This window comes from Streptomyces spongiicola, assembly GCF_003122365.1.
In the GTDB taxonomy this organism is placed as follows: Bacteria; Actinomycetota; Actinomycetes; order Streptomycetales; family Streptomycetaceae; genus Streptomyces; species Streptomyces spongiicola.
On sequence record NZ_CP029254.1, the window covers coordinates 1,309,991 to 1,367,661 of the forward strand.

Sequence of the window (57,671 nt, forward strand, 5' to 3'; positions counted from 1 at the left end):
GCCCTTGCCGGTGGCGATGCGGTGCTCGTTCTCGCGCATCTTGCGGATCAGGAGGTCGAGGCCGCGGGCGGAGAGGATGCGGTCCCGGGCGAACACGTCGAGGTCGCCGGTGCGCGGGTCCTGCGGCAGATAGCCGACCTGGCCCGATCGGGCGATCTGGCCGCCGGCGGGGATGCCCTCGCCGGCGAGGCACTTGGTGAGGGTCGTCTTGCCCGCTCCGTTTCGGCCCACCAGGCCGATGCGGTCGCCCTTGGCGATACGGAAGGTGGCGGACTCGACGAGGACGCGGGCGCCGGCACGCAGCTCGACGCCGGAAGCGGTGATCACGGAAAGACTCCAGGACGGATGGACGGCGGAAGGACGACGGGCTCGCGGAGGCTTCGACGCCGTCTAATCCATGAGGAGAATTGCCATGCGGCCAGTCTACCGGGACCGGGCAACCGGATTTCCGTGGCACTGACCGCACGGGACCGGCCCGCCCGCGGGCGGGCCGGTCCCGTGCGGTCAGGAGCCTCCGGTGTGCACCTGGAACGCCGCCCGCCTGACGGCCTTCGCCAGGGCCGGGTCGGGGTGCGCGGCCGCGAGGGCGACCAGGACCTGCACGGTGCGCGGATGGCCGACGGCCCTGACCTCGTCGAGCAGGGCGGGGACGGTGCCCTGCACCGCGGAGTCCAGATGGCGCACCAGCAGCGCGCTCTCACCGTGGTCGGCGACGGCGGCGGCGGTGTCCACCCAGAGCCAGGTCGCCTCCTCCCGGGTGAGCACCTCGGCGGCGTCGTCGGGATCGGCGCCCTCGTACTCGGCCAGCCACAGCAGGGCGTAGGGGCGCAGCGAGGGCTCCTCGGCCGCGGCGCGGACATCGGCCTCGGCGGCCGCTCCGACGACCCGGAGGGCGTCGAAGGCCAGGCCGCGCAGCAGGGCGTCCTCACCGCGGGCGGCGGCCACGAGTTCGGTGACCGCGCTGGAGACGGTACGGGCGGCGAGCCAGGCCCGGTACTCGGCGCGGGCGGGGCCGGGGCTCAGCCGGGCGCAGCCCCGCAGCATCTCCTCGGCGGACTGCTCGATGTGGCCCGCGGGGCTCTGGGCGGCGACGCAGATCTGCTCGAGCTTGACCCACACGGCCCAGTTGCCGAGCGGGGTGAGGGTGGCATGGCCCTCGCCGAGGGTCAGCGCGCCGACGGCGGCGAGGCCCTCCAGGGCCCAGTCGAGCAGGGCGGGCAGTACGGCTTCGGGCGGGTCGGCGAGGACCGCGGCCGCCGCGCCGGCATCCCCGTCGGCGTCCCGATCGGCGTCCCCGTCGGCCTTGGCAGGGGCTGCCGTGTCGGCGGGGGCACGGCGGGAGACGGGTGAGGGGGCGGGTGAGGAGGCGGGGACGGACGACGGGACGGAGACGGGTGAGGGGGCGGGGACGGACGACGGGACGGAGACGGGTGAGGGGGCGGGGACGGACGACGGGACGGAGACGGGCGAGGGGGCGGGTGAGGGGGCGGGGACGGCTTCGGTGCCGGCCACCGCGTCCGCTGCGGCGACTTCGGCGGGCACGGCGGCCTCGGCAGGTGCGGCGGCCTCGGCAGGTGCGCCAGGAGCCGCCGCGTCGGCGGAGACGTGCTCGGGCCCGTAGGGCACCTCGCAGCGTTCCTCGCGCAGTTCCGCCACCCGCTGCCGGAGCAGATCGAGCAGCGCCGGCAGGAGCACGGGCCCGGCGGACAGTTGGAGGAGCGAGAGCACCTGGGGGACGGCCTCCACCGCCTCGGCGACGGCACCGGGCGCCACGTCCGCGGGGGCCGGGCGCACGAGGGGCCAGGCGTCGAAGAGGGCGACCCAGCCGCGCAGCACGGCGGCGTCGTCCCGGTCCCAGGCGTTCAGCCGCCAGCCGGGGCGCGCCGTGCCTCCGTGCAGTTCCACGAGCCCGGCGAGCCGGGCGCGGTCCCAGCCCGCATGGACCTGTCCCGGTGTCAGGCGCAGTTCCCCGGCGGCCCGGTCCCGGTCGGCGGCACTGCCCTCGGCGTGCCGGGCGGCCGCCCAGCGGGCGACGCGCACCGCGTCGGCGAGGACCCCGCGCGCCTGGCCGGCCAGCTCCGCCATCGGCGGGGTTCCCTCGGGAGGGCGCGGAGCGGGGCGCGTGCGCCTGTTCGTCGCGGCGCGGCGGGCCGTGGCGGTGGGACGTGGGCGGACAAGACGGAGCCTGGAGTCGCGCAGGTTACGGGACGTCACGGGAAGCAGTCTCCCCGCTGTCGGCCCGAAAGCCCAATCGGGAACGGGGGAACTCCGGCCGAGGGGCCGTCAGAAGGCCTGCCTCGCGGCCGCCGAGGGCCTCGCGGTCGGCGAGGGCCTCCCGGTCGACACCGGACCGGCCGGCCGGCGCGTGCCGGTGGCGGCCCGGCTCCGGGGGCCGGCCGTGGACCGCGGCCCGCGTGGACCGCGGCCGGCCGTCACACCAGGGGGGTGAGGAAGCGCCGGAGGGCCTCCTCGTAGCGGGCCGGGTCGGCGTTCCACATGGCCGCGTGCGGGGCGTGCGCCACGGTCCGGAGGCTGACCAGGTCGGGCCGCCGGGCGGCCAGTTCCCGGGACGGGCCCCAGGGGGCGATGGTGTCGTCCGGGCCGTGGAAGACCAGGGTGGGCACCCGCAGGGCGTCCGGATCGGCGGCCGCCCTGAGCCGGTCTCCGTGGAGTCCGGTGCGCCCCTGCGCGGCGCGCACGGCGAGCGGGAGCAGGGCGGCCGGCATGCGGCGGGCGGCGGCGAGCGAGCGCAGGGTCGTGTCCCACTCCAGGATCGGGGAGTCCAGCACGAGTCCGGCGATCCGCTCGCGCAGCGCGGAGTGGGCGGCGGCGTGCAGGGCCATCGACGCGCCGGTGGACCAGCCGTGCAGGATCACGCGCTCCGCTCCGCCGCGGACCGCGAAGCGTACCGCGGCGTCGAGGTCGCGCCATTCGGAGTCGCCGAGGTGTCCGAGGCCGTCGGGGGGCGGGGGCGCGCCGGGGTCGCCCCGGTAGGCGGGCGCCAGCACGGGGAGGCGCCGCTCGGTGAGGAACGGCATCAGGTTCATCGTGTGTTCGCGCGTGGTGCCCAGGCCGTGCACCAGGATGACCCAGGTCGAGCGGGGACCGGGGACGAACCAGCCGGGCAGGGAGCCGAGTTCGCCGGGGATGTCGACGTCCTCGTGGTCGACGCCGAGTGCGCCGGACGGGTCGCCGACGTGGAGCTGCGGGGTGAACCGGACCTTGACGCCGGGGTCGAGGCTGCCGAGTTCGACCCGTTCCAGCCGGCGGACCACGGTGTCGGCGGCGTGCGGCACCTGGTCCAGCACGGGACCGGCGACCGCGTGCACCCCGTGCCCGCGGAGCCCGTATGTGCCGGGGCGCCGGGAGACCAGGCTGCGGGTGAGGGTGACCCGGCCGGGCCCGGTGGCGTGCACGGTGAGCCGCCCCTCGCCGGGCAGGGGCCGTCCGGTGGGGGCCTTCAGCGCGGCGTCGCTGGCGTACCGGCCGGCGGCGAACGCGGCCGCGCCGAGGCCGATGAGGGTGGTGACGGCCACTGCCGTCGCTGTTGCCGGGCGCACCGTTCCAGTGTGGTGAGGTCCGTGCCGGGGTGCCAGTGGGCCGGGCGGCGGGAGTGACGTCAGCGGTGCCGGCCGTAGCCGCGGAGCTTCTCGGCGGCCTCGCGGACCTGCGGTTCGGTGAGCAGGGCGGGGGTGTGCCCGGGGACGGAGCGGGCGGTGAGCCACAGACGGCACATCCACTCCAACTGGGCGGTGCGGTCGAATGCCTGGTCGAGCGAGGCTCCGTAGGTGATCGTCCCGTGGTTGCGCAGCAGGGCGCCGGTGCGGTCCTCCAGGGCGCGGAGCAGGTTGCCGGCCAGTTCGTCGGTCCCGTACAGGGCGTAGGGGGCGACGCGGACGGGGCCGCCGAGGGCCGCCGTCATGTAGTGGATCGGCGGCAGTTCGCCGACCAGGGTGGAGACGGCGGTGGCGTGCACGGCGTGGGTGTGGACGACGGCCACCGCGTCGGTGGCGCGGTGGACGGCGAGGTGCATCGGAAGTTCGCTGGTGGGCGTGAGTTCGCCGAGGACCTGCCGGCCGTCGAGCCGGACGCCGACGGCGTCCGCGGCGGTGAGCCGGTCGTAGTGCACCCCGGTGGGGGTGACCAGCACGATGTCGCCGGCGCCGGTGGGGACGCGTACGGAGACGTTGCCCGAGGTCCCGACGACGAGGCCGTCCGCGACGGTTCTGCGGGCCGTGGCCACGAGGTCCGACCAGGCCCGGGATATCGCTTCCTGCTCCGGTTCGGTCATGTGGGCGATTTTGTCAGCCGGGGCCGCCGGGAGCGGCGGCGGGGGCTGTGCCGGGGCCGCCGGGAGCGGCGGCGGGGGCTGTGCCGGGGCCGCCGCGGGAACCGCGGGCCCAGACCTCGTGCGGGCACGGCAGGCACGGCAGGCACGGCGGGAGGCGGCGGGCCCGGACCGCATCCCGGCACCGCGGGAGCCGCGGGCCCAGACCGCATGCGGGAACCGCGGGAACCGGGGGAACCGGAGGAACGGGATGCGCCGCCGTCGCGGGCACGGCGGGCACCGCCACCACGGGCGCCGCTGGCACGAGCGCCGCGGACACGGGCACCGCGGGCCATCAGCATCCCAGCGATGTCGCACGAGAACACGGGCGCCGCGGACACGGGCGCCGCTGGCACGAGCCCGCGGGCACGGGCGCCGCGGGCCGGCCGACCGGCCGGAACTCGCCGCGGGGTCCGTAGTGACCAGAATCTCTTCCGCCGTTCATCCGCGCGACGCCGCCGGATCATGTGGCGGTCACCGCAGGGCCGCCGGAGAGCGCTACAGGCCCGCAGTTCGGGGCGATCGCATGGGGCGCACACCCGCCCCGGGGGCTCCGGGGTGCCGCCGCGAACACAAGCGGAGGGACCGCAACCCACTTGGAGACACTCCGCAGCCCATCCCAGTTCACCTTCCGTTCACTCTGCGACCCTACGTTCACCCGCGCCACTACCATCCGAACGATTGCCTGGGTACCCGGTTCATGGAGCACATCACCCTGCTGCTCGCGATTGTCGTCGTGACAGCACTCGTGTTCGATTTCACGAACGGCTTCCACGACACCGCCAACGCCATGGCGACGACCATCTCGACGGGTGCGATGAGACCGAAGGCGGCAGTGGCGATGTCCGCCGTGCTGAACCTGGTCGGCGCGTTCCTCTCCGTCGAGGTCGCCAAGACGATCTCGGGCGGCATCATCAACGAGGAGGGCATCCGCCCAGAAGTGATCTTCGCCGCTCTCGTCGGCGCGATCCTCTGGAACCTGCTGACCTGGCTGCTGGGCCTCCCGTCCAGTTCCTCCCACGCCCTCTTCGGCGGTCTCATCGGCGCGGCCGTGATGTCCGCCGGGTTCTCGGCCGTCAACGGCGGCACGATCGTCACCAAGGTCCTGATCCCGGCCGTCGCGGCCCCGCTCGTCGCCGGTCTCGCGGCCCTCGTCGCCACCAGGCTGACGTACCGGATCGGCGGCACCACCGAGGACCGGTCCACCTCCAAGGGCTACCGCGCCGGGCAGATCGCCTCCGCCGGCCTGGTGTCCCTCGCCCACGGCACCAACGACGCGCAGAAGACCATGGGCGTCATCACTCTGGCCCTGGTCACCGGGGGCGTCCTCGCGCCCGGCTCGAACCCCCCGATGTGGGTCATCGTCTCCGCCGGCGTCGCGATCGCGCTCGGCACCTACCTCGGCGGCTGGCGCATCATCCGCACCATGGGCAAGGGGCTGACCGACCTCCAGCCGCAGCAGGGCTTCGCCGCGCAGACCAGCGCCGCGACGGTCATCCTGGCCTCCTCGAACCTCGGCTTCTCGCTCTCCACCACCCAGTCCTGCTCGGGTGCCGTGATGGGCGCGGGCCTCGGCCGCAAGGGCGGTGTGGTCCGCTGGTCCACCGCCACCAGGATGTTCGTCGCCTGGGGCCTCACCCTGCCCGCCGCCGGCCTGGTCGCCGCGGCCGCGGAGTTCCTGACCAAGCAGGGCGCCTGGGGCATCGCCGCCGTGGCCGTGCTGCTCGTCGCGGGCTCCGGGGCCATCTGGGTGATCTCGCGCCGCAAGCCGGTCGACCACACCAACGTCACGGACGACGAGATCGCGCCCGCGGGCGTCGTCACCACCGCCATCGCGGCCGTCTCCCCGCCCCCGGCCGGCGCCGCCGCGACCCAGGTGGCCGGGCCCGGGTCAGAGACGCCGGACGCCGCCGGAACCCCCAACACCGCCGAGACCCCGAACGCCGCCGGAACCCCGAACGCCGCCGCCGGGATCGCGGCGACCGAGCCCGGGGCGCTGAAGGCCGCCTTCCCGGCCCAGTCCTCCGAGTCCGCTCCGGCGCCCGCCGCCACGGTGTAAGGAAAGAACGACATGAAGATCGACTGGGCAGCTCTGGGCTCCGTCTTCGGCGTGAGCCTCGTCGTGACCGTCGCCCTGGTGGGCCTGTTCACCCTGGGCATCGCGGGCCTCTCCAAGCAGGAGGCCGCGGCCGCTCGGGGAGGCTCGGCCGGCCTCGCCCGCACGGGCGCGTACGCCTGCTTCGCGCTCTGCGCGGCGGCGGTGGCCTTCGGGATCTACCTGATCGTGGTCTGACGCCGCGGCACGACCTCCCACCGGGGCCGGGCACACCCACCGGGTGTACCCGGCCCCACCCGTGTGCCCGGCCCCACCCGTGTACGCGCCCCGCACCCGCGCCCCGGGGCGGTGCGCCCCGTCCCGTCGCAGGTCAAGGGCGAGTTGACGGGCGTTCGGGGCCCGTGGTGGACTTCCGGGGCCACTTACGGCGGCAGAAGAGGAAGCCGGCGCGAATCCGGCGCGGTCCCGCCACTGTCACGGGTGCGCTCCCCCTCGCGGAGCACCAGGGAGCACCCCGGAGCCAGGAACTCCTCGCCGCCGGTCACGTCGAGCCAGGGCGCGGACCCTGAGTGAGGACGAACATGCCTGCCGAAGCAGGAGGGCCGGCTCCGCCGCGCCCGGACATCACGTTCGCGTACGGCGCCGCCGCCGGACTGGCCGGCGACCTGCTCCTCGGCGATCCACGCCGCGGGCACCCGGTCGCGGTCTTCGGCCGGGCGGCCGCCGCGGTCGAACGGGGACTCTGGCACGACCACCGCGGCTGGGGCGCACTGCACACCGCGGTGTGCGCCGGCGCCGCGGTCGCCGCGGGCGCGCTGGCCGCGGCATCCGCGCGCCGGTGATCCGGCACGGCCGCCCGGGAAGTCGGCCCGTTATGGGGCACGAGGTTGGCGCGCCGGGGTTTCCGCCGATGCCGCACGGTGTTTCGCCGCGGTGACGAAGCGGGCGGGCGTGTTACACGCCCATGAAGCGAAGGGTCACGGGAAGGTCACGCGCGTATCCTCCGCGAGAAGCGGGACCGGCGCGACGGCCACCCGGTTGACCTGGCGTGGGGAGCCGAGTCGGGCGGTAGGGGCGCCGCGCTCCGGGGCCCAGGGTGTCCCGGGCCCGGGGTGACCCGGGCCCGGGGTGTCCGGGCGTCCCCGCGGCATCCCCGCGGCACTCCCGGCACCCCTCGCCGTCCTCTCGGCCTCCCCCGGCCGAGTGCCCCCCACCCGGCCGCGGGCGCCCCGCCCGGCCCAACGCCCCGCCGGAGCAGGCGATCCGGGCACGGGACCCACCGGAGCCGGTGATCCCCGCCAGGGGGCGCGCGGTCCGCCGCCGGGCCCCGTGAGCGTGCTACTCGCGGGAGTCCGACGTCGAGGACATGTCCGGGTACCTGTCTCCCACCACCCGCTCCGCGATCGGCTCCAGCAGCGCCAGCTCGTCCCGTGTGAGCGTGATCCGCGTGGCCGCGACGTTCTCCTCCAGACGCCCGCGGCTGCGGGTGCCCGGGATGGGGACGACCGGCAGACCGTGGACCTCGGCCCGCCGCTGGACCCAGGCGAGGGCTATCTGCGCGGGCGTCGCACCGTGCGCGGCGGCGATCTTGCGGACGGGCTCCAGCAGCGCCGCGTTCGCCGCGGCGGCGTCGCCGGTGAAACGCGGCTGGTAGCGCCGGAAGTCGTCCCCGGGAAGCTCTGCCGCGTCCGCGAACGAGCCGGTGAGGAAGCCGCGGCCGAGTGGCGAGTACGGCACCAGCGCCACCCCCAGCGCCGCGGCGGCGCCCACCGCGCTCCGCTCGGCGGAGCGGCTGAACAGGGACCACTCCGACTGGAGTGCGGCGATGGGGTGGACGGCGTGCGCCTCGCGCAGTTCAGCGCCGGTCACCTCGCTGAGGCCGAGGTGGCGGACCTTGCCGGCCCGCACCAACTCGGCCATCGCGCCGACGGATTCGGCCAGCGGCACCGCGGGGTCGCGACGGTGCATGTAGTAGAGGTCGATCGCGTCCACGCCGAGCCGGCGGAGGCTCGCCTCGGCCGCCTCGCGGATGTAGGCGGGGTCGTTGCTGATGCCCCGGAAGGACGCGTCGCCGGCGTCCCGGACGACGGAGAACTTCGTGGCGAGGGTGATCTCGCCCCGGTGCGCCGCCAGGAAGGGCCTGAGGAACTCCTCGTTGGCGCCGTTCCCGTACATGTCGGCCGTGTCGAGAAGGGTGACACCCGCCTCCAGCGCCGCCTCCAGGGTGTCGCGTGCCGCGGCCTCGTCGGTGTCGCCGTAGAACTCGCTCATGCCCATGCAGCCGAGCCCCTGCACTCCGACCTCGGGGCCGTCCGTACCGAGCCGTACCTTTTCGATCATGCTCTCCGTCATCGGGGCTCAGGCCCTCTCCGGCGCCCGCCGGGCGCCCGCATAGAAATCGATCTTGTAGTCCAGCACGGCGAGCGTGCCCTGGAGTTCGGCGATCCGTGCGCGGACGTCGCGCCTGGTCGACTCCAGCAGCTCCCGCCGCTGCTCCCGGGTGTGGTCCCCCTCGCGCGCCAGCTCGGCGTAGCGGACCATGTCCGCCACCGGCATACCGGTACGCCGGAGCTTGCCGACGAAGGCCAGCCAGTCCAGGTCGCGGTTGCTGAAGCGCCGCTGCCCGGTGTGCGAGCGGTCGATGTGCGGCGTCAGGCCGATCCGCTCGTACCAGCGCAGCGTGTGCGCGCTCAGGCCGGTCCAGTCGGCGACCTCGCCGATGGTGTACTGGTCCTGCCCGTCGGGCCGGGGGTGGGCGGGTGGCGCCGATACGCGTCCTTCGCCCGTCGCGGTTGGGGTCTCCAGCACCGTCATGCCTCCACGCTAGAAGGTTCGAGTGCACTCCAGGCAAGCGGGAACCCGGCGGTTACGCCCCGGGCGGCGGCTGGTTACCCTCGTGACCATGCAGAGCCTGGCGTTGATCGAGAACTGGCCCGTCCCCACCGCGGCCGCCGCCGTCGTGCGCGCGGACGGCACCGTCGCCGGTGCCCACGGCCCGACGGGGCACCGCTTCCCGCTGGCCTCGGTCACCAAGCCGCTCGCGGCCTACGCCGCGCTCGTCGCCTTCGAGGAGGGCGCGGTGGAGCTGGACGAGCCGGCCGGGCCCGACGGCTGCACCGTGCGGCACCTGCTCGCGCACACCAGCGGGCTCGCCTTCGACGAGCACCGGGTCGCCGCGCCTCCCGGGACCCGCCGGCTGTACTCCAACGCCGGTTTCGAGGTGCTCGGCGACCACATCGCGAAGGCCACCGGCATCCCGTTCGCCGAGTACCTGCGCCAGGGCGTGCTGGAGCCGCTGGGCATGGCGTCGACGTCGCTCGACGGATCGCCCGCGAAGGACGGCGTCTCCACGGTCGACGACCTCGTGCGCTTCGCGGCCGAGGTGCAGGCACCGCGGCTGCTCGACGCCGGGACCGTGCTGGAGGCGATGTCGGTCGTGCATCCCGGCCTGCCCGGCGTCCTGCCCGGGTACGGCCACCAGAAGCCGAACGACTGGGGACTCGGCTTCGAGATCCGGGACGGCAAGTCCCCGCACTGGACCGGCGCGGCGTCCTCGCCCCGCACCTTCGGCCACTTCGGCCAGTCCGGCACGTTCCTGTGGATCGACCCGGAGGCCGGCGCCGCCTGTGTGGCGCTGACCGACCGCGCCTTCGGGCCCTGGGCGGTCGGGGCATGGCCGCCGTTCACCGACGCGGTCCTCGCCGAACTGCGCCGCTGAGGCCGGTCCCGCGATCGAGGCCGCGGCGCCGCGCGGGGTCGCCTCCGGTCCTCCGGTGACCGCCGTCCGCCCGCTTCCACGCGGACGCCCGGCGGCCCACCCCGCCCGCGGCGGGCCGCGGCGCCCGCCGGCGCGGCCCCGGGCATCGGCCGCACCGGTCAGCGGGACAGCTCCCACACCAGCACCTCCGCGGGCGCGGCCGCGGCGAGTTCGAGGCCGGAGGCGTCCGTGACCCGGGCGGCGTCCCCGGGGCCCAGGGCCTCACCGCCGATCCTGACGACGCCGCGGACGACATGGACGTAGACGAAGGGGGCGTCCGGCACGGCGGTCCGCTCGCCGCCGGCGAGGCGGCGCACGTGCAGCACCGCCCCGGCCTCCGGGAGGGCGTAGGGCGCCGCGTCGGCGATACCGCGGACGATCTCGTACGAAGGCTCGCCGCCCGGGTCCTTCGGCGCGAGCCACATCTGCACGAACGTGAGCGGTGCGTCGGCGTCGTTGCGCTCGACGTGCCGCACCCCGCCCGCCGAGCTGAGCCGCTGCACGTCACCGTGCCGCACGACGGTGGCATGGCCCGCGGAGTCCCGGTGGGTCAACTCGCCGTCCACCACCCATGTCACGATCTCGGTGTGGCTGTGCGGGTGCTCGTCGAAACCGGCGCCGGGGGCGAGGCGCTCCTCGTTGCAGGCGATGACCGCGCCGAAGCGCAGGTTGTCCGGGTCGTAGAAGCGACCGAACGAGAAGGCGTGCAGGGACTCGATCCCGGCGGACGCGTCCCCTCCGCGGTAGCGCTCGCCGGCGCGCCGTATCGACATCACGCCTCCACCGTAGACGCCGGACCGGGCGGTCCGCGTCCCCGTGCCCGGCGGCGGTGCCGCCCCGACCCGTCCAGGCGCCGCCCCGACCCGCCCAGGTGCCTCCCCGAGCCACCCCAGGTCCTCCCCGAGCCACCCCAGGTCCTCCCCGACCCGTCCAGGCGCCTCCCGGCTGCGGCCCGATGCCTCCCGCTGCCTCGCGGCTGCGGCCCGATGCCTCCCGGTGCCTCCCGGCTGCGGCCCGTCCGGTCGCGCCCGCCCGGTGGAGCCGTCGGGCGGGCGGCCTCCCGCCGGATCCGCGGCCCTCCCGGACCCGCGTCTCCGCCGCGGCGCCCGGATAAGGCACTCTTGTCCCCGTGCCCCATCCCGAACCGGCTCTGCCCCCGAACGCCGCCCATCCGCACTCCGCGACCCTGAAGCGCCTGCAGCAGTCGTCCGGGCGCCTCGCCGCGAACGCCATCGCGCGCATGGACGAGACGCTGCCGTGGTACCGGGCGATGCCCCCGGAGAACCGGTCGTGGATCGGCCTGGTCGCCCAGGCCGGAATCGCCGCGTTCACCGAGTGGTTCCGGCACCCCGAGACCCCGCAGGCGATCTCCACCGACGTGTTCGGCACGGCCCCCCGCGAACTGACCCGTGCGATCACCCTGCGCCAGACCGTGGAGATGGTGCGGACGACCATCGAGGTCATGGAGTCCGCCATCGAGGAGGTCGCCGCCCCGGGCGACGAGTCCGTGCTGCGCGAGGCGCTGCTGGTGTACGCGCGGGAGATCGCCTTCGCGACCGCCCAGGTGTACGCGCAGGCCGCGGAGGCCCGGGGCGCCTGGGACGCCCGGCTGGAGTCGCTCGTGGTGAACGCCGTGCTCTCGGGCGAGGCCGACGAGGGGGCCGTCAGCCGCGCGGCGGCGCTCGGCTGGAACGCTCCGGAGCACGTGTGCGTGGTGCTCGGCACCGCGCCCGACGGCGACAGCGAGCTGACGGTGGACGCGATCCGGCGCGCCGCCCGGCACGCCAAGCTCCAGGTGCTGACCGGGGTGCTCGGCGACCGGCTGGTCGTGATCGCGGGCGGCAGCGACAACCCGCTGCAGGTGGCGAAGGCCCTGATCGGCCCGTACGCGGCCGGCCCGGTGGTCGCGGGTCCCGTCGTCGCGGACCTGCTGGCGGCGACGAGGTCGGCACAGGCCGCGGCGGCCGGGCTGAAGGCCTCCTCCGCGTGGCAGGACGCGCCCCGCCCGGTACTGGCGGATGATCTCCTTCCGGAGCGCGCGATCGCGGGTGATCCGTCCGCGCGGGACCAACTGGTGGAGGAGATCTACAGACCGCTGGAGGAGGCGGGCTCGGCCCTTCTGGAGACCCTGAGTGTGTATCTGGAGCAGGCAAGCAGTCTGGAGGGAGCGGCACGGATGCTGTTCGTGCACCCCAATACCGTCCGCTACCGGCTTCGACGTGTGACTGACGTCACCGGCTGGTCACCCTCCGATGTCCGCTCCGCGTTCACCCTGCGGATCGCGCTCATCCTCGGGCGTCTGGTAGACGGTGATCAGCAACCCTAGGATTTTGTCGGACACCAACAATTCCCCTGACGGTTCTTGGTCCCTGTCCCCACGGGCGGGCGGGACCATCGACAAGAGAGAGTGTGAGGGTGCTCGTACTCGTCGCTCCCGGCCAAGGCGCTCAGGCGCCCGGCTTCCTGACCCCCTGGCTCGAACTCCCCGGCGCCTCCGACCGCATCGCGGCCTGGTCCGACGCCATCGGCCTGGACCTCGCCCACTACGGCACCAAGGCCGACGCGGACGAGATCCGGGACACGGCCGTGGCGCAGCCGCTGCTCGTCGCGGCCGGACTGCTGTCCGCCTCCGCGCTCGGTGACGCGGTCCCGGACGCCGTAGCCGGCCACAGCGTCGGCGAGATCACGGCCGCCGTGTTCGCGGGCGTCCTCCGGCCCACCGCGGCGCTGCGTCTCGTGCGCACCCGCGGTCTGGCGATGGCCGAGGCCGCCGCCGTCACGGAGACCGGCATGTCGGCCCTGCTCGGGGGCGACCCCGAGGTGAGCGCCGCGCACCTGGAGAAGCTGGGCCTGACCGCCGCGAACGTCAACGGCGCCGGGCAGATCGTCGCCGCCGGCACCAGGGAGCAGCTCGCCGCGCTGGAGGCGGACAAGCCCGAGGGAGTGCGCAAGGTCGTCGCGCTCAAGGTCGCCGGGGCGTTCCACACGCACCACATGGCCCCCGCCGTCGCGCGCCTGGAGGAGGCCGCGGCGTCGCTCGCGCCGGCCGACCCGAAGGTGCGTTACGTCTCCAACAAGGACGGGCGCACCGTGGTCACCGGTGGCGAGGTCGTGTCCCGGCTGGTCGGACAGGTCGCCAACCCGGTCCGGTGGGACCTGTGCATGGAGACCTTCAAGAAACTCGGAGTGACCGCCCTCGTCGAGGTGTGCCCGGGCGGCACCCTCACCGGCCTCGCCAAGCGGGCGCTGCCCGGCGTCGCGACACTCGCGCTGAAGACCCCCGACGACCTCGACGCGGCCCGCAAGCTGCTCGCCGAGGCCGGTTCACCCGCCGCCGACGCGGCGGGCGCCTGACAAGGAGCCGAGACAGCATGTCGAAGATCAAGCCCAGCAAGGGTGCCCCGTACGCACGCATCATGGGTGTCGGCGGCTACCGCCCGACCCGGATCGTGCCCAACGAGGTGATCCTCGAGACGATCGACTCCTCCGACGAGTGGATCCGCTCCCGCTCGGGCATCGCCACCCGCCACTGGGCGAACGACGAGGAGACCGTCACCGCGATGTCGGTCGAGGCGGCGGGCAAGGCCATCGCCGACGCCGGACTCACCCCCGAGCAGATCGGCGGCGTGATCGTCTCGACCGTGTCGCACTTCAAGCAGACCCCGGCCGTCGCCACCGAGATCGCGGACAGGATCGGCGCGACCAGGCCCGCCGCGTTCGACATCTCCGCCGGCTGTGCGGGCTTCGGCTACGGCCTGACCCTCGCCAAGGGCATGGTCGTCGAGGGCTCGGCGGAGTACGTGCTGGTCATCGGCGTCGAGCGGCTCAGCGACCTGACCGACCTGGAGGACCGCGCCACGGCGTTCCTCTTCGGTGACGGCGCGGGGGCGGTCGTCGTCGGTCCCGCGAAGGAGCCCCGGATCGGCCCCACCGTGTGGGGTTCCGAGGGCGACAAGTCGGAGACCATCAAGCAGACCGTGCCGTGGACGGACTACCGCGACGGCGCCGTCGAGCGGTTCCCCGCCATCACCCAGGAAGGCCAGGCGGTGTTCCGCTGGGCCGTGTTCGAGATGGCGAAGGTCGCCCAGCAGGCGCTGGACGCGGCCGGGATCACCGCGGACGAACTGGACGTCTTCATCCCGCACCAGGCGAACATGCGGATCATCGACTCGATGGTGAAGACTCTGAAACTGCCGGAACACGTCACGGTCGCCCGTGACGTGGAGACCACCGGCAACACCTCGGCCGCCTCGATTCCGCTCGCCATGGAGCGGCTCCTGGCGACCGGGCAGGCGAAGAGCGGCGACACCGCGCTCGTCATCGGCTTCGGGGCGGGTCTCGTCTACGCCGCGACGGTCGTTACCCTCCCCTAGGCAAGCATCCGGATCCCCCGGACCTCCGGTCCTCCGGGCAAGCCCGTCCAACCCTCCGCTACACACCGAAGGAGCGCCACATGGCCGCCACGCAGGAAGAGATCGTCGAAGGTCTCGCCGAGATCGTCAACGAGATCGCCGGTATCCCGGCGGAGGACGTCCAGCTGGACAAGTCCTTCACCGACGACCTGGACGTCGACTCGCTGTCCATGGTCGAGGTCGTCGTCGCCGCCGAGGAGCGCTTCGACGTCAAGATCCCGGACGAGGACGTCAAGAACCTCAAGACCGTCGGCGACGCTGCCGAGTACATCCTGAAGCACCAGGCCTGATCCGGGCCGATCAGGTACGCCACCCAGCGGTGGCGCCGCTGATTCACGAACCCTCATAGACCGTGGAGAAAGAATTCCTGTGAGCCCGACCAATCGCACCGTGGTCGTCACCGGTATCGGCGCAACCACACCGCTGGGTGGCGACTCCGCTTCGACCTGGGAGGGTCTGATCGCCGGGCGTTCCGGCGTCAGACCCCTCGAGGGCGAGCGCTTCGAGGAACTGCCCGTCCGTATCGCCGCCCCGGCGGCGGTCGATCCGGGCGAGGTACTGCCCCGGCCCCAGGCGCGCAAGCTGGACCGCTCGGCCCAGTTCGCGCTGATCGCCGCCCGTGAGGCGTGGGCCGACGCCGGCTTCACCGCTCCGGCCGGCGAGGACGGGAGCATCCGGCCCGACCGCCTCGGCGCGGTCATCGCCTCCGGCATCGGCGGCGTCACCACCCTGCTCGACCAGTACGACGTACTGAAGGAGAAGGGCGTACGCCGGGTCTCCCCGCACACCGTGCCGATGCTGATGCCCAACGGCCCCTCCGCCAACGTCGGCCTGGAGGTGAACGCCCAGGCGGGCGTGCACACCCCGGTCTCCGCCTGCGCGTCGGGTGCCGAGGCGATCGGCTACGCCATCGAGATGATCCGCAACGGCCGGGCCGACGTCGTGGTCGCGGGCGGCACCGAGGCCGCGATCCACCCGCTGCCGATCGCCGCGTTCGCCAACATGATGGCCATGTCCAAGAACAACGACGACCCCGAGCGGGCGTCGCGGCCGTACGACAAGGCCCGTGACGGCTTCGTGCTGGGCGAGGGCGCGGGTGTCGTCATCCTGGAGTCGGCGGAGCACGCGGCCGCGCGCGGCGCACGCGTCTACTGCGAGGCACTGGGCCAGGGCCTGTCCGCGGACAGCCACCACATCGCGCAGCCCGAGCCGACCGGTCGCGGCGTCGCGGCGGCGGTGCAGAACCTGCTGGACAACACCGGGCTGAAGCCGTCCGAGGTGGTCCACCTCAACGCCCACGCCACCTCCACCCCGCAGGGTGACATCGCCGAGATCAAGGCGTTGCGCAAGGTACTGGGCGACGACCTCGACCATGTCGCGATCTCCGCGACCAAGTCGATGACGGGCCATCTGCTGGGCGGCGCCGGCGGCATCGAGACCGTCGCCACGGTCCTGGCACTGCACCACCGCCAGGCCCCGCCGACCGTGAACGTCGACGACATGGACGACGAGGTCGAGGCGGACGTCGTCCGCGGCGGGCCGCGTGCGCTGCCGGAGGGCACGATCGCGGCGATCAACAACTCGTTCGGTTTCGGCGGCCACAACGTGGTGCTGGCCTTCCGCAGCGTCTGACACACGGCGACGAGCAGCGAGCCCCGCCTCCCCCACCCGGGTCGGCGGGGCCCGCTGCTTGTGCCGGTCTCGTGGGAGCGGGGCCCGCTGCTTGTGCCGGTCTCGTGGGAACGGGGCCCGCTCGTCGGTGCGCGCCCCGCGGCGGACGGGGCCGGTAGCGGCAGCACGGGCCACCGGCACGGACAGGCCCGTACGTACGGACAGACAGGCACGGACAGACCGGCACGAACAGGCCGGCACGAACAGGCCTGCACGAACAGGCCTGCACGAACAGGCCGGTGTCGCCCGGCCTTGCGGCGCACCCGTATCCGGGACCTGCCGCCACACCGGGCGCAACGCGCGGCCGCCGCCCCCGAAAGCGGGCCGCGCAGAGCGGAACGAGCAGCCGCCGCCCCCCAGGGAGAGCACACCCGGCGGAGCGAGGAACGGGACGGTGCCGTTGCCGCCAGGGCGGACCGGTGGTCAGACCACCTGGTGGAGCCAGCGGACCGGGGCGCCCTCGCCCGCGTATCTGAACGGCTCGAGTTCGTCGTCCCAGGGCTTGCCGAGCAGCTTGGAGATCTCCGCCTCGAGTTCCGTCTCGCCCTGGGCCGAGCGCACCAGGGCCGCGCGAAGGCGGTCCTCAGGGATGAGGATGTCGCCGTGGATGCCGGTGACGGCGTGGAAGATGCCCAGATCGGGAGTCGCGCTGTAGCGCTCTCCCTCGGCGGAGGTGCAGGGCTCCGCGGTGACCTCGAAACGCAGCAGCTGCCAGCCGCGCAGCGCGGACGCCAGCTTGGATGCCGTGCCGCTCTCCCCCTGCCAGGAGAACTCGGCTCTCCAGGTGCCGGGGGACGCGGGCTGGCGGATCCAGTCGAGCTGGACCCGTACGCCGAGCACGCCCGCGACCGCCCATTCGACGTGCGGGCACAGCGCGCGTGGTGCGGAGTGGACGTAGAGAACGCCGCGTGTCGTCACCGGGACCTCCAGTGTGGGACGAGGACCACCCTCCCAGCGGCCTCAGTAAACAACATCAGGTACGCACTCCCCGCAAGAGGCGGGAAGCGGACGACATATGACGTGATGTGACTTACTGGAGCCGGCGAGCCGGGTGCCTCTGGTTCGACGTGGGCAAAGCTACCGTGCGACGGGGCCCCGTTGTGTCGGACCGCCCCTCCCGGGCCCCGTACGCGTCCAGCATTCACCCGCCAGGACGCCTTGGGGGAAGGCACACGCGTGAAATCCGGCGGCACGCCGTCACCGACGCCGCGGCCGGTGGCGATCACCGCGGATCGCGACACGGCCGCGGGATCGGCTCCCCGGTACCGGGGGCGCTGGGATTCGGCACGCCAGGGATACGGGGACCCAGGGATACGAAGCCCCGGGGACACGGGACGCCGGGGACACGGGACGCCAGGGATACGGGGGCGGCGTGTCGGTCGGCGGGTCCCGCCGGCCGTTGCCTCGTCCAGTGCCGCGTCAGGCAGGGTCTGCCCGTCGGCAGCGGCGCGGAGCGGGGTCCGGCGCGGTGCGGGGTCCGGTGCGGTGCGGTGCAGGGCGCCGGATCGGCCTCGTAGTCGGCCTGCTCGGCTGGTTCGGCGACGCGGCGAGTCGCCGTGCCGGGCGTCACGACGGGGCGAACGTCGCCTGACGCGGCACTAGGAGCGGGCCTGGTCCTTGCCGAGGTCGTAGGGCCCGGCGGGGCGGCCCTGGTCGCGGCTCGCGTACGGGTCCCGCGCGTCCCGCCGGTGCGCGTGGGGGGCGGGCTCCGGGTCCGTGTGCCCGGCGTCCTCGTCCTCCCCGTTCCGGTCCTCCACCAGGTCGCGCACCAGGAGCGTGGCGCCCGCGACCGCACCCGGCATCAGCAGCACGGCGAGGAACGGGACGAGGAAGGCCAGCGCCAGCGGAACGCCGAAGCCGAGAGTGAGCATGCGCCGGCCGCGCAGCAGCGCGAGACGCTCCCCGAGTTCCATCCGCCGCCGCTGGAGTGCCACGGCGGTGAGTTCCTCGGCGAGGAAGAAGCCGGTGACGCAGAAGCCGAGTACGGGGACGACGGTCTGGCCGAGGACCGGGACGAACCCGAGCGCGAAGAGCAGCACACCGCAGACCGCGACACGGACCACGATCCGCAGGCTGTCCCGCGCGGAGATCCACAGCTCGCGCCAGAGCGGCAGCCCGGAGTGCGGGACCTCACCGCCCTCGGCCCGGTCGACGGCCTCGGAGAGCGACTCGTAGAACGGCTGGCCCACCAGCAGGGTCACGGCGGTGAAGGTGATCACGGCGAGGAAGAGGCCGAACACCCAGACCAGTGCCGTCAGGAAGCCGCGGAACCCTCCCTGCCACGGCGACGACCAGCCGTCCGCGAACGGAGTGGCCCAGCCGACCAGGTCGTCGGCACCGTAGGCGAGCCCGACGAGGGCTCCGGCGTACAGCACGAGGGTGATCAGCCCGGGCAGCAGTCCGATGCCGAACCACCGGCCGTGTCGGCCGACCCACTGCTGCCCCTTCACCAAGTAGCCGAAGCCCGCACCCAGATCACGCATGCGCCACACCCTATACGGGGCCTGCACCCCGGTCGTGGGCGTGTGCGGGCGGGGCCGGGAGCGGTCGCCGGGGCCCGGCGCGCGGACCGGATCACGGCGCCGTGCATACGCCGTGCATACGCCGTGCGTGCGCGCGGACCGTGCGGGCGCGCCGTGCCTGCACGCCGTGCCTGCACGCCGTGCCTGCGCAACCGGATCGCGGCGCCGGGGCGCGTCCTCGGGATCGCCGAATGCCCTCGTCCGGCTCGGCGGGCGTCCCCGCCCGGCGTCCGCCCGGGCATGCGGGCCGGTGGCGCGACGAGGGGCGGCACCCCTGGGATGCCGCCCCTCGTACCCCTATGCGGGTCCCTTGTGTGGGTCCCTGGTATCGGTCCCTTGTGTGGGTCCCTGGTATCGGTTTCTTGTGCCGGGCACGCGCCGGGCGGACCGGCGGATGCCTCGGACCGCGGGCTCGACCGTGATGTCGCCGCGGGTGGCCTTGGAGTACGGGCACACCTGGTGGGCCCTCTCGACCAGCTCACGAGCGGTGGCGGCAGCCACGTTCGGGATGGTCGCGGAGGTCTTCACGATGATGCCGAAGCCTTCTTCGTTCTTGCCGAGGCCGAACTCGGCGGCGACCGTCGAACCGGAGGCGCCGGGCTCTCCTGGCGGGCGACGACGCGGGAGCGCGTCCTGGAAGCAGGCGCTGTAGGCGGCCGCGAGGAGCTGCTCCGGGTTGGCGCCGGCGCCGCAGCCGCCCGTCTCCCAGGGCGGATTGGCGACGGCGTCGAGCTTGCCGTCGCCGGTGGCGTCACGGCCGTCCGACCGTCACGGCCGTTCTCCGCCGTGGCGACGGCGGTGGGGAGGACGTCGGACTGCCGGATCGGCATGGTTTGCGGGTCCTTCCCGTGCGCCGGGGTTCGCGCCCGCGACCGCGACGGCGGAGGTAAGCCCCTGGGCTCGTCTAGCGGTTGAGCGAGACGACCATCTTGCCGGTGTTCTCGCCGCGCATGAGGCCCAGGAACGCCTCGGCACCGTTCTCGATGCCCTCCACGACGGTCTCCTGGTACTTCAGCTCGCCGGAGCGCAGCCAGCCGCCGACATCGCGCACGAACTCGGGCTGCATGGCCTCGTGGTCGCTGACCATCATGCCCTGCAGACGCAGCCGCTTGCCGATGACCATGGCGAGGTTGCGCGGGGCCGGGGTGGGCTCGGTCGCGTTGTACTGCGCGATCATCCCGCAGAGGGTGACGCGGCCGTGGACGTTGAGCGAGGAGATCGCGGCCTCCAGGTGCTCGCCGCCGACGTTGTCGAAGTACACGTCGATACCGTCGGGGGCGGCGGCCTCCAGTTGTTCGGCGACCGGGCCGTTCTTGTAGTTGAAGGCGGCGTCGAAGCCGTACTCCTCGACGAGGAGCCTGACCTTCTCGTCGGATCCGGCCGAGCCGATGACGCGGGAGGCGCCCTTCAGCTTCGCCATCTGGCCGACCTGGTTGCCGACGGCGCCGGCGGCGCCCGAGACGAAGACCACGTCGCCCTCCTTGAAGGAGGCGACGTCGAAGAGGCCCGCGTAGGCGGTCATTCCGGGCATGCCGAGCACGCCCAGATAGGCCGAGAGGGGTGCGACGGAGCCGTCGACCTTGGTCGCCTGGCGGGCGTCCACCTCGGCGTACTCGCGCCAGCCGAGGAAGTGCAGGACGTGGTCGCCGGGGGCGAAGCCCTCCGCGCCGGACGCGACGACCTCGCCGACCGCACCGCCCTCCATGGGCTGGTCCAGCTGGAACGGCGGCACATACGACTTCACGTCGTTCATCCGGCCGCGCATATAGGGGTCGACCGAGAAGTGCAGGTTGCGGACGAGGATCCGCCCCTCGCCCGGTTCGGTCACCGGGGCCTCACGCAGGGCGAAGTCGGTCGGCTCCGGCCAGCCGTGGGGACGGGCGACGAGGTGCCATTCGCGGCTGGTCGCGGGCAGTGCGGGCATGTGCGGGCCTCCTAGAAATGCTTCATATCCTTAAACAATCATGCGACTGAATATTTAATATTGTCAAGTAACCGGGTATGCTGACGGCATGTCCACCACGCGCACAGACCCGCTGACCCTGGAGGTCGTCGACCTCATCGGCACCGTCGTGGCGCGCTACCACGAGGAGTACGAGGAAGCCGCGGCCCGCTACCACCTCACCGGCGCGCAGGCCAGGGTGCTCGGGCTGCTGGCCATGGAACCCACCGCCATGCGGCGGATCGCCCGGCAGCTGAAGTGCGAGCCGTCGAACGTCACCGGGATCATCGACCGGCTGGAGGGGCGCGGCCTGGTGGAACGCCGACCGGACCCGGCCGACCGCCGGGTGAAGATAGCGGCGGCCACGGACGAGGGCCACCGGACGGCACGCGGCCTCAGGGACGCCCTGCGCTTCGCGCGCGAGCCGCTCGCGGAGCTGTCGGCGGAGGAACGCCGCGCCCTGCGGGACCTGCTGAGGCGGATGCTGGGGGACACCGGGGCCGACGGGTAGGCCGACGGGTAGGCCGGCGGCGGCCGGCCGTCGCCGCCATACGCCCCGCCCGGTTCGACGAGGCATCCCCTCCGCCGCGGCGGAGGCGGGTCGGCGGCGGCGCGGTTCCTCGGCGGGAGTACCGCACCAGGTGCACGCCATGGCCCCGTCGAGGCGTCGGCGGCACAGGCGGCAGCAGTCCATGGCCCCCGGAACGTATGCGGCGATGCGACATCTGAGGTGGGCGCGGCTGTGAGGATCCCGTACGGAGTCCGCGTCTCCTCGGCCCGTCGGCCGGCCGGGACGTACTCGTGCACCTGTCCGTACGACCCCGTCCCGGACACCGCCCCGAACCCCGTCCCGGACACCGTCCCGGGCGCCACCGGTGAAGGGCACGATGAGGGCATGGACACCTTCGGATCGCGTGCCTTCCAGCTCGTCCTGCTCCGCCGGATGGCCGACCACCAGCCTGAGCTGGTCGAGGAGGCACGCCGTGAGCTGGGAGCGACGGCCGCCGAGATGCGCGAGGCGAACCGCCGCTGGCAGGCGGCCGTCCGCTCCCCGCGCGCACGCGGGGCTCTGTCCCGGTACCGCTCGATGCTCGGTGAGCCCGAGGGCCCGGACCGCCGCAGGGTCGGCGACCTGGAGTGCGCGGCGCTGCGGTGGCGCCTGCCGCTGTGGCCGGACCTCCGGTTCGAAGTGCTGGCCGGACCGGGCGGAGCCGTCTGGAACGAATGGCTGGTCCGGGCGCCGGGGGCCGCCGGACCCCGGCTGCGCACGGCCGACGACCTGCGCCCCTGGTGCTGCACGGTCGACGAGGTCGCCGCGGCCTTCGCCCCGGTACGGCCGATGGAGGGCACCGCTCCCTCACGCCGGCGGCTTGCGTTCGACCTCCCCGACGGGCGGTCATGCGTGGCCGAGTTCACCTGGGGCCTGCTGCAACGCGTGGCGTACGGCCCCTGACACCGATTCCCACACGGCGCCCGGCCCTGCGCCACACCGTGCCCGGCGCGGCACCGTGCCCGTCGCGCCTGTCTCGCCCGCCTCGCCCGCCTCGCCCGCCTCGCCCGCCTCGCCCGCCTCGCCCAGCACGCCTGTTTCGCCCGCCATGCCCGTTGCGCCCGGGTGGTCCACACCCGACCGGCTCGGCCCGGCGCGCGTCGATCACCACCCGTCGATCACCACCCGTCGATCACCACGCATCAATCGCCATACATCGATCACCCCCCGGTGGTCGCGCCCGCTGCTTGCCTCCGCCCCGGCTGCCTCCTGCGGAACCCACCCCGACCGGCTCATCCCAGCGCGCGTGACGCACCCGGTGATCGCAGGATGCGAGGAGGGAACCGTCTCGGGAGGACCTGCCATGACCGTCAGTCTTGAGCAGTTGCGCCGCTGCCATGTCGCCGTCGATCTGGGCGCGGCGCGGACCCGGGTCTATGTGAAGGGCGCAGGGCTCGTCGTCGACCAGCCCAGCGTCGTCGCGGTCAACATCCGCAACGGCGCCCTCATCGCCGTCGGTGAGTTCGCCGAGCAGATGACCGGCCGTACCCCCGACTACATCAGGGTGATGCGCCCGGTCACCGGCGGCACCGTCGTCGACATCGACATGGCCCAGCGCATGCTCCGCCATCTGCTCGGCGAGAAGCTCCGCCGGCAACTGCGCCGCAAGCCCCGGCTGCGCGCCGCCGCCTGTACTCCGCACGAGGCCGACCCCCTCGCCCAGCGCGCCACCGTGGAGACCCTGGTGGGACTGGGCGCGCGCCGGGTGGAGCTGGTCGACACACTGATCGCCGCGGCCGTGGGCTGCGGACTCCCGGTGGAGCAGCCGACCGCCACGATGATCATGATGTGCGGTGCGGCCACCACGCAGGTCGCCGTCCTTTCCCTCGGTTCCATCGTCACCGCGGCCCGTATCCCGGTCGGGGGTGAGGCTGTGGACCACGCCGTCATCCAGCACCTGCGCCACCAGCACGAACTGATGCTGCCCAGCCAGTCCGTACGCCCCCTCCAGATCGCGCTCAGCGAGAACGGCCTCACCCTCCAGGGCCCCTCCACCACCGAGATCCACGGCCGGGACGTGGCGACCGGGCTGGCGCGCTCCGTACGGGTCGACACCGCGGCGGTGCGGGACGCCATCCACACACCGCTGACCGCGGTGCTCGACGGCATCGGAAGGATCCTGCGCGACTGCCCGCCCGACCTGGTCGCCGATCTCGCCGACCGCGGGATCATGATGGTCGGCGGCAGCGCGCTGCTGCCCGGACTCGACCAGATGCTGCGGGACGCTACCGGTATGCCGGTCCACATCGCCGAACGGCCCGATGTGTGCGCGGTGCAGGGGCTCGGGGAGATGATGGAGGGCAACGTCGCCTCGATGGTCCTCTCCCCGCTCACCACCTGACACTCCGACTCGCCCCCGGACCGGAGTGCGCACGACGGCCACTCGCCGGACGGCCCGCGCCCGAACGCCCGCGCCCGAACGCCCGTGCCCGAAGGCCAAGGTCAGGGCGGGTGACCACGTGCCGGGGCAACACATGCCCGAACCACACATGCCGCAACGACACGTGCCCGAACCACATGCGCCGAACGCAGCCGCCGACAGGCACGTGCCGCAAGGCTCCGATGCCGGCACGCCAAGGGCCACTGAGTCGGGTACCGCTGCGGCAGGTGCCACCGGCCCAGGTACCGGACAGCCCGTGGACACCTGGACACCCGCCGGGGGCGCGAAATTCCAGTGGGATGCGAGGTTCCGGTGGGACAGAGGTTCCGGTGGGACAGAGGTTCCGGTGGGACAGGGGTTCCGCCGGAGACCGGGAGTGCCGCCGGCTATGGGCATACCGCCGGGTCGGGAGGTCGCCCGGAAGCGGCCCGTGGGCAGGGGTACTGCCGGAGGCCGCGAGCCTGTTGGATGCAGGGGATACCGACGGGGGTGGCACCGGATCGGTTCGGACGGGGAGCACTCTCCGTCCTGCCGGGCCGCACACGGCGGCCCCGGGCCCGAACTCTGTTACGTACGGGTAGGCCCATCACGGGGAGAATGGCGGGACGACGGGCGCCCGCGACCCGGCCCGTGCGGAAGCGACTTGAGGAGGACGACCGGTGAGTGCTCTGTTCCCCGCCCTGGCGGCGGCCATGCGCGCCACAGCCGGCACGGACGTCACGACCGCCACAGACGTCACGACCGCCGGGGACCGCGGCGTACGGAACCGGCCCGCGCTGCGCTTCGGCGACCGGGAGCTGACGTACGGCGCACTGGCCTGCGCCGCCGGGGCGGCGGCGGAGCGGATCTCCGGGGCCGGCCGGGTCGCGGTCTGGGCCACGCCCACGCTCGAGACGGCCGTCGGGGTGGTGGCGGCGCTGCTCGCGGGGGTGCCCGCCGTACCGCTCAACCCCCGGACGGGAGAGCGGGAACTGGCCCACATCATCCAGGACAGCGCCCCGCGGCTGGTACTGGCCGCCCCTGACGACGAACTGCCGCCCGTGCTGGCCGCCTTGGAGCGGATCGACATCGAGGCGGCGGCCCCCGGGGACAAGGCAGGACCCGGGGACAAGGCAGGACCCGGGAGCATGGCAGGCCCCGGGGGCGCCGCGGGTCACGTGGGCGCCGCGGGTCACGGGAACCCGTCGGGGCCCGTCGTCCGGGCCCTGCCCGCCGAGCCGGGACCGGAGACCGCGGCGCTGGTCGTCTACACCTCGGGGACCACCGGCCCGCCGAAGGGCGCGGTGCTGCCGCGCCGGGCGATCGCCGCCACCCTGGACGCGCTGGCGGACGCATGGGGGTGGACCGGTGACGACGTCCTCGTCCAGGCGCTGCCGCTGTTCCATGTGCACGGGCTGATCCTCGGTGTCCTCGGCCCGCTGCGGCGGGGCGGCGCGGTGCGGCACCTCGGGCGGTTCTCGGCCGAGGGTGTGGGGCGGGAGCTCGGCGCCGGGGCGACGATGCTCTTCGGGGTGCCGACGATGTACCACCGGCTGGCGGAGGCGGTGGACGGCGATCCGGAGCTGGCGAAGTCCCTCGCGGGCGCCCGGCTGCTGGTGTCCGGATCGGCGGCGCTGCCCGTCCACGACCACGAGCGGATCTTCGCGGCGACGGGCCGGCGGGTCGTCGAGCGGTACGGGATGACCGAGACGCTGATGAACACGAGCGTCCGGGTGGACGGCGAGCCGTGTCCCGGATCGGTGGGCCATCCGCTTCCGGGGGTGGAGCTGAGGCTCGTGGAGGAGGACGGGACGGAGATCACCGCGCTGGACGGGCAGGCGGTCGGCGAGATCCAGGTGCGGGGGCCGAACCTCTTCACCGGCTATCTCAACCGGCCGGACGCGACCGCGGCGGCGTTCGACGGCGACTGGTTCCGCACCGGCGACATGGCGGTCCGGGCCCCGGACGGCCAGGTGCGCATCGTGGGCCGCAAGGCGACGGATCTGATCAAGAGCGGCGGCTACAAGATCGGCGCGGGCGAGATCGAGAACGCGCTGCTGGAGCACCCGCAGGTGCGGGAGGCCGCGGTCACCGGCGAACCGGACGACGACCTCGGCGAGCGGGTGGTGGCGTGGGTGGTGCCCGCCGACCCGGCCCGGCCGCCGTCCGGGGACGAGCTGGCCGGGCATGTCGCGTCCCAGCTCGCCCCGCACAAGCGCCCGCGGACGGTCCGCTTCCTCGACGCGCTGCCCCGAAACGACATGGGCAAGATCATGAAGAGGTCCCTCTCCCGTGGCTGACGTGTCGACGGCTCGTGAGGCCGTGGCCCTGGCCTCCGACGACTTCGAGGAGCACCCGCCGGCCGCCGCCGAGGACGCCTCCGGCGACGGCGACGGCGACGGTCCGCTCCGGTGGGCCGGCTACGCGCAGGCACGGGCACGGGCAGCGGAGCGGACCGGTGAGCGGGAGTCCGTCGTATGGGGGACGGCGGACATCGGTGGCCGCCGCGCGGTGCTGGTGTCGTCCGAGTTCCGGTTCCTCGGCGGGTCGCTGGGCCGGCGGGCCGGGGACCTGCTGGAAGAGGCCTACGCCCATGCCCGCGCCGCGCGGCTGCCGCTGGTGTCGCTGGTCGCCACCGGCGGCAGCAGGATGCAGGAGGGCATGGTCGCCCTCGGCCAGCTCCACCGGGTGGCTCGGGCCTCGGCGCTCAACCGCGCGGCCGGTCTGCCGCAGATCGCGGTGCTGCGCGACCCCACCACCGGCGGTGGCTGGGCCACGCTGGGGGCGGGCGCGGACGTGGTCCTCGCACTGCCGGGAGCGCAGGTCGGGTTCGCCGGTTCCCGGGTCAGGCCGGCGGACGCGGACCCGTCGGCGTACACGGCCGAGGGCCAGCTCGCAGCGGGGCACGTCGACGCGATCGTCACCCGGGACCGGCTGCGTCCGGCACTGTCGCTGTGGCTGCGGCTGCTGGCGGGCGGCACCGTGGAGCCGGTGCCGGGCGGAGTTCCCGTCCCGCCGCCGCCGGCCCTTGACGGCGCCTACGGCGCGGCGGCGACCGGCTGGGAGGCGGTACGGCGGGCCCGGGCACCGCACCGGCCGCGCGCGGGGGCGTATCTCGACACCTGGTTCGACGAGCGGGCGGACCTGCACGGCGACCGGTGCGGTGGTTCGGACCCGGGGATGATCTGCGGCTTCGGGCTGCGCGAGGGGCGGGTGGTGGCCTACGCGGCGCAGACCGGGACCGCGACCAGGCCCGCCGGTTACCGCACGGCGGCCCGGCTCATCCGGCTCGCCGACCGGCTCGGGATCCCGGTCCTCACCCTCGTGGACACGCCCGGCGCCGCGAACGACGCCGAGGCCGAGCGGGCCGGGGCGGGTGCGGCCATCGCCGACGTGTTCGCGGCGGTGGCATCGGTGCGCGTGCCGGTGACGACCCTGGTGATCGGCGAGGGCGGTTCCGGCGGGGCGCTGGCGCTGGCCGCCCCGGGCAACACCTGGGTGACCCCCGACAGCTACTTCTCGGTCATCGCGCCCGAACTCGCCGCGGCGATCCTCAAACGCGACCCCTCCGAGACCCCGGCCACCGCGGACCAGCTCCGGCTGCGGCCGCGGGATCTGGTGGAACTCGGGGTGGTACGGGGGATCGTGGCAAGGGCCGAGTGATCCGCGCGGCGGATGCGGCTCCGGCACCGAGTGCGGCGTCACGGCGTCACGGCGATGCGGCCGTGGGGCCGGCAGGGCCGGCAGGGCCACCCCGGCCCATGAGGTGCATCACAGCAACTTAGGTAAGCCTTCCCTCGAGGTGCCGCCCTCTGGTAGACGTGGATGTCGGCCCGCACGGGCACCGCACCGCAGCTCCACCGGAAGTGTCGCTCATGGACCAGGACCGCTCGCCCGACCTCATGCCGTTCGAGATCGACCTGGCCTTCGAGGAGGCCCGGCGCCGGGCCGAGGTGGTGGCCGCGCTGGGGCCCGGCTGGGACCCCGTGGCCGCGCTGGAGGGTGAGGAGGCCGCGTACACGCTCCTCTACTCCGGTCTCGACGCCGAGCAGCAGCGGACCCACGACATGCTCGTCGCCGCCGGTGTCCTGCCGGGAGGAGGCCCGGGCCGTGCGCCTTCCCATTGACCCGCAGGCGGACATCGCCCGCCGCGCCTGGCTGCCCTGCCCCGCCTGCGACGACGCTCGCGACTGCGCCGTCTGCGCGGACCGGCGCAACTGCGTGGAGCACTGGCGCTATCTGATCTCCAATCAGGGCGCGGTGGTCCACCTTCAGTGCCCCGGCTGCACTCATATGTGGTCGGTCGACACCCGCCGCCACGCCAGGCGCCCGGTGGGCGACCCGCCGCCCTGCTGACTTCTCCGGCCACGGCCGGGACGTGGATCTGATCGCCCCCGGTGTGTGCGTCCTCCCCACCTCCGCGAACGGCGGCTACGCCACCCTGTCCGGCATCTCCATGGCCGTCCCGCACACGGCGGGCGGGGCAGCCCTGTACCGGGCGACCCACCCCGGCGCCTCCCCCACCGAAGTGAAGGCGGCCCTCCTCGCGGCAGGCGGCATGGACTGGACCTGGCCTTCGGAGGACGGCGACGACGTCAAGGAGCCGTTGCCGCGACTCGGTTCCTTCCGGCGCACCGGCGTGAGCGCGCGTGGCCTCCGGGACCACCCGGGCCGGAGGAAGGGCCACGCGGCGGAACGGTCGTGCGGCGGACAGGCCGTGCGGTGCCCGGGTGTCCGCAGCGAGGGCCATCCCCGGCACGGACCCCCGGGCACCGCGGCGTCGCGACACCGCGTCACGGCAGGCACGGGGTTACGGCAGGCACGGGGTTACGACGGAACGACGGAACGACGGAACGACGGAACGGAGACAGCGCCGGGGCCGAGGACGCGACGGGGACAAGGTCGGGGACGGGTCGGGGGCAAGGCCGGGGACGGGTCGGGGACAAGGTCGGGGACGGGGGCGCACGGCGGCGTGGGGACAGCGCCGCGGCGGGGCGGCGGGGGCGGGGGCCCGGCGGGTGCCCGGCGGATGCCCGGGCATCCCACCGGCGGGGCGGGCTCACGGCGTGGGCCGGCGGGCGTCGTAGCGTACGAAGCTCCGGCCGCGCAGGGCGAGCAGACCGACCGCCAGGACGCAGGCGAGGCCGCCGCCGGTGACCGTGACCGCGGGCGAGGTGAGGTCCGCGACCGAGCCGGCGAGGAAGTCGCCGAGGCGGGGACCGCCCGCCACGACGACGATGAACACCCCGTGCAGCCGGCCGCGCATCTCGTCCGGCGCGGCCGTCTGGAGCATGGTGTTGCGGAACACCATGGACACCGTGTCGGCGCATCCGGCGAGTGCGAGGAAGACCAGCCCGAGCCAGAGGTTCCTGGTCAGGCCGAACACGGCGATCGCGGCACCCCAGGCCGCCACGGCGAGCAGAATCGCCACCCCGTGCCGACGGACACGCCCCTGCCAGCCGGAGAAGACCCCGCCCAGGAGCGCGCCGACGGCCGGCGCCGCGACGAGGAGACCGGTCGTACGTGCGTCCCCGCCGTACCAGAGCCCGGCCACGGCGGGGAAGAGCGCGCGTGGATGGGCCAGGATCATCGCGCAGAAGTCGGAGAAGAACGTCATGCGGATGTTGGGCCGGGTGGAGAGGAAGCGCAGCCCGTCGAGCACGGACGCCCGCCCGCCCTTCGCCCCGTCGCGGTCGGGCAGCATCGGGGGCAGCCGCCACATCGCGTACAGCGCGGCCCCGAACGCGACGAAGTCGACGGCGTATGCGGTCTGGTAGCCGCCGTGACCGACTATCAGGCCGCCCAGCATCGGGCCGAGGAGCATGCCGGACGTCATCGTCATCGAGGAGAGGGCGTTGGCGGCGGGCAGTTGCTCGGGCGGCAGCAGCCTGGGGATCATCGCGCTGCGGGCGGGCGAGTTCAGCGCGGCGCACACCGCCTGGAGGGCGACCACGCCGTACAGGAACCAGACGTGGTGGAGGCCCGCGAACGCGGCGGCGGCGAGCGCGGCCGACAGACCGGCGGAACCGGCCGCGCTCCACAGCCCGAGCGCGCGCCGGTCCACGGTGTCGGCGACGGCGCCCCCGTACAGACCGAAGACGATCAGCGGGACGAGCGAGAACAGTCCGACGAGCCCGACGGAGAAGGTCGAGCGCGTGATGTCGTACACCTGGAGCGAGATCGCCAGAGTGGTCATGCCCTGGCCGATCCAGGAGACCGTGTTGCCGAACCAGAGCCGACGGAAGTCGGCGGAGGCGCGCAGCGGTGTGAGGTCGGCGAGTACGCGGCGGCCGCGGGCGGGGGTGCCGGGGGTCGCGGGGGTGCCGGGGGTGCCGGGGGTCGCGGGGGTCGCGGGGGTGCCGGGGGTCGCGGGGGTGCCGGGGGCGGTCATGCGGGGTGCGTCGTGCGGAGTGCGGCTATCGGCGGCATGGCCGAAGTATAAGGACGCATGACCAGGAGCCCCTTACCGCACGGGCGGGCGGGGCCCGAGCCCCTTACCGCACGGCACGGGCGGGAGCGCGCGGCACGGGCGGGAGCGCGCGGCACGGGCGGGAGCGCGCGGCACGGGCGGGAGCGCGCGGCACGGCCCGCGGTGGGCGGCGCTCAGCGGCCCCCGGAGACCCTGAGGACCGTGCCGGTCGTGAAGGACGCGTCGTCCGAGAGCAACCAGGAGACGGCGCCGGCGATCTCGGCAGGCTCCCCCGGCCGCCGCAGCGGGGTCACCGCGGCCACCTTCGCCGGCCGGTCGGGGTCTCCCATGGCGGCGTGCATGTCGGTGTTCACGGTGCCGGGGGCGACGGCGTTCACCCGGACACCCTGCGGCCCGAGCTCCTTGGCCAGCCCCACGGTCAGGGCGTCGATCGCCGCCTTGGTCGCCGCATAGTGGACGTACTCCCCGGGGGCGCCGAGCGTGGCGGCGACCGAGGAGATGTTGACGATCGCACCGGAACCGCTCGCGGCCATGTCGCGGGCAGCTCGTCTGCAGCACAGCAGACAGCCCAGCAGGTTCACGTCGACGACCCGGCGCAGGTCCTCGGTGCGGGCGTCGGCGAGCCGCCCGAGCGGGCCGGTGACGCCGGCGTTGTTGACCAGGCCGGTCACGGTGCCGAGTTCCGCTGCCGCGATGTCGAACAGCCGCTCCACCCCGGCCTCGTCGGAGGTGTCCACCCGCACCGCGACACAGCGCCCCCCGGCCGCGCGCACGGCCCGCGCCACCTCCTCGGCGGCCGCGGCGTCGCTGACATACCCGAGGGCCAGGTCGTGCCCGTCGGCGGCCAGCCGGACGCAGGTCGCCGCGCCGATGCCCCGGCTGCCGCCCGTGACGACGGTGACCGGACGTGTCATGGCGCCTCCCGTACTCGCTCCTGCCCGCGCGCTCACCGCGGGGGGTTACGGCGCCCACTCCATCACAGCCGGGACCGGGTGCGAAGCGCGGGTGCGCGGGTGTGCCGGACACGCGGGTATGCGGGTATGCGGGTATGCGGATGGGCCGACGGGCAGGCACGCCGGGTGTGCGGGTGTGCGGGTGCGCAGGGTGCGCAGGGTGCGCAGGGTGCGCGGGTTGCGCGGGTTGCGGGGCAACCCGGGTAGGCGCAGGGTGAACAGGCGCAGGGTTAACCGGTGCGTGCACGCACCACGGACCCGAGAGGACACCGATCCTGATGAGCAAGCACAACGCCAAGGCGCGGCAGATCAAGGGCAAGCTGAAGGAGACCCTCGGGAAGACCGTGGGTGACAAGTCCATGCGGCGCTCGGGCCGGAACGACGTGCTGCGCGGCAAGGCGCAGGAGATGGCGGAGAAGGCGGCCGACCAGGTGCGCAAGCACACCAGGCACCACTGAGGCATCGGTGCTGCCCGCGCCGAAACGGGCCGCGCCGGGACGGCCCGTTTCGGCGCGGGCAGCACCGGCCGCCGTCCTGGCGCGGCAGGTCCCGCCCGCCCCGGCGCGGAGCGTCCGCCGGGCAGGCCCTTGGGCAGGGCCGTGAGCAGCGCCGGGAGCCGGAGACGGGTGACCCGTCGCCGCGCGTGACCGCGCGCCATCCGTGATCCGGCCGCACGCGCGACCGGGCGCCGCGGGGAGGCCCGGGGCGAGGGTCCACGGACGGGAGTAGAGGATCCACGGGCCGAAGCCCGGGATCCGCGGACCGAGCCGGTATCCGCGGGCCGGGCCAGGACGCCGGGTCGCGTGGACGCGCCGGTTCAGGGCCGGGACCTCCCGGGCGGCCCGCTCCCCTGAGCGCACCGCGCCCTCCATCAGCCCGTGCGTCTGCCCATCAGCCCGTGCGTCTGCCCATCAGCCCGTGCGTCTGCGTCGCGGTCTCCGAGCCGGCCGGCCCGGTGGATCCGGCCGTCCGGCTCGCGCAGGGCACTGCCGTAGCTGGTCAGGGCCCCGGCGGGAAACGGCCGATCATCCCCGCCCGCCGGGGCCGGGCCCGGTCGGGTGCCCCGGCCCGGCCGCCAACGGTACGCATGGGGCGGGAAGTTAGCTGTGCCACGTTTCCGCAGCTTCTTGAACGACCACTCCGAGGCCGTCGTTGACCCCGGTAACCGGTGCCCCTTCCAGACCGGTGAGTGAGCGAGGTCCGTACATGCCCAGGTCCCTTCCGCACCGCACCCGGCTCCGCCCCGCGCCCGCGGTACGCCGCCCGGCGTCAGCGCGTTCAGCGCGTTCAGCGCGCTCGGCGCGCTCGGCGGAGCAGGCCGCCCACCTGCGGCTCCCCCACTGAGCGGCCGCGCCCATGGACTACTGCGCGCCCTGCCACCGTCCCCTCAACGGCGCGGTGACGTGCCCCGAATGCGGTGCGTACGACTCGGCGATGGCGACCACGGCCGGAATTCCGGTGGGCGAACCGGCCATGCCGGGGACCGGCCCGGATGAGGCGGCCGCACCCGGCGGATCCGCGGGCTCCCTCCCGGACTCCGCAGCGGCCACGGTCCGAATGCCCCGGGTCCCCGCTCCCCCGGCGGTCCCGTCGGTCCCGGCCCCGGACCGTACGACCCGGACGGGCCACACACCCGCTCATGCCGTCCCGACCCCGGTCGGCGCGTCCGAGACCCCCACTCCCGTGGACCCGTCCCAGCCCCCCACTCCCATGGCCGCGGACCCAGCCCACACTCCGGGGGACCCGGACCCGGACCCGGACCCGACCCACACGATCCACGTCGCCACCCCGAAAGGCCCGATGCAACGCGCCCGGCCGCGGCCACGGCGGTGGAAGACCTACGGCGTCCGGGCCGCCGCCGCGACCGCCTTCGCCGTGCTCGGCGGTGTGGGTACGTCCTTCCTGCTGGCGGACGGCTCCGCCGGCCTTCCGCAGGCCGCGCTGAGCCCGGAGCCCGCGGTCTCCGGCGAGCCCCGGGACGACACCGCACCGCCGGAGGCCTCCCGTTCGCCGGAACGTCCGGCCACGCACCCCGCCAGGGGAGCCGCCCGCGGCCGGGACGGCGGTCTGCCCGCGGGCCCTCCCACCACCTCCGCTCCTCCCGGTCCTCCCGCTTCCCCCGTTTCCCCGGCTCCCCCGCCTCCCCCGGCCACCCGCGCCCCGGAGCCCGCCCCGCGCACCGCGTCGCCGCCCGTGACCGGCGAGCCGAGTGCGCGCCCCTCCACCGGCGGCCGCCCGGAGCCGTCGCCCGCGCCGACGGCTCCCGTCTCGCCGAGCCCCAGCGGCAGTCCGGTCCCCTCGCCCACGGGCAGTCCCACCGGCAGCCCCACGCCCAGCGTCACGGAGTCGCCGGCGGTCAGGTCCCTGGGAGCAGGGCCGGCGCTCCCGGCGGGTTCACGCGCGGGCTACGCCGGTGGTGCCGAACTCGCCGAGGGATGAGCTGCCGCACTCGTCGAGGGGTGACCGGCCGGCAGGCGCATCGTCCCGTGACCGATGGCGTGCCGAGCGCATACCGCCTTCGTCCTCGTGCAGCCGCCCCGGAGTCGCAGCCGGCCGCCGGGCACAGCGCCGAGTGCCCGCCGGCCACCGGGCACAGCGGTCGACTTCGCCGGTCCGCCGGCCGCCGGGAACAGCGCCCGCCGGTCGCCAGGGGCCGAGGACCGCCCGCCGCCCGCCGCCCGCCAGTCGCCGGTCGCCGGGCACCGGGCAGCGGGGACCGGGGACCGAGGACCGCCCACCGGTCGCCGTCCGCCGGGCACCAGGGCCCGAGGACCGTGGACCGGTCGCCGGGCACCGGGGACCAGGGACCGAGGACCGCCCGCCGCCCGCTGCCCGCTGCCCGCTGCCCGCCGGTCGCCGGTCCGCCGGTCCGCCGGGCACCAGGGCCCGAGGACCGCCCGCCGCCCGCCGGTCGCCAGGGCCCCGTGGCCCGTGGACCGGTCGCCGGGCACCGGCCCCCGGGGGATCGCACCGCCGCGCTGAAGCCCGGTGTGCCGGGGTGTCACCTCACCCGGCGGCCTTCCAGGGGCGCTGCCCTCAGTTCGTCGCCGGCCGTGCCCGGCAGATGCGGGGTGTGGCTGACCAGCCGGGCGGAGTTGCCGACCACCGCGATACTGCTGGTGTTGTGGAGCAGCGCGGCGAGGACGGGGTTGACGGAGCCTCCCGCACTCGCCAGCAGCCCGGCGAGGTTGACCCCGATGGCGAGGCCGTAGTTCTGCCGTACGACGCGCAGGGTGTGGCGGCTGAGTTCGACCACTGCGGCGACCTGGCGCAGGTCGTTTCCGGCCAGGGCGATGTCGGCGGTTTCGAGGGCCACGTGGGAGGAGTGCTCACCCATGCTGATGCCGACGTCGGCCAGGGCCAGCGCGGGTGCGTCGTTGGTGCCGTCCCCGACCATGGCGACGGTGTGCCCTTCGCTCTGCAGGTCGCGGATCAGCTGCAGTTTGCCCTCGGGGAGCGCGTGGGCGTGGACTTCGGTGATGCCGAGGGCGTCGGCGACGACCTGCGCCGTCTCGGGTGCGTCACCGGTGAGGAGCACAAGGCGGGAGACACCGAGGTCCCTCAGCTGCTGGATGACGGTTGCCGCGCCGGAGCGTACGGCGTCGGAGACACCGAGCATGCCGATCAGGTCCTCGTCGTGGGCGATGCAGATGACCGTCTCCCCGCCTCGCCGGAGTTGCTCGGTCCACCCCTGGGCCTCGTCGGTGAGCCGGACCCCGTGCCGGCGGAGCAGGGCCGGGCTGCCGACCAGCAGCCTGGTGCCGTCCAGTTCGGCACGCATGCCCATCCCGAGGACGACCTCGCAGGCCTGGTGGATGGGGATGTGGAGGTGCTGCTCCTCGGTGCGGGCGACGATGGCCTGGGCCAGCGGGTGCCGGGCGTGCAGCTCGCCGGAGGCGGCCAGGCCCATCACCTCGTCGGCGGTGAAGCTGTCGCTGAGCGTCACCACGCTGGTCACCAGGGGACGTCCGAAGGTCAGTGTGCCCGTCTTGTCGAAGACGACCGCCGTGACCCGGCCGACGCCCTCCAGATGGGTGCCGCCCTTGATGAGGGTTCCGCGGCGTGCCCCGTTGCCGATCGCCGCGCTGATCGCGGTGGGGGTGGCGAGGCCGGCGGCGCACGGGCAGGCGATCAGGAGCATGGTCATCGCGCGTCGGGCGTCACGTGTGACGGCATAGGTCAGCGCGGCGAGAGCGAACGAGACGGGCACGAAGCGGCGGGTGAAGCGGGCTGCCACGGTCTGGATGGGGGCGCGGTCGGACTGGGCCTCCTCGACCCGGCTGATGATCCGGCCGACCGTGGTGTCCCGCCCGACCAGGCTCGCCCTGACGTTGAGCGAGCCGGAGGTGACGATCGTGCCGGCGTAGACGTGGGTGCCCTCCCGGGCGTAGACGGGCAGCGCCTCACCGGTGATCGCCGCCTGGTCGACGAGCGCGTCACCGGAGACGACGTGTCCGTCGACCGGGATCCGGTGGTGCTCGTAGACGGCGACCACGTCGTCCGGCTCGACGTCGTCGAGCGCCACCTCGACCTCGGCGCCCTCCCGGACGAGCCAGACGCGCTCCTCGCCGATGGTGAGCAGTTCCTCGATCGCGCGCCGGGTGCGGCGGAGGGTCAGGGTCTGGAGGAACTCACCGATGTTCAGCAGCCACAGCACGGTGAGGGCCACCACGTTCTCCCGCAGGACCAGCGAGATCACCGTCGCCGCCGTGACCAGGGAGTCCGTCCCCGGATGGGCGCCGCCGCGGAGGGAGCGCAGGGCCCCTCGGAAGAAGGGCAGGCCGGTGAAGACCGTGACCGCGCCGAGGAGTCCCTGGGAGCCGAAGGCGAAGCGGGGCCTTCCCAGCAGGCGGCGCAGCGCCACGAGCGCGAGCACCGCGCCCCCGACGACCAGCCTGGCGACCTCACCGGTGGAGGAGTCGGGTGTCGAGCGGGTCGGCCTGGCGGGCGCGGAGGAGGGCGGGGCGTCGTCCAGCGCCGCCACGAGGCGGTCGACGTCCAGGAGGTCCGGCGCCATCCAGATGACGACGCTCCCGGTGCGGGGGAAGATCCGCAGCGCACGGAACCCGCTGATGCCGGTGAGCCGCTCGTCGACCATTCCGGCGCTGCCCGGGCGGTCGCGTACCCAGGGCACCGTCAGCCGGGCACGGCCCGCTGCGACGGAGCGGACGACCACGCCGGGCATGGTCAGTGCTCGTGTCCGTGGTCGTGGGCGTCGGCCTCGACCCTGACGGCGGAGGGCGGCGGGGCCTCCTCGCCGAGCGAGGTACGCGCCTCCGCGACCATGTCACCGGCCTTGAGCCGGGCCTCCTCGGTCGCCGACGCCAGCCACCGGCCGGCGACGATGCCGCTGGCGATGCCTCCGACCAGCGCCTTGCGGGCCGCTGGTGTGCCGTCGGGGAGACGCTTGGTGGCCCCGCGGATGATCAGACCGCCCACCACTCCGGAGATCGCGTAGTGGGCCAGCCGGCCGGCCGCGGCGCCGGCGAGAGCGAGGGGGTGCATGAGGTGCTCCTTCCGGTCCCTGCCGAACGACGCCTCTCATCCAGTCTGCGCCCACCCGGTCGGCGGGTGCGAGCCGGGGGACGAACGGCCTGGACGGGACCGTTCAGGCCGTTGTCTCGGCCCGCCGCGGTGTGGAGCGCCGCAGGTCCCGGGCGGCCCGGCCCCGCCTCGTCGTCGCCAGTCTGCACACCAGGTAGATCGCGAAGGAGATCGTGGTGACGTAGGGGCTGATGGGGACCGTGCTACCGAGGGCGAGCAGGATCCCTCCCTCCATCGAGACGAGTGCGAAGAGGACGCTGAGCACGGGGAGCAGCGTGGTGGAGGCGGTGATCCGCGCGGCGGCGGCCGCGGGGGTGACGAGGAGCGACAGCACCAGCAGCGCTCCGACGATCTGTACGCACAGGGCGACCGCCAGGCCCAGCACCAGCATGAACGCCAGGGACAGCGCCCGCACGGGCACCCCGCGCGCCTCGGCGACCTCCGGGTCGACGCTGGCGAAGGTCAGCGGCCTCCAGACGATCGCGAGTGCGCCGAGCACCACCAGGGAGATGGTGAGGAGCCAGGAGATCCGGGGGGTGTCGACGGCGATGATCTGGCCGGTCAGCAGGCCGAACTTGTTCGCCGCCCGCCCCTGGTAGAGAGACAGGAAGAGCACGCCGAGGCCGAGGCCGAACGGCATGACGACGCCGATGACCGAGTTGCGGTCCCGTGCCCGGACCCCCAGTAGGCCGATGGCCGCCGCCGCCAGCAGGGAGCCCACGATGGAACCCGCCACGACGTTCAGGCCCAGCAGCAGCGCCGCCGCCCCGCCGGCGAACGACAGTTCGCTGATGCCGTGCACCGCGAACGGCAGGTCGCGCCTGATCACGAAGACCCCGGCCAGGCCGCCGACCAGGCCGAGCAGGACCCCGGCCAGCAGGGAGTTGTGGACCAGGGCGAGCAGTTCGCCGTAGTCGTCGAAGTTGAAGATCCGCTGCCGGACGCCGGGGCCGTCCCCCTCGGCGGGCAGCCCGTCACCCGTCACGGGCGGCCTCCCCGTTCGGCCCGCCCTCGTGGCCGTGCGCGGTGGCGGCATCGGGAGCCCCGACGACCACGATGCGGTCGCGGGCGCGGACGACGTCGATGCGCGTCCCGTACAGCCGGGAGAGGGCGGACGTGGTCATCACCTCGTCCGCGGTCCCGGTCCGGAATCCGCCCCGGGCCAGGTACAGGACCCTGTCGACCAGTCCCAGTACGGGATTGATCTCATGGGTCACGAAGACGACGGCGGTGCCGGCGGAACGGCGCCGGCGGTCCACCAGGTCGGTGACCGTGCGCTGGTACTGCGGATCGAGGGAGAGCAGGGGCTCGTCGCAGAGCATGACCCGCGGATCGGCGGCGAGCGCCTGCGCGATACGGACGCGCTGCTGCTCGCCGCCGGACAGCCTGCCGACGGGGACGTCCGCGAAGGGCGTCGCCCCGACCGAGGCGAGCGCGTCGTCGACGCGGTGCCGGATCGACCGGGGGGTGGCCGGCAGCCCCCAGCGATGCCCGTCCACGCCGAGCCGCACCAGGTCACGGGCGCGCAGCACGGCCTGGGCGGGCAGGGACTTCTGCTGGGGGACGTAGCCGATGTGTCCGCCGCCGCGCCGGGGGACCCGGCCGAGGACCGTGACCGAGCCCGCGGTGAGCTGCTGCCGGCCGAGGATCACCCGCAACAGGCTGGTCTTGCCCGACCCGTTCGGGCCCAGCACCGCGAGGAACTCCCCGGGCCGCACGTCGAGGTCCAGGCCGCGCCAGAGCACGCGGTCGCCGTGGGCAAGGGTGGCGTCCCGCAGACGGACCACCGGCCTGCCCGGGTCGGCGTCCCCGCCGGCGGCACGGCCCGGACGGGAAAGCGGTGCGATGGCTTCGGTACGGTCCATGACGTGTCCCGCCTGCTGCTCGTCTGCCTGTGTGTCCGGGTGCTCTGCTGAGAGCGGTGCCTACGGGCTCCCCGGTCTCCCCTATGTCTCCGGCGTCTCCGGCGTCTCCGGTCTCCCCGGTCTCCCCGGTATCTCCGATGCCTCCGGTGGCTCCGGTGCTCTGTTCACGGCTGCGCGAGACGTGCCCTGTTCACGGCCGCGTGTCCAGCGCTCTCCTGAGAGCGTCGAGGTTGGTGGTCATCCAGCTGATGTAGTCCTCGCCCGGAGGGAGGGTCTCGGTGACGGGGACCACGGGAATGCCGCGGGCCCGGGCGGCCTGCTCGACCTTCTCCGTCTGGGGACCGGAGGTCTGCTCGTTGTACACGAGCGCCCGCACCCGGTCGTCCGCGAACAGGTCGAGTGTCCGCCGCAGGGTCCTCGCGGAGACGTCGTCGCCTTCCTCGACCGCTTCGCTGAAGTCGCTGGGCGTGAGGTTCCGCAGCCCGCTCGCCCGGATCAGGTAGAGCGGTACGGGTTCCGTGACCGCCACCGCCGTACCGCCGTGGTCCGCCCTGATCTGCCGTTCGGTGTCCCGGAGCGTCGTCAGCTTCTCCCGGAACGTCGCTGCGTTCTTCCGGAAGACGTCGGCGTCCGCCGGGGCGGTCGCGGCCAGGGCGTCCGCGATCCGGTCGGCGAGCTTCCCCATGGTGGGGAGGTCGTACCAGACGTGTTCGTTGAACTCACCGCCACCGTCCGGGCTCCTGCCCGACACGTCTACGGCGTTGACGACCTCCGCCCCGGAGTTCCGTGCACCCCGCAGCATCTTTCCGACGAAGTCGTCGTAGCCGCCGCCGTTCTCGACGACGACCTTCGCCCGGGACAGCTCCAGCTGGTTCCGTGTGCTCGCCTCGTACGAGTGCGGGTCCTGCGCGGGATCGCTGATGATCGAGACGACCCTGACCCGATCCCCGCCGATCTGCCGGGCGATGTCCCCGTAGACGTTGGTCGAGGCGACGACGGGGATGGCCGGATTCTCGTCCCCGTGCGGCGTGGCGTCGCCCGGCCCGGCACCCGAGGAAGTGCCGCACCCGGACGCGAACGCCAGCGCGGCAACGGTGAGGAGGGCCGTGAGACGGCCTGAGGAGACGCCCATCTGCGTCCTCCGAGCGGAAAGCGAAACCGAACCCGAAACCGAACCCAAGGCGGAAACCGAAGCCGAGGCGGAAACCGAAGCCGAAACCCGAAGCCGAAACCCGAAGCCGAAACCGAAACGGTTATCACTTGAATCATCGCACCGCCGCCTCCCGGAATCCACCGGACGGGCGTCTGCGCGGTCACGGGGACCCAGGCGACCGGATCCACCTCAGGGGACGACCCGCGTCCCGCGGATCAGCCGGAGGAACGCCGTGCTCAGCCGGCCGCGGGAGGCCTGTCGACGTAAGGGAGAGGCGGTTCCGGGATCCTGTCGACCGCGACGGCATCGAGCGCGAGCGCGGCCGAGGTGGTGCCAAGGGTGCCGTGCGGGTGCCAGGTGCCGACGACCCGCACCCAGGTGTCCGCGGGCGGTGCGGCCGCGCCGTGCACGGTGACGGCCAGCGACTGCGCGTCGGCCGCACAGCAGGAGATCAGGAGACGGCTCAGTTCCCAGTCCCCGTCCTCGCCCGGTGTGACGAACCCCTGCACGACGACGGTGCGGCCCTTGAGACTCTGCTGCTCCTCCTGCTGCACCCGGGCGATGAACTCGGTCAGGGAGAGCGGGACGGGGCCGCGAGCCGGGAGCGTCTCGAAGCTCTCGTACTCGGCGACGAGCTGCGGATTGTCCCGTGCGGCGGTGTAGGAGCCCAGTGCGGGCGGGGCGTTGAGGAGCAGGACGAGGGCGGGCGGCAGCAGAAGCCAGGCGACACCCGGTCCGCGGGTGTGGTCGTGCCCGTGGACCGGTGCCGGGTCCCGGTGAGAGGCGTCGCTCCCCTGACGGCGCGCCCGGAAGGGCAGTCCGTCCCGCCGGGCGCCGAGCAGGCCCAGGGCGCACAGCGCGATCCCGGACGCGGCGAGGTAGGGCTGCATTCCCTCTTTCACGTAGCGCAGTCCGATGTCGCTGAAGAGGGACACGCGGAGGACCCCGGCCCCGATCACGATGAGCAGTACGGCCTGGAACCGGAGTCTCACAGCAGCCACCAGCCGACGAGGGCGCTGGCCGCGACGGCGACGACCGCCGTGGCCGCGGAGAAGCGCAGGGCGAACGCCCGGCCGAAGGTGCCTGCCTGGAGGGCGATCAGTTTCACGTCGACCATGGGGCCGACCACCATGAAGGCCAGCCGCGCCGTGGGCGAGAAGCCGGTGAGCGAGGCGGCGACGAAGGCGTCGGCCTCCGAGCAGACGGCGAGGACGATCGCGAGCCCGGCGAGGAACAGCACCGACAGCCAGGGCGATCCGGAGAAGGTGTCCAGCACCGACCTCGGCACGGCGACGTTGAACGTCGCCGCGGCCATGGCACCGAGCACGAGGAATCCCCCGGCGTGCAGGAAGTCGTGCTGGAAGCCCAACCGGAACTCCTCCCACCGGCTGCGGCCGGGCCGGTGGCCGGTGTGGCGGGACGGCATGCGCAGCCACTCCGCGCGCCCGAACCTCAGCCAAAGCCAGCCCATCGCCGCCGAGACGGCGAGTGACGCGACGAGCCGGGCGGCGACCATCTCCGGGCGGCCGGGGAAGGCGACGGCGGTCGAGGCCAGCACGATGGGGTTGACGGCGGGCGCGGACAGCAGGAAAGCGAAGGCGGCGGCCGGCGCCACACCCCGCCGGATCAGACTCCCCGCCACGGGCACCGAAGCGCACTCGCAGCCCGGCAGCACGACCCCGGCCGCGCTCGCCACCGGCACCGCGAGAGCGGGCCGGCGAGGCAGCGCCCTGCTGAACACACGCTCCGGCACGAAGGCGTTGACCGCACCGGAGACCAGTGTGCCCAGGATCAGGAACGGCAGGGCCTGCAACGTGACAGCCACGCAGATCGTCTGCCAGGCCCGGAAGCCGGGATGGGCCAGCCACTCGGGCGCTCCCGCCGCCCAGGCGAGCCCGGCCACCGCGAGCACCGAGGCGGCGCCCGCGGCGAGGACGGGCGCCGCGGCGGGACCTCGCGAGTCCATGGCGGGACCTCTCGGGTCCGCGGCGGGGCCCCGCGGGTGAGTAGCCGCCACCGGCCGGGTCACCGGCTGTGTCACCCGCCGCGTTCCCGCTCGCGGGGACGTGTTCGGCTGGTCCTGCACCGACCCCCCTGGTTCGTTCGCATCGGCTCCGGCTCGTCCGGGAGGCATCACGATAGCGGTGGGACGCCCTCCTCCCGGGGCCGGCCGGCGCTCCCCGCTGTCCGCAGACGGCTGACCGCTGTCCGTGGCCCGCAGCCTGCTGCCCGTGGCCTGCCGCCCGGGTGATCCGGCAGCGCAACTCGCCCGGGTCGGGCGGTGCCGTGGCTGCGACCACCGCCCGACCCGGAGCATTCACCCGCACGGCGCGCGATCGGCGCGGTTCCCCGGGACCGTGCGCATCCGGGGCCGTACCGTCCGGCTGGTCGACTGGCCTGACTGGCTGGCTGACTGGCTGACTGGCTGATCGGACAGCCGGACGAACAGCCGGACGGATGATCGTTCGCGTGGTCGTTCGGGCGTGCTGTCAGCCCTTGGGGTGCAGCAGACCGCGCTCGTAGGCCTTGACCAGCCGCTGCGGCACCAGATAGGTCACTCCGTCGACCGTGACGGGCACGAGCTGCGACGTGGCGGCCTTCCACTGGGCGCGGCGGTGGCGGGTGTTGCTGCGGGACATCTTCCGCTTGGGAACGGCCATGGGATCGAGCCCTCTCCGGACGACGGTGCGAACTCCGGCGCACATTACATGGAAATGGAACCCATTCCCAAAATGATGCCTCCGCCGACCGCCGACCCGCCGCACCCCGCCGACGGCCACGGCTCCGGTCAGTCACCGGCCACGGCCCCACCGCGGTCGCCCCGTACCACCGCCGTCCAAAACCACCGCCGTCCAAGACCACCGCTGCCCGGTTGCCCCGCCGTCCGGAACCGCCGCCGTCCGGAACCGCCGGAGGAGTAGGCGACCGCGGGCCCCACCGCGGTCACCCCACCGCGGTCGCCCCACCGCGGTCGCCCCACCGCGGTCGCCCCACCGCGGTCGCCCCACCGCGGTCGCCCCGTGGCGGGGGCCGTGGAAGTCCCGGTGCCGGGGATGGCGCCCGTACCGAGCGGCGTGAGCCCGGAGCACGGAGCACGAAGCACGAAGCACGGCGGCCGGCCGGACGGGCCGCGCCGCCGCGCCGGGGCTCCCGGACGGCCGCGCGGCGGGTGATCAGGCCTCGCGGGAACCCTCGTACATCGCCTCGATGACCTCGGCGTACTCGCGCTCCACGACCGGCCGCTTCACCTTGAGGCTCGGGGTGAGTTCACCGTGCTCGACGTCGAGGTCGCGCGGCAGCACCGAGAACTTCTTGATGGTCTGCCACCGTTGCAGGTCGCCGTTGACCCGCTGGACGAAGCCGCCGATCAGCTCATGGACCTGCGGCGAGGAGACGACCTCGGCGTAGCCGAGGCCGTCGAGGCCGTGGGACGCCGCCCAGGGCATGATCGCGGTCTGGTCCAGGGTGATCAGGGCGGAGCAGAAGTTGCGGCCGTCGCCGATGACCATGATGTTGCCGACGAACGGGCAGATCGCTTTGAAACGGCCCTCGATCTCGGTGGGTGCCACGTACTTGCCGCCCGAGGTCTTGAACAAGTCCTTCTTGCGGTCGGTGATCCGGACGAAGCCGTCCGCGTCCACCTCGCCGATGTCGCCGGTGTGCAGCCAGCCGTCGCTCTCCAGCACCTCCGCGGTCTTCTCGGGGAGGTTGTGGTAGCCGCGCATGTTGCCGGGGCCCCGCAGCAGGATCTCGCCGTCCTCCGCGACGCGGACCTCCGTGCCGGGCAGCGGTGTGCCCACCGTGCCGATCCGGTTGTCGCCGGCGGGGTTGACGACGCAGCCCGAGCTGGTCTCGGTGAGACCGTAGCCCTCGAGGATGCGCACGCCGGCGCCGGCGAAGAAGTAGCCGATGTCGGGGGCGAGTGCCGCACCGCCCGAGACGCTGAAGCGCAGACTGCCTCCGAAGGCCGCGCGGATCCTGCCGTACACCAGCCGGTCGGCGATGGCGTGCCTCACGGCGAGCGGCAGGGGCACCCGTCGCGTCCCGGTGGCCGCCATGCTCTCCTGCCCGGCCCTGGCGTACTGCCGGGCGACCTTCGCGGCCCACAGGAAGATCTTGTACTTGGCGCCGCCCTCGGCTCTCGCCCTTCCCGCGATGCCGTTGTAGACCTTCTCGAAGATCCGCGGGGCGGAAGCCATCAGCGTCGGCCGCACGGCGGGCAGGTTGGTGATGATGCGGTCGATCCGGCCGTCCACCGCCAGCACATGACCGGTCCTTATCTGACCGGAGATCAGGGCCTTGCCGAAGACATGGGAGAGCGGCAGCCACAGGTACTGCACGTCGTCGGAGCGCAGCAGCCCTCGGGCCTCCTGTGCCACGGCCTGGTACGACCAGCAGTCGTGCACCAGGCGCACGCCCTTCGGCCGGCCGGTCGTGCCGGAGGTGTAGATCAGGGTGGCGAGTTGCTCCGGCTCGATCGCCTGGATCGCCTTCTCGACCGCGTCCGGGTGCTCCTCCAGGTACGCCGTGCCGCGTTTCTCCAACTCGGCGAGGGACAGCACCTCCAGGCCCTCGAGACCCTCCAGTCGGGGGGCGGCCTCCTCCGCGTCGAAGAGGATGGCGTGGCCCAGCCCGGGCAGCCGGTCGAGTTGGCCGGCCACCTTGGTCAACTGGGCGGCGTTCTCGGCGAAGACGGCCCGGCTGCCGGAGTCGGACAGGATGTACACCGTCTCGTCCGCATTGGTGCTCGGGTAGACGGCGGTGGCCGCCGCACCCGCGCACATGGCGCCCAGATCGGCCAGGATCCACTCCACCCGGGTGGAGGAGGAGATAGCCACCCGCTCCTCGGGCCGCAGCCCGAGGGCGATCAGGCCGGCCGCGATCGCCCTGACGCGCTCCGCGGTCTGCGCCCAGGTCAGCGAACGCCACTGCTCGGCGCCGGAAGCGCCGTCGCCGGCCTGACCGCCGATCGGCACGGGATAGCGGTAGGCCTCCCGATCGGGTGTCGCCGCAACTCTGGAGAGAAGCAGGTGCGCCACGGAGACCGGGCGGCTTTCGAGAAGGGACTGGGCGGAACTCACATCGACCTCCGGGCCCGGGGGCACGCTCAATGTCTTGTTAACCGGCAGGTAACTCGCAAGCGATTGGTCGAGACTAGAGCCAAGCCCGCCGCCGCCGTAAGGGGGAAAGCGCCCCGCCAATCCACCTGATCCCGCTTCAGATACACAAAGGAGACACCTCACCGGACCCGGGGCCGGGGGGCCGAGCCGGAGTTCGCGGTCCGCACCGGGATCGGGATCGCGGTTCGGGATCCGCGCCCGGGATCGGGATCGGCATCGGGATCGCGGTCCGGGATCCGCGCCCGGGGCCGGCCCCGACGCGACCTGCCCAGCCGGCCCGGTCGACCCAGCCGGCCCGGTCGACGCGATCGACGCGATCGACGCGATCGACCCAGCCGAGCCGGCCCGCCCGGTCGGCCCGGCCCGCCCGGCCGATGGCCGCCGGGCATGGCACCGTCGACAGCGGCCCACCGCCAAGCCCGGTTCGGATCCCGGTTCGGATCCCGGGTCGGATCCCGTTCGGATCCCGTTCGGATCCCGGTTCAGTGGGGCGGTGCGGGCCTGGCGCTCCCGGCCTGCCGGGGCGGGACGGGGGACGGCGGTCGGGAGGCGCCCTGCCCGCCGGTCGCACCGTCGTGGCCCAGCGCGTGGGACAGCTCCAGCGCGCATCGCGCGGTGAGCCTGCCCGCCGCGTCGAGGTGCCGCCCCACCCGGCCCTTGGGTGCGCCCATGTTGATCGCCGCGATGATCCGTCCGGCGTGGTCACGGACCGGGGCGGAGACGCCGACCAGGCCCGTCTCGAAGTCCTCGTCCGCCATGGCGAAGCCGCGCGAACGAATCGCCTCCACCTCCCGGAGCAGATCGCCGATGCTGCGGATGCGCAGCGTGGGCGGGATCTCGGCGAACTGCTCCTCGGTGAACCAGGCGCGCAGCACCGGCTCCTCCCAGTCCGAGACCAGGACCCGTCCGGCCGAGGTGTGCAGGACGGGGACCATCACCCCCTGCCAGCCGAGGCTGCGGAAGGCGTGCGGCGAGGACTCACTGACCAGGGTCAGCACACCATTGCCGCGAAGTACGCATAGATGTACAGTCTCGTTCAATTGCGCCACCAGTCGGCGCAAAAAGGGCGCCGAGACGGAGGCCAGCCTGGCCTCGCCGGTACGAGCCGCGAGCGCGTACAGCCGCCAGCCGATGCGGTAGGCCTGGGTGTCCGAATCCCGGTCCACCAATCCCTCCTCGGCGAGGCTCGCGAGCGCCCGAGACACCTGGCTCTTTTCCCGTCCGGAGAGTTCCGCGATCCGGCTGACTCCCAGCCCGCCCCGGGCGTGGGCCTCCTGACCTGCGAGGACTTCCAGAAATTCGATGTCCCGGCGCAGGCCGGAAAGCGGACGCGCTGCCATATCGGACTCCTGTTGCAGTATAGGCAACTCCAGTTGTCCGCCATATTACGCACGCCTACCGTTCAGCACACCGATCGGCACCCGCCCGGCACGGAAAGGCGGCACCGATCGCATGAAGGGAGTCCTCAGCGAACATGGACCGGTTTGTCGAGTACATCGATAGGCACGCCGACGATCTGTGGCAGCAGGGCATGCAGCATGCCGCCGTCGTCGGCACGGCGATCGCGATCGCCACCGTGCTCGGCGTCGCGCTGGGTGTCGCCACATGGGACCGGCCCACGGGGCGCTCCGTGGCGGTCGCGACCACGGGCACGTTCCTCACCATCCCGAGCTTCGCACTGCTGGGCCTGCTCATCCCGTTGCTGGGGCTGGGCTGGACCCCGACCGTGGTGGCCCTGGTGGTGTACGCGCTGCTTCCGATCACCCGCAACACCGTCGTCGGGCTCGGGGAGGTCAGTGCGGCGGTCCTGGAAGCGGCCCGCGGCACCGGCATGGGCCCGGTGCGCACCATGCTGCGCGTCCAGCTCCCCCTGGCATGGCCGGTGATCCTCACGGGCGTCCGGGTGTCCACCCAGCTCATCGTCGGTATCGCTGCCATCGCCGCCTATGTCGCCGGGCCGGGCCTCGGCAACGAGATCTTCGACGGGCTCTCCCGGCTGGGATCGAGGAACGCCCTCAACCAGGCACTCGCCGGGACCCTCGGCGTCGTCGTCCTGGCCCTCCTCTTCGACCTGTTGTTCTTCGCCGTGCGGCGACTGTCCACCCCGAGGGGTCTCCGTGTCTGACCACGCTTCGCCGACCGCGACCGCAATGGGAAGCAGAACCTCCACCGACTCCACCGACTCCGCCGACTCCGCCCGCTCCACCGACTCCACGGACTCCACCGACGGCGTCCGGCACGGTGCGCGCATCGAGCTCACCGAGGTGACCAAGGTCTATCCGGGACAGGAGGAGGCCGCCGTCGAGTCCTTCTCGATGGTGATCCCCGCCGGGGAGCTGGTCTGCTTCATCGGGCCCTCCGGATGCGGCAAGACCACCACCATGAAGATGGTCAACCGGCTGATCGAACCGAGCAGCGGCCGCATCACCATCGACGGCGAGGACGTCCTCTCGCTCAACCCGCACGAACTGCGCCGCAGGATCGGGTACGTCATCCAGCAGATCGGCCTGTTCCCGCACATGACCATCGCGGACAACATCGCCCTGGTCCCGCGAATGCTGGGCTGGGACCGGCGCAGGAGCGCCGAGCGCGTCGACGAACTGCTGAACCTGGTCGGTCTGGACCCCGGCCGCTACCGCTCCCGCTATCCGCGCCAGCTCTCCGGCGGCCAGCAGCAGCGGGTGGGCGTCGCCCGGGCCCTTGCCGCCGACCCGCCGGTGATGCTGATGGACGAGCCGTTCGGGGCCACCGACCCGATCACCCGTGAGCGGTTGCAGAACGAGTTCCTCGCGCTCCAGCAGCGGCTGCGCAAGACCATCATCTTCGTCACCCACGACTTCGAGGAGGCCCTGCGGCTCGGCGACCGGATCGCGGTGCTCGGGGAGCGGTCCCGGATCGTCCAGTACGACACCCCCGAACGCATCCTCGCCGCTCCGGCCGACGACTACGTCAGGTCCTTCGTGGGCGGGCAGGCCGCCATCAAGCGACTGGGCCTGATCCGCGCCGGCGACCTGGACCTGCTGCCCGCCGGATCCGGTGACATACCGGCCGTGGCCGCCGGTGCGACGCTGCGCGACGTCCTCGACGCGATCGTCGCACACCGTGCCGAGCGCGTCGCCGTCCTCGGCACGGACGGCACCGTCCTCGGCGAGCTGGACTTCGACTCCGTCGCGCTGGCGGCCGACGGAAGAGGTGTCCGGTGACCGCGGTCAGCACCCACGTTCCGGTGTCCGGCCGGAAGAACAGGGACAGGGCCGTCAGCCGGTTGCGCTCCGTCGGCACGCCCGTGGTGGTCGCCGCCGCCCTGCTGGCCGACTACCTGTGGGTGCAGTCGATGCAGCTGGACAGCATCGAACAGCGCACGCTCAACAGCGGTTACCTGGTGGCAAGGACGACCGAGCACCTCAAGCTCACCGTGATCGCCACCGTGCTCATCATGGCCATCGCCGTTCCCCTCGGCATCGTGGCCAGCCGGGTCCGGGCCCGCTGGGTCCCGCCCGTACTGCTGGGCCTCGCGAACATCGGCCAGGCCACCCCGGCCATCGGCGTCCTGGTCCTGCTGACCATCCTGTACGGACCCGGCTTCGGTGTCGCCATGACCAGCCTGGTCGCCTACTCGGCTCTCCCGGTGCTCCGCAACACCCTCGTCGGCATCCAGCAGGTCGACCGCTCGCTGATCGAGGCCGCCCGCGGCATGGGCATGAAGCCCGCACAGATCCTGCTGAGGATCGAGCTACCGCTCGCCGTTCCGGTCATCCTGGCCGGACTGCGCACCGCCCTGGTCTTCTGCGTCGGCGTCGCCACGCTCGCCACCTTCGTCAACGCCGGCGGTCTGGGCGACATCATCGTCAACGGCATCAAGCTGGACCGGACCGCGGTTCTCGTCACCGGAAGCGTCGTCACCGCGTCCATCGCCCTGCTCGTCGACTGGGCCGGCGGCCTGGCCGAGCAGGCCCTCAGGCCCAAGGGCATCTGATCCCCACCCCCCTTCCACCGCGGTGCCCGTACCACCCCGCGACACCGCGGCCCCCGCACCACCCCCGCACGCCACCTCCCACGGTCACCTCCCCGTCCCCTCGCACGCCCGCACAGGAGTACCGCCATGTCTTCCCGCACACCCTCCCGCGCTTCTTTCCGCACCCGCACCCGCACCCCACTCGCCCTCGCAGCCTCACTCGCCGCGGCCTCGCTGGTCCTGACCGCCTGCGGCGGAGGCGACAGCCCCAAGGCCGCCTCCGGCTCCGCCGGAGGCGCCCTCGAGGGCGCCTCGTTCACCGTGGGCTCCAAGGACTTCTCCGAGCAGATCATCCTGGGCCGCATGACGGTCGAACTGCTGGAGGCGAACGGCGCGGACGTCACCGACAAGACCAACATCAAGGGCTCCGCCGGCACCAGAAAGGCCCTGGAGTCCGGTGACATCTCGATGTACTGGGAGTACACCGGCACCGGCTGGATCACCTATCTGCACCAGACCAAGCCGATCGCCGACCAGCGTCAGCAGTTCGAGAAGGTCGCCTCGGACGACCTGACGAAGAACGGCATCGCCTGGATCGACCCGCCGGCCCCGCTGAACAACACGTACGCCTTCGCGATCCGCGAGGACAAGGCCGCCGAACTCGGCGTCAAGTCCCTGTCCGACCTCGCCGCACTCAGCAAGGACAAGCCGCAGGAGGCGACCTTCTGCATCGAGAGCGAGTTCTCCACCCGCGACGACGGCTTCCCGGGGCTGGTGAAGGCGTACGGCATCAACACGCCCAAGGCGAACGTGAAGACGCTCGACACCGGCCTGATCTACACCGAGACCGCCAAGGGCTCCACCTGCAACTTCGGTGAGGTCTTCGCCACCGACGGGCGCATCCCGGCCAACAAGCTGGTGGTGCTGGAGGACGACAAGCACTTCTTCCCCGTCTACCAGCCGGCGCTCACGCTCAAGCAGGAGACGCTCGAGAAGCACCCCGAGCTGAAGGACATCTTCGCGCCGCTCGCCGAGAAGCTCACCACCGACGAGATGCAGAAGCTCAACGCGCTCGCGGACGTCGAGGGTGAGGACCCGGAGGACATCGCACACGACTGGCTGGTGGACAACGGCTTCGTCAAGTAGCCCACAGGCGTCCCACCGGCCCCATGGCCCGGCGCCACCCGCACGGGGCCGCGCCGGGCAACCGGAACAGCCCCGTGCGGCCCCGAGGCATCCCGCCCGCCGCGCCCACCCCACCAGCCCGAAAGGCACCCCCTCATGCAGATCGGAGAGAGCTTCGTCGGCTCCGGCCCCAACGCCGCGCACATCAACACCGTGCTCGGCGAGCGGGAAGGTCCGGCGGGCTCCGCCTGGGCGACCGCGCTGGCCACACCCAGCCGCGGCCACGCCCCGTTCGTCGCGGTCCTCGCCCCCAGCCTGCCCGTGAAGCCGATGACGCTGTTCGTCAACAAGGCCGCCGTCGACGACGACCGGCACGGCGAACTGACCTGGGGCCCGGCACAGGCGGGGGTCGCGGCCGGGGTCGCGGACGCCGTCGCCGACGGAGTCGTCCCGGCCTGGCAGATCGACGACCTGGTCCTCATCGCCGCCGTGTGGGTCAACCCGGCGGCCGGCGATCCCGACGAGGTCTACCGCAACAACCGGAAGGCCACCCGTGAGGCGCTTGCCAACGGCGCCTCCAAAGCCCCTGCCCTGGACGACGTGCTCGCCGCCAGGACCCGCCCGACCAATCCCTTCTTCACCGCGCCGGAGTGACCGCAGCATGAAGATCACCGCAATTCGGCTGGCCCGCATGCGGCTCCCCCTGGAACCCGCGTTCGCCGCCGCCTGGGACCCGGTCCCCCGGACCTTCTTCGACGCCACCCTGGTGACCGTGGAAACCGACGAGGGAATCGTCGGATACGGCTCCGGCGACACCATGGACGGCTTCGAGGCCTTCGAGCACCTCTTCCTCGGCAAGGACCCGCTGCAGATCCTCAGCCATGTCCGCACCATCGAGACCATCAACTTCCACGCCGGGCGCTACTGGCCGCTGGAGGCGGCCCTGTGGGACATCGTCGGCAAGGCGTGCGACCTGCCCGTCGCCACTCTCTTCGGCGCGGCGAGCGACCGGCTTCCCGCCTACGCCTCCTTCGGTGAACTCAAGGAACCGAAGGCCCGCGCCGACGCGGCGGTGGCCGCGGCGGAGCGCGGATTCCGCGCCATGAAGATCCGCGTCGCCCGCGACCGGCTCGACGAGGGCATCGCCGCCGTGCAGGCCGCCCGGGAGGCCGTCGGCGACGACATCGACATCATGGTCGACCTCAACCAGATGTGGCGCATGAGCGGCGACATCGACCCCGCCCTCGACCTGGCCTCGGTCCGCTCGGTCGCGGCCCGGCTGAAGGAGCTGGGCGTGCTGTGGCTGGAAGAGCCGCTGCCACAGGCCGACATCCGCGGGGCTCGCTCCGTGCGGGACGCCACCGGGCTGCGGATCGCCGGTGGCGAAATGGTGCGCAGCCTGCCCGAGTTGGTGCAGCTCGTGGAGGAGGACGCGTTCGACGTCTACCAGCCCGACGTGGTGCTGGCCGTGGGCATGTACCGAGCCCGGTTCGTCGCCGAGCTGGCTCAGTTGCGCCACCGCTGGTTCACCCCGCACACCTGGAGCAACGGCCTCGGTCTGCTGGCCAACCTGCACGTCGTCGCCGGCGTCGGCGGCGGGCCCTACGTCGAGTATCCGTACGACCCGCCGGGCTGGACCCCCGAACGGCGCGACTTCTTCCTCGCCGAACCGGTGGAGGTCGACCGCGACGGGTTTCTGCACGTCCCCCGGTCCCCCGGCCTGGGCGCGGCGATCGACCACGACGCCGTCGCACGGCTGCGCCGGACCGGCTGACCGCCCGCCCCGGCACCCGCACGCACAGCACCACCCGCACCCGCACCCGCACCCGCACCCGCACCCGCACCCGCACCCGCACACAGCACCACGCACCACGCACCACGCACCACGCACCACGCACCATCCACAGCACCACCCGCACCCACGCACAGCACCACCCGTACCCGCGCACCTGGAGTGACGCCATGGCCGTGGACGACGGCACCTGGCGGAAGCGCGCTTCCGCCCTCACCCCGCACACCGGTCTCTTCATCGACGGGGCCTTCCGCCCCGCCCGCTCGGGAGAGACCTTCCCCACCGTCAGTCCCCGCGACGGCTCGGTCCTCGCCCTGGTCTCCGCGGCCGGGGAGGAGGACGTCGACGATGCCGTACGCGCCGCCCGAACCGCCTTCCAGGACGGCCGCTGGTCGCAGGCCGACCCCCGGCACCGCAAGCAGGTGCTGCTGCGGCTGGCGGAACTGATCCGCGAGAACCTGGACGAACTGGCACTGCTGGAGGCGCTGGACTCGGGCAAGCCCATCTCCGACACCCTCGCCGTGGACGTGCCCAAGTGCGCGGACTGCATCCAGTGGTACGCCGAGGCGGTCGACAAGACCTACGACGAGATCGCGCCCGCCCCGCGCAGCGCGCTCGCCCTGGTCACCCGGGAGCCACTCGGCGTCGTCGCGGCGGTCGTACCGTGGAACTACCCCCTGCTCATCACCTCCTGGAAGATCGCGCCCGCCTTGGCCATGGGCAACAGCGTGATCCTCAAGCCCGCCGAGCAGTCCTCCCTCTCCGCCCTGAAACTGGCGGAACTCGCCGCCGAGGCCGGCCTCCCGCCCGGCGTGCTCAACGTCGTGCCCGGCCACGGTCCCGTCGCCGGACGGGCGCTCGGCCTGCACCACGACGTGGACAAGATCGCCTTCACCGGGTCCACCGCCGTCGGCCGGGCCTTCCTCGGCTACAGCGCCGCCAGCAACGGCAAGCAGGTCGCCCTGGAACTGGGCGGCAAGTCACCCCAGCTGGTCCTCGCCGACGCGGCCGACCTCAAGGCCGCGGCGAGCGCCGTCGCCTGGGGGATCTTCTACAACGCGGGGCAGACCTGCAACGCCGGTTCCCGGCTGCTGGTCGACGAGCGGGTCCACGACGAACTGCTCCACGAGGTCGTCTCCGTCACCCGCGCCCTGCGCCTGGGCGACCCGCTCGACCCCGCCACGCAGATCGGCCCGCTGGTGGACGCGGCCCAGCGGGACCGGGTGCTCGACTACCTGGACGTCGCCGCGCACGAGGGCGCCCGCACCGTGCTCGGCGGGCAGGCCGCCCTCCCCGGCAGCGGCGGCTTCTACGTGGAGCCCACCGTCCTCGACGGCGTGGACAACGGGGGCCGGATCGGCCAGCAGGAGATCTTCGGCCCCGTGCTGGCGACCATCCCGTTCCGCGGCGTCGAGGAAGGTGTACGGCTCGCCAACGACAGCCGCTACGGCCTGGCCGCGAGCGTGTGGACCCGCGACGTGTCCACCGCGCACCGGGTCGCCCGCGCGCTGCGGGCCGGCACCGTGTGGGTCAACACCTTCGACGCGAGCGACGTCATCACCCCCTTCGGGGGCTTCAAGGACACCGGGGCGGGCCGCGACAAGTCGCTCCACGCACTGGACGCCTACTCGGCACTCAAGACCACCTGGCTGGACCTGGGAACAGCACCGCTCGCCCGCGGTACAGAGGAGTAAGAACATGCGCATCGGATTCATCGGCCTGGGCAACATGGGCGGCCCCATGTCCCTCAACCTGCTGGCGGCAGGCCACACGCTGACCGTGTACGACGTCCGCAAGGAGGCCGCGGCCGAGCAGGTGGCCCAAGGCGCGCGCCTGGCCTCCACGATCGCCGAGGTCGCCGGGAACAGCGACACCGTGATCACCATGCTGCCCACCCCCCGCCACGTCGAGCAGGTGCTGCTGGGCGACGGCGGCCTGCTGGCCGCCATGGCGGAGGGGAGCACCTGGATCGACATGTCCACCTCCGTGCCCGCCGTCGCCGACCGCGTCCGGGCGCAGGCCGAACCGCTCGGCATACGGGTGCTGGACGCCCCCGTCTCCGGGATGGCCAAGGGCGCCCGGTCGGGCATGCTGCAGATCTTCGTGGGCGGCGACGGCGAGGACGTCGCCCGCCAGCGGCCGGCCCTGGAGGCCATGGGGGACCCCGAGCGGATCCTGCACGTCGGCCCGCACGGAGCGGGCTACGCCGTCAAACTCATGATCAACCTGCTCTGGTTCTGCCACCTCGTGGCGACCTCCGAGGTGCTGGCCGTCGGCACCAAGGCCGGAGTGGACCTGGAAGTCCTGCACCGCTCCCTCGTCGCCAGCCCCGCCACGTCCAACTTCCTGCAGAGCGACGTGCTCTCCGTCCTCCACCACGGCGACTACGACGAGTCCTTCGCCATGTCCCTGGCCTGCAAGGACCTCGGCCTCGCCGTCGACCTCGCCCGCGAGGTCGGGGTGCCGGTGGAACTCAGCGCCCTGGTCGAGCAGGTCTACCGGCGAGGCAGGGCCGCATACGGCGACCTCGCCGGAGAGATGATCCCGATGAAGCTGTACGAGGACGTGGCCGGCCTCGAACTGCGCCTGCCCACCTCGCAGTCCGCCGCGCGGGAGGTGCACCCGTGACCACCCACACGCACACCCGTGCCTGCGACCTCACACTGAGCCTGCCGCCCACCGGCTGGCTGGAGTTCGGCGCCGGCGCCCTGCGACGGCTGCCCGCGACCGTGCTCCGCACCGGCCACCGGCGGGTCTTCGTGGTGACGGACCCCGGTCTGCGGACCACCGGACTGGTCGACCTCGTCGTTCGGACACTGACCGGGGCCGGCATCGACTGCGACGTCCACGACGCCATCCCGCCGAACCCGTCCACCGGGGCGGTCGACACCGCCGCCGCGCAGGCCCGGGAGTTCGGCGAGGCCGCCGTGGTGGCCCTCGGCGGCGGATCCGCCCTCGACGCGGCCAAGGGCGTGGCCCTGCTGGCCGTCAACCCCGGCAGCGCCGCCGAGTTCGACTACCGCGTGGAGCCGCAGCGCCCCGGACTGCCGCTGATCGCGATCCCGACCACCGCCGGCACCGGCGCGGAGACCAACGGCTTCGGCGTGATCGAGGACAAGGCGCGGCACCGCAAGGTCTACATCGGCCACGACACCGTGAAACCGGTGGCCAGCATCCTCGACCCGGAACTGACCGTGGGCCTGCCGCCGTCGGCGACCGCCGCGACCGGCATGGACGCCCTGGTGCACGGCATCGAGTCGCTCGCCTCCCGCGGCGCCAACCCCGTCTCCCGCGGTTACGCCGCACAAGCGGTCGGCGTCGTGAGCCGATGGCTGCCCGCCGCGGTCGAGGACGGCACGGACCTGGAGGCCCGCTCTCAACTGCTGCTCGGCGCCCACCTGGCCGGGCTCGCCCTGAGTATCAGCGGACTCGGGCTGGTGCACGGCGTGGCCCACGCCGTCACCGCGCGGGTCGGCGCACCGCACGGCCTGGCCCTCTCCGCCGTACTGCCCGAGGTGATGGCCTGGTGCGCTCCGCAGGCCGGGGACGCCCTCGCCCGCGTCGCCCGCGAGATGGGCGCCGGGCAGGACCCCGCCTCGGCGGTCGACGCCTGCCGGAAGCTCGCCGAGCAGGTCGGCGCCCGCCGCCCGCTGTCCGCGTACGGCGTCACCGCCGACATGGTCGAGGACCTGGCCAGGACGGCTCTGGAAGACGCCGTCACCGGCAACAGCCCCCGCCGGCCCACCGAGGACGACATCGCCGGGCTGATCACCTCCTGTCTGTGACCCGCCGACCGGCGTACGGGGCCCGCGCGCGGTCCGCGGCCCCCGGACCGGGGCCCCGCACCGGCTCGGACGCCGCGGCCCGCCCCGGTACCGCCGCACCCGGGGCGGGACCCGGTACCGCCTTGCCCGCGACCGGACCCGGTACCGCCGCACCCGCGGCCCGCCCCGATTCCGCCTTCCCCACGACCGGACCCGGTACCGCCGCACCCGCGGCCCGCCCCGATTCCGCCTTCCCCACGACCGGACCCCCGTCGAGGCACCGGCTCCCACGACGGGGCGGGCGCATCACCGCCCCCCACCGACTTCTCCGAGGAGAGACTCCCCCATGACCGTGGCCCACCCCCCAGCCACCGACCCCGTGCAGGCCGAAGTCCTCGCCCGCGTACCCGGCCGGCTGCTCATCGGCGGCGTCTGGCGCGACGCCGAGGACGGCCGCCGCTTCCCCGTCGAGGACCCGTCCACCGGCACCGTGCTCCGGGAAGCCGCCGACGCCTCCCCGGCGGACGGCCGCGCGGCCCTGGACGCGGCCGCGGCGGCGCAGACCGCCTGGGCGGCCACGCCGCCCCGCGAACGCAGCGACATCCTGCGCCGGGCCTTCGACGCGGTGACCGAGCGCGCCGAGGAGTTCGCCCTGCTGATGACCCTGGAGATGGGCAAGCCACTCGCGGAGTCCCGGGCGGAGGTCGCCTACGGCGCCGAGTTCCTGCGCTGGTTCTCCGAGGAGGCCGTCCGGATCAGCGGCGGCTACCAGGTCGCCCCGAACGGAGCCACCCGGCTGCTCACCATGAAGCAGCCGGTCGGACCCTGCCTGCTCATCACGCCGTGGAACTTCCCGCTCGCCATGGGCACCCGCAAGATCGGCCCGGCCGTGGCGGCGGGCTGCACCATGGTGGTCAAGCCCGCGCCCCAGACGCCGCTGACGATGCTGGCACTTGCCGAGGTGCTCACCGAGGCGGGGCTGCCGGAAGGCGTCCTGAACGTCGTGACCACCACCTCCGCCGCCGAGGTCACCGGCCCGCTGATCGCCGACCCCCGCCTGCGCAAGCTCAGCTTCACCGGCTCCACCGCGGTCGGCCGCGCCCTGATCAGGCAGTCCGCGGACACGGTGCTGCGGGTGTCCATGGAACTCGGCGGCAACGACCCCTTCCTCGTCTTCGAGGACGCGGACCTCGACGCCGCCGTGAACGGGGCCCTGCTGGCCAAGATGCGGAACATGGGCGAAGCCTGCACGGCCGCCAACCGCTTCATCGTCCACGCCTCGCTCGCCGAGGAGTTCTCCCGCCGCCTCGCCGCACGCATGGCCTCCTTGACCGTGGGCCGCGGTACCGAGCCGGACGTGCAGGTGGGGCCGCTCATCGACGCCGCGGCCCGCACGAAGGTGGACACCCTCGTCCAGGACGCCGTGGCGCGGGGCGCCCGGCTGCTGACCGGCGGTCAACGGCTGCGCGAACAGGGCCACTTCTATGCGCCGACCGTGCTGGCCGACGTACCCGCCGGCGCCCGGGTGCTCACCGAGGAGATCTTCGGCCCGGTGGCCCCGATCACCACCTTCACCGAGGAGGCGGAAGCACTGCGGCTGGCCGACGACACCGACACGGGACTCGTGGCCTACGTCTTCACCCGCGACCTGTCCCGCGCCCTGCGGGTCTGCGAGAAGCTGGAGACGGGCATGGTCGGCGTCAACCAGGGCCTGGTCTCCAACCCCGCCGCTCCCTTCGGGGGAGTCAGGTCCAGTGGCCTCGGCCGCGAGGGCGGAGCGCAGGGCATCGACGAGTACCTGGAGACCAAGTACGTCGGCATCCAGCCCTGACGGCCGCGCAGCACCGGGCACCGGCGGGGAAGCGACACACCCGGCGGTGCCCGCGCCCGCCCGGCGGCACGCCGACACCATCCGGGCACTCCCCCATGACCGCTGGTACTGCACCGTCACACCACCCGTCACCGCTCCTGCTTGACAACGGCATCGGGAACACGTGATCGGCGATGTCTCCTATGTGCTCGCATTCATGGGTTCGCGGTGAAGGCGCGCCCGACGGGGTCCGGACGTTCGCGGCAGCTGGCGCGGTGCACCGGGACCCCCACCTCGCCGGGACCTTGGTACCGGGCCGTTTTCACTTCGGGCAGTTTGCGGGCTGGCCCCGGCAGGCTCAGTCGATGCTGCTCCCCACCTCGACCCGATGCGCGCGTCCCGCCCTGATCGCGACCCACAGTGTTCAGAAGCGATCCATGATCGAGAAGCCGACGTTTACGGGGTAGTGCTATTGCGCCCGACCTCACGACACCGAGGCGAGATGCCTGGCTTTAACCTGACATCGACGCTCCCAATCCCGTCCCCACGATCATAAGAACATGA

48 protein-coding genes, 3 pseudogenes and 1 riboswitch (1 of these 52 cut by a window edge) are annotated in these 57,671 nt (G+C 73.5%); of the genes and pseudogenes, 28 read left to right on the forward strand and 23 right to left on the reverse strand.

What is annotated here, in order from left to right; all coding sequences use genetic code 11:
* The 4 genes from DDQ41_RS05665 to DDQ41_RS05680 all read right to left on the reverse strand — a co-directional run.
* Window positions 1-327: the 5' end (the start) of an ABC-F family ATP-binding cassette domain-containing protein gene (locus DDQ41_RS05665; protein WP_109293494.1), read on the reverse strand. It extends 1,272 nt beyond the left edge of the window; the window shows 327 of its 1,599 coding nt (coding positions 1-327); the start codon lies at window positions 325-327; the stop codon falls past the left edge of the window.
* 177 nt (window positions 328-504) lie between these two features.
* Window positions 505-2,085, reverse strand: coding sequence for a hypothetical protein (locus DDQ41_RS05670; RefSeq protein WP_262508363.1), 1,581 nt, complete (start codon window positions 2,083-2,085; stop codon window positions 505-507).
* A 347-nt stretch (window positions 2,086-2,432) separates the two neighbouring features.
* Entirely contained in the window at window positions 2,433-3,560 is a 1,128-nt protein-coding gene (locus DDQ41_RS05675) for an alpha/beta hydrolase (protein WP_109293495.1), read from the reverse strand.
* Between the two features lie 59 nt (window positions 3,561-3,619).
* A complete protein-coding gene (locus DDQ41_RS05680; protein WP_109293496.1) occupies window positions 3,620-4,291 on the reverse strand; it encodes a class II aldolase/adducin family protein in 672 nt (223 codons plus the stop codon).
* A gap of 736 nt (window positions 4,292-5,027) precedes the next feature.
* On the opposite strand from DDQ41_RS05680, the gene DDQ41_RS05685 reads away from it, so the two are divergent.
* From DDQ41_RS05685 to DDQ41_RS05695, 3 genes and pseudogenes are all read left to right on the forward strand, one after another.
* Window positions 5,028-6,386 carry an inorganic phosphate transporter gene (locus DDQ41_RS05685; protein ID WP_109293497.1) on the forward strand — a complete coding sequence of 453 codons (1,359 nt, stop codon included), beginning with the start codon at window positions 5,028-5,030 and terminating at the stop codon, window positions 6,384-6,386.
* Window positions 6,387-6,398: 12 nt separating this feature from the next.
* On the forward strand, window positions 6,399-6,620 hold the full coding sequence (locus tag DDQ41_RS05690; RefSeq protein WP_109293498.1) for a hypothetical protein: 222 nt from the start codon (window positions 6,399-6,401) through the stop codon (window positions 6,618-6,620).
* Between the two features lie 151 nt (window positions 6,621-6,771).
* Window positions 6,772-6,933, forward strand: a riboswitch (cobalamin riboswitch).
* A gap of 31 nt (window positions 6,934-6,964) precedes the next feature.
* Window positions 6,965-7,219 (forward strand): annotated as a pseudogene (locus tag DDQ41_RS05695) (cobalamin biosynthesis protein); the annotation flags it as partial.
* Window positions 7,220-7,721: 502 nt separating this feature from the next.
* On the opposite strand, the gene DDQ41_RS05700 reads toward DDQ41_RS05695, so the two are convergent.
* Together DDQ41_RS05700 and DDQ41_RS05705 are read right to left on the reverse strand one after the other, a co-directional pair.
* Window positions 7,722-8,735: an aldo/keto reductase gene (locus tag DDQ41_RS05700; RefSeq protein ID WP_109293499.1), complete on the reverse strand. Its 1,014-nt coding sequence runs from the start codon at window positions 8,733-8,735 to the stop codon at window positions 7,722-7,724.
* 6 nt (window positions 8,736-8,741) lie between these two features.
* Window positions 8,742-9,197, reverse strand: coding sequence for a MerR family transcriptional regulator (locus DDQ41_RS05705; protein ID WP_109293500.1), 456 nt, complete (start codon window positions 9,195-9,197; stop codon window positions 8,742-8,744).
* Between the two features lie 88 nt (window positions 9,198-9,285).
* Between DDQ41_RS05705 and DDQ41_RS05710 the strand changes: the two genes are divergently transcribed.
* Window positions 9,286-10,101 carry a serine hydrolase domain-containing protein gene (locus DDQ41_RS05710; RefSeq protein ID WP_109297556.1) on the forward strand — a complete coding sequence of 272 codons (816 nt, stop codon included), beginning with the start codon at window positions 9,286-9,288 and terminating at the stop codon, window positions 10,099-10,101.
* 158 nt (window positions 10,102-10,259) lie between these two features.
* On the opposite strand, the gene DDQ41_RS05715 is transcribed toward DDQ41_RS05710, so the two are convergent.
* Window positions 10,260-10,913, reverse strand: coding sequence for a pirin family protein (locus DDQ41_RS05715; RefSeq protein WP_109293501.1), 654 nt, complete (start codon window positions 10,911-10,913; stop codon window positions 10,260-10,262).
* 356 nt (window positions 10,914-11,269) lie between these two features.
* Between DDQ41_RS05715 and DDQ41_RS05725 the strand changes: the two genes are divergently transcribed.
* The 5 genes from DDQ41_RS05725 (at window position 11,270) to fabF (ending at window position 16,184) form a co-directional block, all read left to right on the forward strand.
* On the forward strand, window positions 11,270-12,466 hold the full coding sequence (locus tag DDQ41_RS05725) for a PucR family transcriptional regulator (protein WP_109293502.1): 1,197 nt from the start codon (window positions 11,270-11,272) through the stop codon (window positions 12,464-12,466).
* Between the two features lie 89 nt (window positions 12,467-12,555).
* Window positions 12,556-13,494, forward strand: coding sequence for an ACP S-malonyltransferase (locus DDQ41_RS05730; RefSeq protein WP_109293503.1), 939 nt, complete (start codon window positions 12,556-12,558; stop codon window positions 13,492-13,494).
* Between the two features lie 17 nt (window positions 13,495-13,511).
* Window positions 13,512-14,513: a ketoacyl-ACP synthase III gene (locus DDQ41_RS05735; protein ID WP_109293504.1), complete on the forward strand. Its 1,002-nt coding sequence runs from the start codon at window positions 13,512-13,514 to the stop codon at window positions 14,511-14,513.
* An 80-nt stretch (window positions 14,514-14,593) separates the two neighbouring features.
* A complete protein-coding gene (locus DDQ41_RS05740; protein ID WP_017945077.1) occupies window positions 14,594-14,842 on the forward strand; it encodes an acyl carrier protein in 249 nt (82 codons plus the stop codon).
* A gap of 79 nt (window positions 14,843-14,921) precedes the next feature.
* Window positions 14,922-16,184, forward strand: a complete 1,263-nt coding sequence (gene fabF, locus DDQ41_RS05745; protein WP_109293505.1) for a beta-ketoacyl-ACP synthase II — start codon at window positions 14,922-14,924, stop codon at window positions 16,182-16,184.
* 462 nt (window positions 16,185-16,646) lie between these two features.
* Here fabF and DDQ41_RS05750 read toward each other — a convergent pair whose 3' ends face one another.
* The 4 genes and pseudogenes from DDQ41_RS05750 to DDQ41_RS05765 form a co-directional block, all read right to left on the reverse strand.
* Window positions 16,647-17,141, reverse strand: a complete 495-nt coding sequence (locus tag DDQ41_RS05750) for a DUF3145 domain-containing protein (protein ID WP_109293506.1) — start codon at window positions 17,139-17,141, stop codon at window positions 16,647-16,649.
* 680 nt (window positions 17,142-17,821) lie between these two features.
* Complete coding sequence (locus DDQ41_RS05755; protein ID WP_109293507.1) at window positions 17,822-18,706, reverse strand: EI24 domain-containing protein; 885 nt, start codon at window positions 18,704-18,706, stop codon at window positions 17,822-17,824.
* A 453-nt stretch (window positions 18,707-19,159) separates the two neighbouring features.
* Window positions 19,160-19,575 (reverse strand): annotated as a pseudogene (locus DDQ41_RS05760) (Ohr family peroxiredoxin); the annotation flags it as partial.
* Between the two features lie 74 nt (window positions 19,576-19,649).
* A complete protein-coding gene (locus tag DDQ41_RS05765) occupies window positions 19,650-20,669 on the reverse strand; it encodes an NADP-dependent oxidoreductase (protein ID WP_109293508.1) in 1,020 nt (339 codons plus the stop codon).
* 88 nt (window positions 20,670-20,757) lie between these two features.
* On the opposite strand from DDQ41_RS05765, the gene DDQ41_RS05770 reads away from it, so the two are divergent.
* The 8 genes and pseudogenes from DDQ41_RS05770 to DDQ41_RS32265 form a co-directional block, all read left to right on the forward strand.
* Entirely contained in the window at window positions 20,758-21,198 is a 441-nt protein-coding gene (locus DDQ41_RS05770) for a MarR family winged helix-turn-helix transcriptional regulator (protein ID WP_109293509.1), read from the forward strand.
* Window positions 21,199-21,582: 384 nt separating this feature from the next.
* Window positions 21,583-22,140, forward strand: a complete 558-nt coding sequence (locus DDQ41_RS05775) for a hypothetical protein (protein ID WP_109297557.1) — start codon at window positions 21,583-21,585, stop codon at window positions 22,138-22,140.
* A 400-nt stretch (window positions 22,141-22,540) separates the two neighbouring features.
* On the forward strand, window positions 22,541-23,578 hold the full coding sequence (gene mreB / locus DDQ41_RS05785; protein ID WP_109293510.1) for a rod shape-determining protein: 1,038 nt from the start codon (window positions 22,541-22,543) through the stop codon (window positions 23,576-23,578).
* A 698-nt stretch (window positions 23,579-24,276) separates the two neighbouring features.
* The gene (locus DDQ41_RS05790) at window positions 24,277-25,896 is read left to right on the forward strand and encodes an acyl-CoA synthetase (RefSeq protein ID WP_262508364.1); all 1,620 of its coding nucleotides are present in this window, start codon (window positions 24,277-24,279) and stop codon (window positions 25,894-25,896) included.
* Window positions 25,889-27,259 (forward strand): carboxyl transferase domain-containing protein, encoded by a 1,371-nt coding sequence (locus DDQ41_RS05795; RefSeq protein ID WP_109293511.1) that lies wholly within the window; start codon window positions 25,889-25,891, stop codon window positions 27,257-27,259. The genes DDQ41_RS05790 and DDQ41_RS05795 overlap by 8 nt, the downstream gene beginning before the upstream one ends.
* 212 nt (window positions 27,260-27,471) lie before the next feature.
* Complete coding sequence (locus DDQ41_RS05800; protein WP_109293512.1) at window positions 27,472-27,723, forward strand: DUF6400 family protein; 252 nt, start codon at window positions 27,472-27,474, stop codon at window positions 27,721-27,723.
* Window positions 27,707-27,952 (forward strand): hypothetical protein, encoded by a 246-nt coding sequence (locus DDQ41_RS05805; RefSeq protein WP_109293513.1) that lies wholly within the window; start codon window positions 27,707-27,709, stop codon window positions 27,950-27,952. The genes DDQ41_RS05800 and DDQ41_RS05805 overlap by 17 nt, the downstream gene beginning before the upstream one ends.
* A 43-nt stretch (window positions 27,953-27,995) precedes the next feature.
* Window positions 27,996-28,085: pseudogene (locus DDQ41_RS32265) on the forward strand (hypothetical protein); the annotation flags it as partial.
* Window positions 28,086-28,655: 570 nt separating this feature from the next.
* Here the strand turns inward: DDQ41_RS32265 and DDQ41_RS05815 are convergent.
* Window positions 28,656-29,987, reverse strand: coding sequence for an MFS transporter (locus tag DDQ41_RS05815; RefSeq protein ID WP_262508365.1), 1,332 nt, complete (start codon window positions 29,985-29,987; stop codon window positions 28,656-28,658).
* A gap of 212 nt (window positions 29,988-30,199) precedes the next feature.
* Entirely contained in the window at window positions 30,200-30,940 is a 741-nt protein-coding gene (locus DDQ41_RS05820; RefSeq protein ID WP_109293514.1) for an SDR family NAD(P)-dependent oxidoreductase, read from the reverse strand.
* A 317-nt stretch (window positions 30,941-31,257) separates the two neighbouring features.
* Between DDQ41_RS05820 and DDQ41_RS05825 the strand changes: the two genes are divergently transcribed.
* Window positions 31,258-31,437, forward strand: coding sequence for a CsbD family protein (locus DDQ41_RS05825; RefSeq protein WP_109293515.1), 180 nt, complete (start codon window positions 31,258-31,260; stop codon window positions 31,435-31,437).
* A 2,543-nt stretch (window positions 31,438-33,980) separates the two neighbouring features.
* Here DDQ41_RS05825 and DDQ41_RS05840 read toward each other — a convergent pair.
* From DDQ41_RS05840 to DDQ41_RS05885, 10 genes are all read right to left on the reverse strand, one after another.
* Entirely contained in the window at window positions 33,981-36,164 is a 2,184-nt protein-coding gene (locus DDQ41_RS05840; RefSeq protein WP_109293517.1) for a heavy metal translocating P-type ATPase, read from the reverse strand.
* 2 nt (window positions 36,165-36,166) lie between these two features.
* Window positions 36,167-36,484, reverse strand: a complete 318-nt coding sequence (locus DDQ41_RS05845; protein ID WP_109293518.1) for a DUF1490 family protein — start codon at window positions 36,482-36,484, stop codon at window positions 36,167-36,169.
* Between the two features lie 103 nt (window positions 36,485-36,587).
* Window positions 36,588-37,508, reverse strand: coding sequence for a metal ABC transporter permease (locus tag DDQ41_RS05850; protein ID WP_109293519.1), 921 nt, complete (start codon window positions 37,506-37,508; stop codon window positions 36,588-36,590).
* The gene (locus tag DDQ41_RS05855) at window positions 37,498-38,388 is read right to left on the reverse strand and encodes a metal ABC transporter ATP-binding protein (protein ID WP_109293520.1); all 891 of its coding nucleotides are present in this window, start codon (window positions 38,386-38,388) and stop codon (window positions 37,498-37,500) included. The genes DDQ41_RS05850 and DDQ41_RS05855 overlap by 11 nt, the downstream gene beginning before the upstream one ends.
* 190 nt (window positions 38,389-38,578) lie before the next feature.
* A complete protein-coding gene (locus DDQ41_RS05860) occupies window positions 38,579-39,520 on the reverse strand; it encodes a metal ABC transporter solute-binding protein, Zn/Mn family (RefSeq protein ID WP_109293521.1) in 942 nt (313 codons plus the stop codon).
* A gap of 257 nt (window positions 39,521-39,777) precedes the next feature.
* Window positions 39,778-40,533 carry a TIGR03943 family putative permease subunit gene (locus tag DDQ41_RS05865; RefSeq protein WP_109293522.1) on the reverse strand — a complete coding sequence of 252 codons (756 nt, stop codon included), beginning with the start codon at window positions 40,531-40,533 and terminating at the stop codon, window positions 39,778-39,780.
* Window positions 40,530-41,444, reverse strand: coding sequence for a permease (locus tag DDQ41_RS05870; RefSeq protein WP_109297560.1), 915 nt, complete (start codon window positions 41,442-41,444; stop codon window positions 40,530-40,532). The genes DDQ41_RS05865 and DDQ41_RS05870 overlap by 4 nt, the downstream gene beginning before the upstream one ends.
* Before the next feature lie 586 nt (window positions 41,445-42,030).
* A complete protein-coding gene (gene rpmF, locus DDQ41_RS05875) occupies window positions 42,031-42,201 on the reverse strand; it encodes a 50S ribosomal protein L32 (protein ID WP_109293523.1) in 171 nt (56 codons plus the stop codon).
* A 513-nt stretch (window positions 42,202-42,714) separates the two neighbouring features.
* Entirely contained in the window at window positions 42,715-44,622 is a 1,908-nt protein-coding gene (locus DDQ41_RS05880) for an AMP-dependent synthetase/ligase (RefSeq protein ID WP_109293524.1), read from the reverse strand.
* Between the two features lie 521 nt (window positions 44,623-45,143).
* Complete coding sequence (locus DDQ41_RS05885; RefSeq protein ID WP_109293525.1) at window positions 45,144-46,001, reverse strand: IclR family transcriptional regulator; 858 nt, start codon at window positions 45,999-46,001, stop codon at window positions 45,144-45,146.
* A 134-nt stretch (window positions 46,002-46,135) separates the two neighbouring features.
* Here DDQ41_RS05885 and DDQ41_RS05890 point away from each other — a divergent pair, with 134 nt between their 5' ends.
* From DDQ41_RS05890 to DDQ41_RS05935, 10 genes are all read left to right on the forward strand, one after another.
* Window positions 46,136-46,786, forward strand: a complete 651-nt coding sequence (locus DDQ41_RS05890; protein ID WP_109293526.1) for an ABC transporter permease — start codon at window positions 46,136-46,138, stop codon at window positions 46,784-46,786.
* Window positions 46,787-46,811: 25 nt separating this feature from the next.
* Window positions 46,812-47,864: an ABC transporter ATP-binding protein gene (locus DDQ41_RS05895; protein ID WP_109293527.1), complete on the forward strand. Its 1,053-nt coding sequence runs from the start codon at window positions 46,812-46,814 to the stop codon at window positions 47,862-47,864.
* Complete coding sequence (locus tag DDQ41_RS05900) at window positions 47,861-48,637, forward strand: ABC transporter permease (protein WP_262508368.1); 777 nt, start codon at window positions 47,861-47,863, stop codon at window positions 48,635-48,637. The genes DDQ41_RS05895 and DDQ41_RS05900 overlap by 4 nt, the downstream gene beginning before the upstream one ends.
* Window positions 48,638-48,763: 126 nt before the next feature.
* Entirely contained in the window at window positions 48,764-49,762 is a 999-nt protein-coding gene (locus DDQ41_RS05905; protein ID WP_109293528.1) for a glycine betaine ABC transporter substrate-binding protein, read from the forward strand.
* A 135-nt stretch (window positions 49,763-49,897) separates the two neighbouring features.
* Entirely contained in the window at window positions 49,898-50,395 is a 498-nt protein-coding gene (fae, locus tag DDQ41_RS05910; protein ID WP_109293529.1) for a formaldehyde-activating enzyme, read from the forward strand.
* Window positions 50,396-50,402: 7 nt separating this feature from the next.
* Entirely contained in the window at window positions 50,403-51,515 is a 1,113-nt protein-coding gene (locus DDQ41_RS05915) for a mandelate racemase/muconate lactonizing enzyme family protein (protein ID WP_109293530.1), read from the forward strand.
* 188 nt (window positions 51,516-51,703) lie between these two features.
* Entirely contained in the window at window positions 51,704-53,227 is a 1,524-nt protein-coding gene (locus DDQ41_RS05920; protein WP_109293531.1) for an aldehyde dehydrogenase, read from the forward strand.
* Window positions 53,228-53,231: 4 nt separating this feature from the next.
* Window positions 53,232-54,161: an NAD(P)-dependent oxidoreductase gene (locus tag DDQ41_RS05925; RefSeq protein ID WP_109293532.1), complete on the forward strand. Its 930-nt coding sequence runs from the start codon at window positions 53,232-53,234 to the stop codon at window positions 54,159-54,161.
* The gene (locus tag DDQ41_RS05930; protein ID WP_109293533.1) at window positions 54,158-55,318 is read left to right on the forward strand and encodes an iron-containing alcohol dehydrogenase family protein; all 1,161 of its coding nucleotides are present in this window, start codon (window positions 54,158-54,160) and stop codon (window positions 55,316-55,318) included. The genes DDQ41_RS05925 and DDQ41_RS05930 overlap by 4 nt, the downstream gene beginning before the upstream one ends.
* A 325-nt stretch (window positions 55,319-55,643) precedes the next feature.
* Entirely contained in the window at window positions 55,644-57,128 is a 1,485-nt protein-coding gene (locus DDQ41_RS05935; RefSeq protein WP_109293534.1) for an NAD-dependent succinate-semialdehyde dehydrogenase, read from the forward strand.
* Window positions 57,129-57,671: the final 543 nt, after the last annotated feature.

What these genes read in the sequence shown, in the direction of transcription:
- DDQ41_RS05670 (WP_262508363.1), bottom strand. Translation starts at nt 2,085, where the DNA reads ATGGCGGAGCTGGCCGGCCAGGCGCGCGGGGTCCTCGCCGACGCGGTG.
- DDQ41_RS05680 (WP_109293496.1), bottom strand. Translation starts at nt 4,291, where the DNA reads ATGACCGAACCGGAGCAGGAAGCGATATCCCGGGCCTGGTCGGACCTC.
- DDQ41_RS05685 (WP_109293497.1), top strand. Translation starts at nt 5,028, where the DNA reads ATGGAGCACATCACCCTGCTGCTCGCGATTGTCGTCGTGACAGCACTC.
- DDQ41_RS05690 (WP_109293498.1), top strand. Translation starts at nt 6,399, where the DNA reads ATGAAGATCGACTGGGCAGCTCTGGGCTCCGTCTTCGGCGTGAGCCTC.
- DDQ41_RS05700 (WP_109293499.1), bottom strand. Translation starts at nt 8,735, where the DNA reads ATGACGGAGAGCATGATCGAAAAGGTACGGCTCGGTACGGACGGCCCC.
- DDQ41_RS05705 (WP_109293500.1), bottom strand. Translation starts at nt 9,197, where the DNA reads ATGACGGTGCTGGAGACCCCAACCGCGACGGGCGAAGGACGCGTATCG.
- DDQ41_RS05710 (WP_109297556.1), top strand. Translation starts at nt 9,286, where the DNA reads ATGCAGAGCCTGGCGTTGATCGAGAACTGGCCCGTCCCCACCGCGGCC.
- DDQ41_RS05715 (WP_109293501.1), bottom strand. Translation starts at nt 10,913, where the DNA reads ATGTCGATACGGCGCGCCGGCGAGCGCTACCGCGGAGGGGACGCGTCC.
- DDQ41_RS05735 (WP_109293504.1), top strand. Translation starts at nt 13,512, where the DNA reads ATGTCGAAGATCAAGCCCAGCAAGGGTGCCCCGTACGCACGCATCATG.
- DDQ41_RS05740 (WP_017945077.1), top strand. Translation starts at nt 14,594, where the DNA reads ATGGCCGCCACGCAGGAAGAGATCGTCGAAGGTCTCGCCGAGATCGTC.
- DDQ41_RS05755 (WP_109293507.1), bottom strand. Translation starts at nt 18,706, where the DNA reads ATGCGTGATCTGGGTGCGGGCTTCGGCTACTTGGTGAAGGGGCAGCAG.
- DDQ41_RS05765 (WP_109293508.1), bottom strand. Translation starts at nt 20,669, where the DNA reads ATGCCCGCACTGCCCGCGACCAGCCGCGAATGGCACCTCGTCGCCCGT.
- DDQ41_RS05770 (WP_109293509.1), top strand. Translation starts at nt 20,758, where the DNA reads ATGTCCACCACGCGCACAGACCCGCTGACCCTGGAGGTCGTCGACCTC.
- DDQ41_RS05775 (WP_109297557.1), top strand. Translation starts at nt 21,583, where the DNA reads ATGGACACCTTCGGATCGCGTGCCTTCCAGCTCGTCCTGCTCCGCCGG.
- mreB (WP_109293510.1), top strand. Translation starts at nt 22,541, where the DNA reads ATGACCGTCAGTCTTGAGCAGTTGCGCCGCTGCCATGTCGCCGTCGAT.
- DDQ41_RS05800 (WP_109293512.1), top strand. Translation starts at nt 27,472, where the DNA reads ATGGACCAGGACCGCTCGCCCGACCTCATGCCGTTCGAGATCGACCTG.
- DDQ41_RS05815 (WP_262508365.1), bottom strand. Translation starts at nt 29,987, where the DNA reads ATGACCGCCCCCGGCACCCCCGCGACCCCCGGCACCCCCGCGACCCCC.
- DDQ41_RS05820 (WP_109293514.1), bottom strand. Translation starts at nt 30,940, where the DNA reads ATGACACGTCCGGTCACCGTCGTCACGGGCGGCAGCCGGGGCATCGGC.
- DDQ41_RS05825 (WP_109293515.1), top strand. Translation starts at nt 31,258, where the DNA reads ATGAGCAAGCACAACGCCAAGGCGCGGCAGATCAAGGGCAAGCTGAAG.
- DDQ41_RS05840 (WP_109293517.1), bottom strand. Translation starts at nt 36,164, where the DNA reads ATGCCCGGCGTGGTCGTCCGCTCCGTCGCAGCGGGCCGTGCCCGGCTG.
- DDQ41_RS05845 (WP_109293518.1), bottom strand. Translation starts at nt 36,484, where the DNA reads ATGCACCCCCTCGCTCTCGCCGGCGCCGCGGCCGGCCGGCTGGCCCAC.
- DDQ41_RS05855 (WP_109293520.1), bottom strand. Translation starts at nt 38,388, where the DNA reads ATGGACCGTACCGAAGCCATCGCACCGCTTTCCCGTCCGGGCCGTGCC.
- DDQ41_RS05860 (WP_109293521.1), bottom strand. Translation starts at nt 39,520, where the DNA reads ATGGGCGTCTCCTCAGGCCGTCTCACGGCCCTCCTCACCGTTGCCGCG.
- rpmF (WP_109293523.1), bottom strand. Translation starts at nt 42,201, where the DNA reads ATGGCCGTTCCCAAGCGGAAGATGTCCCGCAGCAACACCCGCCACCGC.
- DDQ41_RS05885 (WP_109293525.1), bottom strand. Translation starts at nt 46,001, where the DNA reads ATGGCAGCGCGTCCGCTTTCCGGCCTGCGCCGGGACATCGAATTTCTG.
- DDQ41_RS05890 (WP_109293526.1), top strand. Translation starts at nt 46,136, where the DNA reads ATGGACCGGTTTGTCGAGTACATCGATAGGCACGCCGACGATCTGTGG.
- DDQ41_RS05895 (WP_109293527.1), top strand. Translation starts at nt 46,812, where the DNA reads ATGGGAAGCAGAACCTCCACCGACTCCACCGACTCCGCCGACTCCGCC.
- DDQ41_RS05905 (WP_109293528.1), top strand. Translation starts at nt 48,764, where the DNA reads ATGTCTTCCCGCACACCCTCCCGCGCTTCTTTCCGCACCCGCACCCGC.
- fae (WP_109293529.1), top strand. Translation starts at nt 49,898, where the DNA reads ATGCAGATCGGAGAGAGCTTCGTCGGCTCCGGCCCCAACGCCGCGCAC.
- DDQ41_RS05915 (WP_109293530.1), top strand. Translation starts at nt 50,403, where the DNA reads ATGAAGATCACCGCAATTCGGCTGGCCCGCATGCGGCTCCCCCTGGAA.
- DDQ41_RS05920 (WP_109293531.1), top strand. Translation starts at nt 51,704, where the DNA reads ATGGCCGTGGACGACGGCACCTGGCGGAAGCGCGCTTCCGCCCTCACC.
- DDQ41_RS05925 (WP_109293532.1), top strand. Translation starts at nt 53,232, where the DNA reads ATGCGCATCGGATTCATCGGCCTGGGCAACATGGGCGGCCCCATGTCC.
- DDQ41_RS05935 (WP_109293534.1), top strand. Translation starts at nt 55,644, where the DNA reads ATGACCGTGGCCCACCCCCCAGCCACCGACCCCGTGCAGGCCGAAGTC.